Origin of the sequence: Curtobacterium uvaldense, assembly GCF_028307415.1 — a bacterium.
Lineage (GTDB): Bacteria > Actinomycetota > Actinomycetes > Actinomycetales > Microbacteriaceae > Curtobacterium.
Map to the genome: position 1 here is coordinate 1 of NZ_JAQMHU010000016.1, position 57,671 is coordinate 57,671.

Annotated in this window: 51 protein-coding genes and 1 pseudogene; 14 read left to right on the forward strand and 38 right to left on the reverse strand. The window is 73.1% G+C overall.

Annotated features, from left to right (window positions below; all coding sequences use genetic code 11):
• Window positions 1-156 precede the first annotated feature (156 nt).
• The 5 genes from PIJ49_RS10495 to PIJ49_RS10515 form a co-directional block, all read right to left on the reverse strand.
• Window positions 157-1,632, reverse strand: coding sequence for an APC family permease (locus PIJ49_RS10495; RefSeq protein WP_271826552.1), 1,476 nt, complete (start codon window positions 1,630-1,632; stop codon window positions 157-159).
• Window positions 1,633-2,009: 377 nt separating this feature from the next.
• Window positions 2,010-2,882, reverse strand: coding sequence for a hypothetical protein (locus tag PIJ49_RS10500; protein WP_081985143.1), 873 nt, complete (start codon window positions 2,880-2,882; stop codon window positions 2,010-2,012).
• 82 nt (window positions 2,883-2,964) lie between these two features.
• Window positions 2,965-3,822, reverse strand: coding sequence for an alpha/beta fold hydrolase (locus PIJ49_RS10505; protein WP_058729653.1), 858 nt, complete (start codon window positions 3,820-3,822; stop codon window positions 2,965-2,967).
• Window positions 3,823-4,035: 213 nt separating this feature from the next.
• A complete protein-coding gene (locus PIJ49_RS10510) occupies window positions 4,036-4,554 on the reverse strand; it encodes a methylated-DNA--[protein]-cysteine S-methyltransferase (RefSeq protein WP_271826554.1) in 519 nt (172 codons plus the stop codon).
• Complete coding sequence (locus PIJ49_RS10515) at window positions 4,551-6,095, reverse strand: DNA-3-methyladenine glycosylase 2 family protein (RefSeq protein ID WP_271826595.1); 1,545 nt, start codon at window positions 6,093-6,095, stop codon at window positions 4,551-4,553. The genes PIJ49_RS10510 and PIJ49_RS10515 overlap by 4 nt, the downstream gene beginning before the upstream one ends.
• 204 nt (window positions 6,096-6,299) lie before the next feature.
• Between PIJ49_RS10515 and PIJ49_RS10520 the strand changes: the two genes are divergently transcribed.
• Window positions 6,300-6,863 (forward strand): molybdenum cofactor biosysynthesis protein, encoded by a 564-nt coding sequence (locus PIJ49_RS10520; protein ID WP_334212825.1) that lies wholly within the window; start codon window positions 6,300-6,302, stop codon window positions 6,861-6,863.
• Window positions 6,864-6,983: 120 nt separating this feature from the next.
• On the opposite strand, the gene PIJ49_RS10525 is transcribed toward PIJ49_RS10520, so the two are convergent.
• The 5 genes from PIJ49_RS10525 to folE form a co-directional block, all read right to left on the reverse strand.
• On the reverse strand, window positions 6,984-7,529 hold the full coding sequence (locus tag PIJ49_RS10525) for a type 1 glutamine amidotransferase domain-containing protein (protein WP_058750492.1): 546 nt from the start codon (window positions 7,527-7,529) through the stop codon (window positions 6,984-6,986).
• Window positions 7,530-7,618: 89 nt separating this feature from the next.
• Window positions 7,619-8,272, reverse strand: a complete 654-nt coding sequence (locus tag PIJ49_RS10530; RefSeq protein ID WP_271826556.1) for an HAD-IA family hydrolase — start codon at window positions 8,270-8,272, stop codon at window positions 7,619-7,621.
• 17 nt (window positions 8,273-8,289) lie between these two features.
• The gene (locus PIJ49_RS10535; protein ID WP_271826557.1) at window positions 8,290-9,036 is read right to left on the reverse strand and encodes a pyrimidine reductase family protein; all 747 of its coding nucleotides are present in this window, start codon (window positions 9,034-9,036) and stop codon (window positions 8,290-8,292) included.
• Window positions 9,033-9,971 carry a dihydropteroate synthase gene (folP, locus tag PIJ49_RS10540; RefSeq protein WP_271826558.1) on the reverse strand — a complete coding sequence of 313 codons (939 nt, stop codon included), beginning with the start codon at window positions 9,969-9,971 and terminating at the stop codon, window positions 9,033-9,035. The genes PIJ49_RS10535 and folP overlap by 4 nt, the downstream gene beginning before the upstream one ends.
• Window positions 9,968-10,573 (reverse strand): GTP cyclohydrolase I, encoded by a 606-nt coding sequence (gene folE / locus PIJ49_RS10545; protein WP_271826559.1) that lies wholly within the window; start codon window positions 10,571-10,573, stop codon window positions 9,968-9,970. Before folE ends, folP begins: the two co-directional genes overlap by 4 nt.
• A 147-nt stretch (window positions 10,574-10,720) precedes the next feature.
• Between folE and PIJ49_RS10550 the strand changes: the two genes are divergently transcribed.
• A complete protein-coding gene (locus PIJ49_RS10550) occupies window positions 10,721-12,193 on the forward strand; it encodes an NCS2 family permease (RefSeq protein ID WP_209684873.1) in 1,473 nt (490 codons plus the stop codon).
• A gap of 157 nt (window positions 12,194-12,350) precedes the next feature.
• Here the strand turns inward: PIJ49_RS10550 and PIJ49_RS10555 are convergent, their stop codons facing one another.
• From PIJ49_RS10555 to PIJ49_RS10565, 3 genes are all read right to left on the reverse strand, one after another.
• Window positions 12,351-12,830: a hypothetical protein gene (locus tag PIJ49_RS10555; protein WP_271826560.1), complete on the reverse strand. Its 480-nt coding sequence runs from the start codon at window positions 12,828-12,830 to the stop codon at window positions 12,351-12,353.
• 278 nt (window positions 12,831-13,108) lie between these two features.
• The gene (locus PIJ49_RS10560) at window positions 13,109-14,377 is read right to left on the reverse strand and encodes an MFS transporter (protein WP_209684871.1); all 1,269 of its coding nucleotides are present in this window, start codon (window positions 14,375-14,377) and stop codon (window positions 13,109-13,111) included.
• Window positions 14,374-14,946 (reverse strand): ArsR/SmtB family transcription factor, encoded by a 573-nt coding sequence (locus PIJ49_RS10565; RefSeq protein ID WP_066657186.1) that lies wholly within the window; start codon window positions 14,944-14,946, stop codon window positions 14,374-14,376. Before PIJ49_RS10565 ends, PIJ49_RS10560 begins: the two co-directional genes overlap by 4 nt.
• Before the next feature lie 111 nt (window positions 14,947-15,057).
• On the opposite strand from PIJ49_RS10565, the gene PIJ49_RS10570 reads away from it, so the two are divergent.
• Entirely contained in the window at window positions 15,058-15,573 is a 516-nt protein-coding gene (locus PIJ49_RS10570) for a DUF1697 domain-containing protein (RefSeq protein ID WP_251155168.1), read from the forward strand.
• Between the two features lie 16 nt (window positions 15,574-15,589).
• Here the strand turns inward: PIJ49_RS10570 and budC are convergent, their stop codons facing one another.
• From budC to PIJ49_RS10585, 3 genes are all read right to left on the reverse strand, one after another.
• Window positions 15,590-16,357: a meso-2,3-butanediol dehydrogenase gene (budC, locus tag PIJ49_RS10575; protein ID WP_251155167.1), complete on the reverse strand. Its 768-nt coding sequence runs from the start codon at window positions 16,355-16,357 to the stop codon at window positions 15,590-15,592.
• A 197-nt stretch (window positions 16,358-16,554) separates the two neighbouring features.
• Window positions 16,555-19,065, reverse strand: coding sequence for a glycoside hydrolase family 65 protein (locus PIJ49_RS10580; protein WP_066657193.1), 2,511 nt, complete (start codon window positions 19,063-19,065; stop codon window positions 16,555-16,557).
• A gap of 85 nt (window positions 19,066-19,150) precedes the next feature.
• The gene (locus PIJ49_RS10585; RefSeq protein WP_271826561.1) at window positions 19,151-19,912 is read right to left on the reverse strand and encodes an HAD family hydrolase; all 762 of its coding nucleotides are present in this window, start codon (window positions 19,910-19,912) and stop codon (window positions 19,151-19,153) included.
• A 165-nt stretch (window positions 19,913-20,077) separates the two neighbouring features.
• Between PIJ49_RS10585 and PIJ49_RS10590 the strand changes: the two are divergent.
• Window positions 20,078-21,426 (forward strand): annotated as a pseudogene (locus PIJ49_RS10590) (APC family permease).
• A gap of 76 nt (window positions 21,427-21,502) precedes the next feature.
• Here the strand turns inward: PIJ49_RS10590 and PIJ49_RS10595 are convergent.
• The 14 genes from PIJ49_RS10595 to PIJ49_RS10660 all read right to left on the reverse strand — a co-directional run bounded on the left by PIJ49_RS10595 (window position 21,503) and on the right by PIJ49_RS10660 (window position 37,424).
• Window positions 21,503-22,225 carry an alpha/beta hydrolase gene (locus tag PIJ49_RS10595; RefSeq protein ID WP_271826562.1) on the reverse strand — a complete coding sequence of 241 codons (723 nt, stop codon included), beginning with the start codon at window positions 22,223-22,225 and terminating at the stop codon, window positions 21,503-21,505.
• Window positions 22,222-23,352 carry a bifunctional GNAT family N-acetyltransferase/class I SAM-dependent methyltransferase gene (locus PIJ49_RS10600; protein ID WP_271826563.1) on the reverse strand — a complete coding sequence of 377 codons (1,131 nt, stop codon included), beginning with the start codon at window positions 23,350-23,352 and terminating at the stop codon, window positions 22,222-22,224. The genes PIJ49_RS10595 and PIJ49_RS10600 overlap by 4 nt, the downstream gene beginning before the upstream one ends.
• A 61-nt stretch (window positions 23,353-23,413) precedes the next feature.
• On the reverse strand, window positions 23,414-25,579 hold the full coding sequence (locus PIJ49_RS10605) for an ArnT family glycosyltransferase (protein WP_271826564.1): 2,166 nt from the start codon (window positions 25,577-25,579) through the stop codon (window positions 23,414-23,416).
• Between the two features lie 56 nt (window positions 25,580-25,635).
• The gene (locus PIJ49_RS10610; protein ID WP_271826566.1) at window positions 25,636-26,121 is read right to left on the reverse strand and encodes a GNAT family N-acetyltransferase; all 486 of its coding nucleotides are present in this window, start codon (window positions 26,119-26,121) and stop codon (window positions 25,636-25,638) included.
• A complete protein-coding gene (locus PIJ49_RS10615) occupies window positions 26,108-26,629 on the reverse strand; it encodes a helix-turn-helix domain-containing protein (RefSeq protein ID WP_271826567.1) in 522 nt (173 codons plus the stop codon). The genes PIJ49_RS10610 and PIJ49_RS10615 overlap by 14 nt, the downstream gene beginning before the upstream one ends.
• Before the next feature lie 101 nt (window positions 26,630-26,730).
• The gene (locus PIJ49_RS10620; protein WP_271826568.1) at window positions 26,731-27,381 is read right to left on the reverse strand and encodes a PepSY domain-containing protein; all 651 of its coding nucleotides are present in this window, start codon (window positions 27,379-27,381) and stop codon (window positions 26,731-26,733) included.
• Window positions 27,382-27,470: 89 nt separating this feature from the next.
• Complete coding sequence (locus PIJ49_RS10625) at window positions 27,471-28,808, reverse strand: sensor histidine kinase (protein ID WP_271826569.1); 1,338 nt, start codon at window positions 28,806-28,808, stop codon at window positions 27,471-27,473.
• The gene (locus PIJ49_RS10630) at window positions 28,801-29,478 is read right to left on the reverse strand and encodes a response regulator transcription factor (RefSeq protein WP_066657217.1); all 678 of its coding nucleotides are present in this window, start codon (window positions 29,476-29,478) and stop codon (window positions 28,801-28,803) included. The genes PIJ49_RS10625 and PIJ49_RS10630 overlap by 8 nt, the downstream gene beginning before the upstream one ends.
• Before the next feature lie 46 nt (window positions 29,479-29,524).
• Window positions 29,525-30,226 (reverse strand): response regulator, encoded by a 702-nt coding sequence (locus PIJ49_RS10635; RefSeq protein WP_271826570.1) that lies wholly within the window; start codon window positions 30,224-30,226, stop codon window positions 29,525-29,527.
• Entirely contained in the window at window positions 30,223-32,715 is a 2,493-nt protein-coding gene (locus PIJ49_RS10640; RefSeq protein WP_271826571.1) for an ATP-binding protein, read from the reverse strand. The genes PIJ49_RS10635 and PIJ49_RS10640 overlap by 4 nt, the downstream gene beginning before the upstream one ends.
• Window positions 32,716-32,914: 199 nt before the next feature.
• Window positions 32,915-33,520: a potassium-transporting ATPase subunit KdpC gene (gene kdpC / locus PIJ49_RS10645; protein WP_271826572.1), complete on the reverse strand. Its 606-nt coding sequence runs from the start codon at window positions 33,518-33,520 to the stop codon at window positions 32,915-32,917.
• 3 nt (window positions 33,521-33,523) lie between these two features.
• Window positions 33,524-35,653, reverse strand: coding sequence for a potassium-transporting ATPase subunit KdpB (gene kdpB / locus PIJ49_RS10650; protein WP_271826573.1), 2,130 nt, complete (start codon window positions 35,651-35,653; stop codon window positions 33,524-33,526).
• Entirely contained in the window at window positions 35,653-37,335 is a 1,683-nt protein-coding gene (kdpA, locus tag PIJ49_RS10655; RefSeq protein WP_251155160.1) for a potassium-transporting ATPase subunit KdpA, read from the reverse strand. Before kdpA ends, kdpB begins: the two co-directional genes overlap by 1 nt.
• Window positions 37,335-37,424: a potassium-transporting ATPase subunit F gene (locus PIJ49_RS10660; protein WP_058729515.1), complete on the reverse strand. Its 90-nt coding sequence runs from the start codon at window positions 37,422-37,424 to the stop codon at window positions 37,335-37,337. Before PIJ49_RS10660 ends, kdpA begins: the two co-directional genes overlap by 1 nt.
• Window positions 37,425-37,783: 359 nt before the next feature.
• Between PIJ49_RS10660 and PIJ49_RS10665 the strand changes: the two genes are divergently transcribed.
• Window positions 37,784-38,788, forward strand: coding sequence for an Abi family protein (locus PIJ49_RS10665; protein ID WP_271826574.1), 1,005 nt, complete (start codon window positions 37,784-37,786; stop codon window positions 38,786-38,788).
• Here the strand turns inward: PIJ49_RS10665 and PIJ49_RS10670 are convergent.
• Window positions 38,778-39,725, reverse strand: a complete 948-nt coding sequence (locus PIJ49_RS10670) for a helix-turn-helix transcriptional regulator (protein WP_271826575.1) — start codon at window positions 39,723-39,725, stop codon at window positions 38,778-38,780. The two genes, PIJ49_RS10665 and PIJ49_RS10670, sit on opposite strands and share 11 nt — an antisense overlap.
• Window positions 39,726-39,787: 62 nt before the next feature.
• On the opposite strand from PIJ49_RS10670, the gene PIJ49_RS10675 reads away from it, so the two are divergent.
• The gene (locus PIJ49_RS10675; RefSeq protein WP_066657230.1) at window positions 39,788-40,207 is read left to right on the forward strand and encodes a VOC family protein; all 420 of its coding nucleotides are present in this window, start codon (window positions 39,788-39,790) and stop codon (window positions 40,205-40,207) included.
• Window positions 40,208-40,245: 38 nt separating this feature from the next.
• Here PIJ49_RS10675 and PIJ49_RS10680 read toward each other — a convergent pair whose 3' ends face one another.
• Window positions 40,246-41,121: a putative RNA methyltransferase gene (locus tag PIJ49_RS10680; protein ID WP_271826576.1), complete on the reverse strand. Its 876-nt coding sequence runs from the start codon at window positions 41,119-41,121 to the stop codon at window positions 40,246-40,248.
• A 34-nt stretch (window positions 41,122-41,155) separates the two neighbouring features.
• Between PIJ49_RS10680 and PIJ49_RS10685 the strand changes: the two genes are divergently transcribed.
• The 5 genes from PIJ49_RS10685 (at window position 41,156) to PIJ49_RS10705 (ending at window position 47,837) form a co-directional block, all read left to right on the forward strand.
• Window positions 41,156-41,911, forward strand: coding sequence for an SDR family NAD(P)-dependent oxidoreductase (locus PIJ49_RS10685; protein ID WP_066657233.1), 756 nt, complete (start codon window positions 41,156-41,158; stop codon window positions 41,909-41,911).
• A gap of 97 nt (window positions 41,912-42,008) precedes the next feature.
• On the forward strand, window positions 42,009-42,620 hold the full coding sequence (locus tag PIJ49_RS10690; RefSeq protein WP_066657243.1) for a CG0192-related protein: 612 nt from the start codon (window positions 42,009-42,011) through the stop codon (window positions 42,618-42,620).
• Between the two features lie 73 nt (window positions 42,621-42,693).
• Window positions 42,694-43,353, forward strand: coding sequence for a 4'-phosphopantetheinyl transferase family protein (locus PIJ49_RS10695; RefSeq protein ID WP_271826577.1), 660 nt, complete (start codon window positions 42,694-42,696; stop codon window positions 43,351-43,353).
• Window positions 43,354-43,400: 47 nt separating this feature from the next.
• Entirely contained in the window at window positions 43,401-46,655 is a 3,255-nt protein-coding gene (locus tag PIJ49_RS10700; RefSeq protein ID WP_271826578.1) for a thioester reductase domain-containing protein, read from the forward strand.
• 243 nt (window positions 46,656-46,898) lie between these two features.
• Window positions 46,899-47,837 carry an aldo/keto reductase gene (locus PIJ49_RS10705; protein WP_209684849.1) on the forward strand — a complete coding sequence of 313 codons (939 nt, stop codon included), beginning with the start codon at window positions 46,899-46,901 and terminating at the stop codon, window positions 47,835-47,837.
• A gap of 223 nt (window positions 47,838-48,060) precedes the next feature.
• Here PIJ49_RS10705 and PIJ49_RS10710 read toward each other — a convergent pair whose 3' ends face one another.
• Complete coding sequence (locus PIJ49_RS10710) at window positions 48,061-48,264, reverse strand: hypothetical protein (protein ID WP_066657251.1); 204 nt, start codon at window positions 48,262-48,264, stop codon at window positions 48,061-48,063.
• A gap of 232 nt (window positions 48,265-48,496) precedes the next feature.
• On the opposite strand from PIJ49_RS10710, the gene PIJ49_RS10715 reads away from it, so the two are divergent.
• From PIJ49_RS10715 to PIJ49_RS10725, 3 genes are read left to right on the forward strand one after another with little or no spacing between them, the layout of a single operon-like run.
• Window positions 48,497-49,684: an ABC transporter ATP-binding protein gene (locus PIJ49_RS10715; protein ID WP_406907355.1), complete on the forward strand. Its 1,188-nt coding sequence runs from the start codon at window positions 48,497-48,499 to the stop codon at window positions 49,682-49,684.
• Window positions 49,681-50,583 (forward strand): glycosyltransferase family protein, encoded by a 903-nt coding sequence (locus PIJ49_RS10720; RefSeq protein ID WP_209684848.1) that lies wholly within the window; start codon window positions 49,681-49,683, stop codon window positions 50,581-50,583. The genes PIJ49_RS10715 and PIJ49_RS10720 overlap by 4 nt, the downstream gene beginning before the upstream one ends.
• Window positions 50,580-52,442, forward strand: a complete 1,863-nt coding sequence (locus PIJ49_RS10725; protein ID WP_251155584.1) for a methyltransferase domain-containing protein — start codon at window positions 50,580-50,582, stop codon at window positions 52,440-52,442. The genes PIJ49_RS10720 and PIJ49_RS10725 overlap by 4 nt, the downstream gene beginning before the upstream one ends.
• A gap of 148 nt (window positions 52,443-52,590) precedes the next feature.
• On the opposite strand, the gene PIJ49_RS10730 is transcribed toward PIJ49_RS10725, so the two are convergent.
• The 5 genes from PIJ49_RS10730 to PIJ49_RS10750 all read right to left on the reverse strand — a co-directional run bounded on the left by PIJ49_RS10730 (window position 52,591) and on the right by PIJ49_RS10750 (window position 57,611).
• Window positions 52,591-52,776, reverse strand: a complete 186-nt coding sequence (locus tag PIJ49_RS10730; protein ID WP_251155585.1) for a hypothetical protein — start codon at window positions 52,774-52,776, stop codon at window positions 52,591-52,593.
• 84 nt (window positions 52,777-52,860) lie between these two features.
• Window positions 52,861-54,576 carry a serine/threonine-protein kinase gene (locus PIJ49_RS10735; protein WP_251155586.1) on the reverse strand — a complete coding sequence of 572 codons (1,716 nt, stop codon included), beginning with the start codon at window positions 54,574-54,576 and terminating at the stop codon, window positions 52,861-52,863.
• A gap of 10 nt (window positions 54,577-54,586) precedes the next feature.
• Window positions 54,587-55,471: a phosphatase PAP2 family protein gene (locus PIJ49_RS10740; protein WP_251155587.1), complete on the reverse strand. Its 885-nt coding sequence runs from the start codon at window positions 55,469-55,471 to the stop codon at window positions 54,587-54,589.
• Window positions 55,472-55,566: 95 nt separating this feature from the next.
• The gene (locus tag PIJ49_RS10745) at window positions 55,567-57,261 is read right to left on the reverse strand and encodes a bifunctional 3'-5' exonuclease/DNA polymerase (protein WP_251155588.1); all 1,695 of its coding nucleotides are present in this window, start codon (window positions 57,259-57,261) and stop codon (window positions 55,567-55,569) included.
• 101 nt (window positions 57,262-57,362) lie between these two features.
• The gene (locus tag PIJ49_RS10750) at window positions 57,363-57,611 is read right to left on the reverse strand and encodes a hypothetical protein (protein ID WP_245172042.1); all 249 of its coding nucleotides are present in this window, start codon (window positions 57,609-57,611) and stop codon (window positions 57,363-57,365) included.
• Window positions 57,612-57,671: the final 60 nt, after the last annotated feature.

Consider the following 57,671-nt stretch of genomic DNA (forward strand, 5'->3'; position numbering starts at 1 on the left):
GCGGACGGCGGCGCGGGCGGCGGACGGCGGCGCGGGCGGCGGACGGCGGCGCGGGCTGCTCCGGCACAACCAGAAGCACCTCGCGCCACGGCGATCCGTGGCGCGAGGTGCTTCCCGTTGTGCGCGCGGCGAAGCCGCCGGCGAGGCCGCCGCCCGCTACTGCAGGCCCTTGCCCACCCGGCTGTTGCGTCGGCTGTAGCCGAAGTAGATCGCGAACCCGATCGCCAGCCAGGCGATGAAGCGCAGCCAGGTCTCGACCTCGAGGTTGAGCATGAGCCAGAAGCACAGCACCGCGGAGAGGATCGGCAGGACCGGCACCCACGGCACCCGGAAGGCTCGCGGTGCGTCCGGGCGGGTCTTGCGCAGCACCACGATGCCGATCGACACGAGCACGAACGCCGAGAGCGTGCCGATGTTGATCATGCCCTCGAGGCGCTCGACGGCGGTGAACCCGGCGATGAACGCGACGACGACACCGGCGACGACCTGCACCCGCACCGGGGTCTGCGTCTTCGGGTTCGTCTTCGAGAACCAGCGGGGCAGCAGACCGTCGCGGCTCATCGAGAAGACGATGCGGGACAGGCCGAGCAGCAGGACCATCACCACGGTGGTCAGGCCGATGAGCGAGCCGATCGCGATGATGCCCGCGGCCCACGGCAGTCCGACGATGTCGAAGGCGGAGGCGAGGGACGGCGCTTCCTCGTCGGCGAGCCGCTGGTAGGAGACCATGCCCGTGATGACGATGCTGACGCCGATGTAGAGCAGCGTGACGATGCCGAGGCCGATGAAGATGCCTCGGGGCAGGGTCTTCTGCGGGTTCTCGGTCTCCTCGGCGCTCGTCGCCACGACGTCGAAACCGATGAAGGCGAAGAACACGAGCGAGGCCGCGGCGAGCAGGCCGAACACGCCGTACTGCGCCGGGGCCTGACCGGTCACGAAGGACACGAGCGACTGCGTCAGCACACCGCCCTCGGCGCCCTTGGACGCCTCGGCCGGCGGGACGAACGGGGTGAAGTTCGCGGCCTTGACGAAGAACGCCCCGGCGACGATGACGAAGACGACGATCGCGACCTTGATGATCGTGATGACGGCGGAGACGCGGGACGACAGGCGGGTGCCGAACGCGAGCAGCAGCGTGAAGACGCCGACGATGAGGACCGGGCCCCACGTGAAGCCGATCGGGCCGAGCTGGATCGTGTCGGGGAGGTCGAAGCCGAAGACCCCGAACGCGGTGCTCAGGTAGATGCCCCAGTACTTCGCGATGACGGCGCTCGCGGTCAGGGTCTCGAGGATGAGGTCCCACCCGACGATCCACGCGAGCAGCTCGCCCATCGTGGCGTACGTGAACGTGTACGCGGAGCCGGCGACCGGGATGGTCGAGGCGAACTCGGCGTAGCACATGATCGCCAGGCCGCACGTGACGGCTGCGAGCAGGAACGAGATGATGACGCTCGGGCCGGCGAAGTTCGCGGCGGCGTTCGCGCCGACCGAGAAGATGCCGGCGCCGACGGCGACCGCGATGCCCATCGCGGCGATGTCGAACGTCTTGAGGGACCGCTTGAGCGAGCGGCCCTCCTCCTCGGAGTCGGCGAGGGAGGCCTCGATCGACTTGATGCGGAGCGGTGATGCCATGGAGGTTCCCGTCGAACGGCTGGCGATGGACCCCGTGAGGGTACTGGTGTACCACCCCGGCTCGCAAACGGTGTCGCCCCGGGACACGGGGCCAGCAGCACCAGCCGTCCGGACGGTGCGCGGCGCTGGCGTCCGGGCGAGGGCGGCGCTGGCGTCCGGGCGAGACGGCGTGGGGTGCGAGACGACGGCGTCCCGGCGAGACGCCGTCGACGCGTCGGGACACCGCCGGATCCGGGACCGTCTCGAGGCACTCAGGGCGTCTGGTGCAGACGCCGGCGTCTCGGCACCCGGGCACCCGTGCAGACGCGGCATCGCGGCATCGGCCTGGAGGCTCGGCGCGGGTCCGGCGCGAGGGGGGCGCCCGAACGCGGGGCGGCTCAGGCGCCGCGGCGCCAGTCGGCCAGGAAGCGCGCGCCCGCCTCGTCGTGGATCACACCGTCGTCCGCGGTGAGCACCGGGTACGGCGTCGCCGGCACCCCGTCCGCCGGCCGGACGTCCACGTGCGCGACGTCGTGCCCGTTGGCGTGCAACCAGTCCGCCATCGCGTAGTCGCTGCGCGAGTCGCCCACGGTCCGCCAGGTCACCGGCAGCTCCCCGTCCTGCGCGAGCAGCTCGAGGGCTCGCTCGGCACCCATGTCCTTGCCGGACCGGTCGGACTCGACGTCGGTGGAGATGATCGTCGGGTCGACGCGCCACTGCACCGCGCCGTCGGCGTCCGGTCGGACGTCGTCGAGCCGGCGGACACCGAGCCCGCGCCGCTCCAGCGCCGCCATCGCCTTCGCGTCGAACTCGGCCTGGCGGGCGAGGTACGCGGCGTTCGGCACCTCGACGCGCTGCTCGATCGAGACCATCGCGTGCTTCGTCTCGTCGAAGAACACCAGGTCGGCGTACTCGTCACGGACGAGGTCGCGCATCTCGTCGGCGAAGTCCCGCGGGAGCGCGAGGTCCTCGGCGATCACCAGGTCGCTCATCCCGCCCTCGTACTGCGGGCCGATCGAGCACCAGACGGCACCCTTCTCGCACACCGCGTGCACCCGGCCGCCCTCCGCGAGCCCTCCGGCGATCAACGGACCGACGACCTGCTCGCGGATGAACGCGTCGCTGCGGCCGGTGTTGAAGACGATCGGGACGCCCTCGGCGGCGAGCGCGACGAGGTCCGCCACGATCGAGGGGATCGCGATCGTCCGGGTCACCGGGCTCGCGATGGGTCCGTCGACGTCGAGCAGCAGGCCGAGGCGGGGAGCAGTCACGCCACCATCCTCTCGCACCCGCGATGCCCACCCTCCCGCGTCGGCCGGTGACGACCGACCGCAGCGGCTCCGGGCGCGCACGTCACTCGGGCGCGGGCAGCCCGACGAACCGGTCGACCAGGTGCCGCAGCACCTTCGGCTCCGGCACGTGCCCCTGACCGGGGACGACGAGGTGCCGCGAGCCGGGCACCGCCTCGGCCAGCGCGACCGAGGCCTGCCGCATCCACTCGGCGCCGCCGTCGCCCGAGGCCACGAGCACCGGGACGCCGACCGACGCCGCCACCCGCTCGGGGACGGAGAGGCCGTTGAGCACCCGGACGTCCCGGGAGAGCACGTGTGCGTCGGCCAGGAGCGACCGCCACAGTCCGGGCTTCAGGCGCGCCGCGGTGATGTGCGGGATCGGGATGCCGAGCACCCGGGACAGGAAGGCCCGCACCGCCTGCGCCCGGCGTCCGGCCGCGACGTGCCCGTCGAGGAAGTCCGCGAACAGCACGTCGTCGCCCTGCGGGTCGACCGTGGCGCGGTACGGCGGCTCCCAGAGCACCGCGCGCCCGAACGGCACGCCGGCGGCGAGGCCACGCAGCACCACCCCTGCACCGACGCACCACCCCACCGCGTCAGCCGGGCCGTCGACGGACGCCGCGACCGCCGCCAGGTCCTCGACCTCGCGCTCGACCGACCACGGCGCGGTGTCCCCGCTCGCACCCCGACCCCGTCGGTCGTAGGTGACGACCCGGTAGCGGTCGCTGAGGGCCGCGACCATCCGGTCGACCGCCGGGCTGCCGTGGTGGTCCCAGGCGCCGCCGACCAGCACCAGGGCGGGCCCGGAGCCGCTCTCGGCGACCGCGAGCGGTGTGCCGTCCGCGGACACGACCGTGCGGTCGACGTGCGCGGGGTCCCCCGGCTGCTGTCCGGGCGGGGCGTGCTGGTCGGGGGGCATGGGTCCTTCCGAGGTGCGCGACGGCGCTGCGTCGGGTCCTGCGGAGGGACCGTGCGGGTCGGTACCCAGAGCATGACAGTCCGGACCGTGAGCGTCACCACCCGCAACCAGGGGGAGCGCTCCACGTTCCCTGTGCACTCTGCTCGGTCGACCCTGCTCGGGCTCCGCTCGGTCGCCGCTCGGTCCCCGCTCGGTTCCCGCGCACGGAGCTGCTCAGGCGAGCGCGGTCACGCCGACCGACTCGCGCTCGAGCAGGGAGCGCTTGACGTCGAGCCCCCACGCGAAGCCGCCGAGCGTCCCGTCGGACCGCAGCACCCGGTGACACGGCACGAAGAGCGCCGGGGCGTTCCGCGCGCAGACGCTCGCAGCCGCGCGGACGGCGTCCGGTCGCCCCATGGCCGCCGCGAGCTCGGTGTACGTCAGGACGGTGCCGGCCGGGATCGCGCGGAGCTGCCGCCAGCCCTCGGCGAACAGGTCGGTGCCGTGCTGCCGGACCGGGACCCGCATCGCCGTCTCGACGTCGCCGGCGTAGAAGGCCTCGACCGCCTCGGCCGCGTGCACCCGGCCGTCGATCAGCCGTCGTGGGCGGTGCCGATCGGCCAGCCGCGCGAGCAACCGTGCGGAGTCGTCGGTCCACCCCGACGCGAGCACGTGCCCCTCGTCGTCCTCGAGCACCGTGAAGGGACCGTCGGGGGTGTCGAGCGTCTGGATGGTCGTCGTGGGCTCGGTCATGCTGTCTCCTCCTGGTGGTCCGTCGCCGCTGCTGCCTCCGCCGTCGCGCTCGCGCGGTCGACGATCGGACGCCAGCAGTGCATCGTCAGGTAGCTCCGCCACGGCGCCACCTGCTCCGACCGTAGGGAGAGCTCGCGGGCGCCACCGGGCAGTCCGAGTTCCTGTGCACCGTTCCGCACGGCGAGGTCGCTGTGCAGGAACACGTCCGGGTGGTGCCGGACCCGCAGGGCCACGTAGTCCGCCGTCCACGGCCCGATGCCCTTCACCGCCAGGAGCCCGGCGCGCAGCTCCGCGAGGGACTGTCCCGCGTCGACGACGAGCGACCCGTCGGCGAGCGCCGCCGCGACGCGCAGGATCGTGTCCACCCGTGCCGCGGGTCCCCGCAGGACCTCGTGCCCGCGGGTCGCGATCGTCGTCGCGGTCGGGAACAGCAGCCCGTCCTCGGCCAGCCCCGGGTCGACCGACTCCCCGAGGGCTGCGACGAGCCGGGCCTGTGCGGTGCGGGCGGCGGCCACGGAGACCTGCTGCCCGATCAGGGTGCGGAACACGACCTCGTGTGCGTCGACGGCGCCGGGGAGGCGGATGCCGGGGACCCGGGCGACCGCCGGGGCGAGGACGGGGTCCGTGGCGAGGACGGCGTCGACCGCCTCGGGGTCGGCGTCGAGGTCGAACAGGGCCCGCACCCGCGCCACGAGGGTCGGCAGGTCGGAGAGCGTCGTGAGCCGGACTCGCAGGGCGACCCCGACGCGCCCCGCGCCCCTGCCGACCCCGTCGGTGGCGGGGGCCGAGGCGGTGAAGCGGGCCGGGCCTCCCGGCAGGGCGACGAGGCGACCGTAGGCCGTGACGCGGCCCGAGGCGTCCCGCTCGACGTGCTCCAGCCCCGGCAGCGCGTGGAGCGCGTGCCAGTCGAGCAGGCCCTGCAGGTCGAAGGGCGCGCGGGCGGGGAGGTGGACGTGCAGCCAGCCGTCGTCGGCCGACGCCGGGCGGTCGGTCCGGCGCGCGCGGAGCTCGGAGGGGGTGAGGGCGAAGACCTCGCGCACGGTGTCGTTGAACTGCCGGACGCTCGTGAAGCCGGAGGCGAACGCGACGTCGGCCACCGGCAGGTCCGACGAGGTCAGGAGCGTCCGCGCGGTCTGTGCACGGTGCGCCCGGCTGAGGGCCTTCGGTCCGGCCCCGAGCTCCTCGGTCATGATCCGGCCCAGCTGCCGCTCGGAGTACCCGACGCGGGCGGCCAGGCCGGGTACCCCCTCGCGCTCGACGACGCCGTCGAGGACGAGTCGGACGGCACGGCCGGCGACGTCCTCACGGAGGTCCCACTCCGGGCTGCCCGGCGTCGCCTCGGGCAGGCAGCGCTTGCACGCGCGGAAGCCGGCGAGGTGGGCGGCGGCACTCGTGCGGTAGAACGTGACGCCCTCGGCGCGCGGGGTCCGGGCGGGACAGCTCGGGCGACAGTAGATGCCGGTCGAGTGCACGGCGGTGACGAACTGGCCGTCGAACCGGGCGTCGCGGGAGGCGACGGCGCGGTGGCGCTCGGCGTGCAGCTCGTCGGGCTGCGCGTCGGGCTGCGGCTCCGTGCCGGGTGCGGGGTTCGTCACGCGGTCAGCCTGGCACGGGCCCCCGACAGGTACTGGCGGGAATCGGACACGGCAGCGGGGCGGCGGTGTGCACCGGCGGTCGGCGGCTGTGTCGAGACGACGGCAGCGGGACAGCGGTGCCGGCCGGGAGGCACGACTACCGTGGGCGCCGTGACCTCCGTCGACGACGTGGCCGGCCCCGGCGACCTGCCCTTCCGCACCGACGTCGAGCTCGCGATGCTGCTCGTCTCCCCGCACCACCGCTACGAGGGGCGCCCGGCGGACGGGGCGCTGCCGGCCGCGGGCCCGGAGCTCCGCGACCGGATCGAGCTCCGGGCGGGACTCGGCATCGTCGGTGACCGCTACTTCGCCGCACGGGCGCACGTGCACGCCACCGTCACGGTGATCGGTCTCGAGGGGCTCGACGCCGTGGCCGAGGCGGTGGGTGCCACCGTCGACCCCGCGGCGACCCGGCGCAACGTGTACCTGCGGGGTGCCGACGTCGAGGCACTCCGGGGTTCGCCGTTCTCGCTCGAGAGCCCGGGGTCCGGCGGTCCGGTGTCCTTCCGCGGGTACCGGCCGGCGAACCCGTGCGCCTGGATGGACCACGAGGTGGCTCCCGGCGCGTTCCGGGCGATGCGCGGTCTGGGCGGGGTTCGCTGCGACCCGGAGTCCGACGGCGTGCTCACCCTCGGGCCCGCGGTGCTCCGCACAGCGCGCCCCGTCGCGCTCTGACGGACGGACGTGCCCGGCGCTCCCCGCCCGTTCCGGCCGCTCCGGGGAACGCACCGTGGGCGGCACTTCGCAGCGCCGTAGCCCTGCGAGGTGCCGCCCATGGTGCGTGGTGCGAGCGGGTCAGGCGGTGAGCGCCTGCTCGATCGCGTCGACGAACGCCGGCAGGTCGTCGGGGTTGCGCGACGTGATCAGGCCGCCGTCGACCTGGACCTCCTGGTCGACCCACTCGGCGCCGGCGTTGCGCACGTCGGTCTGCAGCGAGGGGAACGAGGTGATGGTCTTGCCCTGCAGCACACCGGCCTCGATGAGGGTCCACGGGCCGTGGCAGATCGCGGCGACGGGCTTGCCCGCCTCGGCGAAGGCCTTCACGAGTGCGACCGCGTCCGAGTCTTGGCGGATGGTGTCCGCGTTGATGGTGCCACCGGGGACGACGAGTGCGTCGTAGTCGCCTGCGCCGCTGACACTGCCGATGGTGGTGTCGACCGAGACCGACTTGCCCGGGTCCTTGTCGCCGACGAGGGTCTCGATCGAGCCGGACTCCTGCGCCGCCACCGTGACGTCGGCACCGCGCTCGCGGAGCTGGTCGGTGGGGACGACGATCTCGTCCTGCTCCACGCCGTAGTTCGTCGCGATGACGAGGATCTTCTTGCCGTCGAGGGCTGCCATGGTCGCTCCTTCCGCTGCCGGGGGTCTCCCGGCGCGATGTCCACGGTCGTCCGGACGGCCTGGGGACGTTCGCAGTCCGGAGCCGACGTTCAGCCCCGGATGCGGAAAGCGGACCCCTCGCGGACGACCTCGATGCCGTCGTACCCCGTGATGCGCGGCAGCCCTGCGGTGACCGGTGCCTCGAGCGTCCCGACGACGACGGTCGTGGCTCCGGAGGCGACGGCGGCCTCGACCCCGGCGGGGGCGTCCTCGAACGCCAGGCACCGCTCCGGCGGCACCCCGAGCAGCGCGGCACCACGCAGGTAGCCCTCGGGGTGCGGCTTGCTCCGCTCGGCGTCCTCCGAGGGCACGAGGGCCTCGGGCACCGGGACCCCCGCGGCCCGCATCCGCTCCACCGCGAGCTCCCGCGGCGCGCTCGTGACGAGGGCGACCGGCACACCGGTGTCGAGCAGGCGCTGCACGAACGCGCCCGCTCCCGGCACCTCGACGATGCCCTCGGTGTACCCGATCTCGGCGGCGATCATCGTCGCGACGATCGCCCGCTGCTCGTCCGGGGCCAGGTGCGGCAGGAAGCGCTGCACGGTGTCGATCGTCTGCCGCCCGTGCGAGAAGCCGAGGATCTCGGTGGGGTCGATGCCGTGCTCCGCACCGAAGCGGCTCCACGCCTCCTCGACCATGGCGGTCGAGTCGACGAGCGTCCCGTCCATGTCGAACAGCACCCCGGACACCACGACGTCGATCACGCGTCCGACCCTAGCCGCTACCGGTCGCGCACCCACCGGGTCAGCAGCACACCGCCGTCGCCGAGCAGCACGTGCGCGGGCCGCATCCGGCGCAGCTCCGGCGAGGACCCGGTCGCGATGCGCGGACCCTCGCCGCCCTCGAGCGTCGGGTCGATCGTCAGCGTCAGTTCGTCGACCGCGTCGGCGGCGACGAGCGCCCCGAGGAACGACGGACCGCCCTCGCAGTGGATCCGGTCGAGGCCCCGAACGGCCAGGGCGTCCCGCACGGCACCCACGTCGACAGCATCCGAGCCGCAGTCCACGACGTCCGCGACGGACGCCAGGGCCTGCCCGGACGACGACGCGGCACCGGACCCGGACGTCAGCACGATCGGCCGCACCGGAGCCTCGGTGAACACCCGCGAGCCCGCGTCCACCGACGCGGAGTTCGTGACGATCGCGAAGACCGGGTGGTCGGGCATCCCGTTCGCGCGGCGCCAGGCGACGTCCTCGTCGTGCAGCACCATCGGGCCGTACTCCTCGTCGCGCACGGTGCCGGCGGCCACGAGCACGACGTCGGCGACCCGGCGGAGCAGGTCGAACACGCGCAGGTCGTCGTCCCCGCCGAGGGACGCCGTGCGACCCGACGCGGACGCCGAACCGTCGAGCGTCGCGACGAAGTTCACCCGCAGCCAGGGGCCGTCGGGGACGTCCGCGGTGTACCGGTCGAGCAGCTCGTCGTCGGACAGGTCGGCGATCGACGCCGGCAGGGAGGGGCTGTTCACGTGTTGTGCCTCGCTTCCACGGGTTCGCGCCAGCCGAGGACCGCCTCGATCATGCGCATCGCGTCGACGCTCTCGACGACGTCGTGCATGCGGACGATCCGGGCGCCGAGCATCGCGCTGACGGTCGCTGCGGCGAGCGACCCCGACAGGCGAGCACCACGGGCGCGCCCGAGGGACTCCCCCACGAAGTCCTTGTTCGACACCGCTGCGAGCACCGGGAACCCGAGCGCGACGACCTCGGGCAGCCGTCGGGTCAGCTCGAGCGTGTGCACGGTGTTCTTGTTGAGGTCGTGCCCGGGGTCGACGATGATCCGCGACTCGGGGATCCCCGCTGCGAGCGCACGGTCGACCCGCTCGCGCAGGAAGTCCACGACCGAGGCGGTCACGTCGGCGTACGTCGGCGGCGTCGGCAGCTGCTGGCGCGGCGGGGCGGTCGAGTGCGTTATGACGACGGTCGCGTCGGAGTCGGCGACCACGGACGCCATCCGCGGGTCGGACAACCCCGTGGTGTCGTTGACGACGCTGGCCCCCGCAGCGATCGTCGCCGCAGCGACCTCGGGCCGGAAGGTGTCGACCGAGATCACGACGTCGGACTGCTCGGCGAGCTGGGACACGACCGGCAGCACCCGGTCGATCTCGTCGTCGGCGGACAGCTCGGGCCCCGGCGCGAACTTCACCCCGCCGATGTCGACCCAGTCGGCCCCCTGGTCGGCAGCGCGGACGGCGGCCTCGACGGCCCGGTCGAGTGCGAAGGTCGCGCCCTTGTCGTGGAAGGAGTCCGGCGTGCGGTTCACGATCGCCATGACGGCGATGCGGTGGTCGAAGTCGAAGGTGCGGCGCCCGATGGTGCGGACCGGGTCGCGCAGGGCCGGCACGACCCAGCCGGGTGCGGGTGTCACGGCCTGGAGGCCCGTGGTCGGCTGCTCGCTCGTCATGCGTCCGCCCCGTGGTCGGCACCAGCACCGGCACCGATGAGTGCGATCGCCTCGGCCCGCCCCGCCGCGTCGGCCAGGGAACCGGTCGCCGCGACGGTCACCGTCGACGAACCCGACTGCCGTTCGCCGCGAGCGGTGACGCACTGGTGGGTGGCGTCGAGCACGACGAGCACACCGGCGGCGTCGAGTCCCTCGGTGACGGCTGCGGCGACCTGCTCGCCGAGACGCTCCTGCAGCTGCGGCCGCGAGGCCACGGCGTCGAGCACGCGCGACAGGGTCCCGAGGCCGATGAGCTGCTCGCCCGGCGCGTACGCCAGGTGGGCGACGCCGATGAACGGCAGCAGGTGGTGCTCGCACATCGAACGGAACCGCACGTCGCGGACGACCACGAGCTGCCCGCGCTCCCCGTCCTCGGAGTGCACGGCGCCGGAGCGTGCGATCGCGGTGGCGTCGACCCCCATGCCGGCGAAGAACTCGGCGTACGAGTCGGCGACGCGTGCCGGGGTCCGTTCGAGCTCGGGGCGGTCAGGGTCGTCGCCGACGGCGAGGAGGAGCTCACGCACGGCGGCTTCGACCCGCGCGCGGTCCAGACGTTCGTTCACGCTCTCATCCAACACCGTCGGATGGCCGCAGAACGCGGCCGCCTGTCGGACGCACCGTCCCCCGGGTCGGTGACCCGCGCCTCCAGGCCGGTGCCCTGCAGCGACACACGAGCCGCTCGGACTCCCAGCGTTCTGTAAACTCGTTCGGTGAGCGCCCAGCAGACCGACACCCCGCCCCGGAACCGCTTCGCATCCGGCCTCGACCGCTTCTTCTCGATCACGCACCGCGGGTCGAGCATCCCCCGTGAGATCCGTGGTGGTCTCGTCTCCTTCGTGACGATGGCCTACATCGTCATCCTCAACCCGCTGATCCTCGGCGGGTTCAGCCAGGACCAGGCGCCGCAGGACGTCCTCGGCGGCTGGCTGCAGAACGCGCAGGTCGCTGCCGCGACCGGCCTCGTCGCCGGTGTGATGACGATCGCGATGGGCCTCGTCGCGAACCTGCCGTTCGGGATCGCCGCGGGCCTCGGGATCAACTCGTTCCTCGCCGTGAGCGTCGTGCACCAGGTGACCTGGGCCGAGGCGATGGGCCTCGTCGTCATCAACGGTGTGGTGATCGTCATCCTCGCGTTGACCGGCATCCGGACGATGATCTTCACGGCCGTGCCCGCGCAGCTCAAGGCCGCGATCACCGTCGGCATCGGTCTGTTCATCGCGTTCATCGGACTCGTCGACTCGGGGTTCGTCCGCACCACGAAGAACGCCTCGCCGCCGCTGCAGCTCGGTGAGGACGGCTCCGTCGCGGCCCTGCCCACGATCGTGTTCCTGATCGGCCTGGTCATCATCGGCACGCTCATGGCCCGCCGGGTGAAGGGCGCGCTGCTCATCGGCATCATCGGCACCACCGTGATCGCCATCGTCCTGCAGGCGATCTTCAAGGTCCCCACCTCGGTCGACTCCCCCACCGGCTGGAACCTCAACGCCCCCGGCCTGCCGAACGCCCTCTTCGCGCTGCCGGACTTGTCGCTCGTCGGGCACGCCGACGTCTTCGGAGCGTTCACCCGCATCGGCCCGGTCGCCGCGTCGATGCTCGTCTTCACCCTCGTCTTCACGAACTTCTTCGACGCGATGGGCACGATGACCGGGCTCGCGAAGGCCGCCGGTGTCGCGAAGCCCGACGGCACCTTCCCCCGCCTGAAGTCGGCGCTCGTCGTCGAGGGTGCCGGCGCCATCGCCGGTGGTGGCGCCTCGGTGTCGTCGAACACGGTGTTCATCGACTCGGCGTCGGGCATCGGCGAGGGCGCCCGCACGGGCATGGCCTCGGTCGTGACGGGCCTGCTGTTCCTGGCGTCGATGTTCCTCACGCCCCTGACCCAGGTCGTCCCGCTCGAGGTCGCGGCCGCCGGACTCGTCGTCGTCGGTGCGCTCATGGTCGCGCAGGTGAAGGACATCGAGTGGAGTGACTTCGGGGCTGCGCTGCCGGCGTTCCTGACGATCGTCGTGATGCCGCTGACCTACTCGATCGCGAACGGCATCGGCGCCGGCTTCATCAGCTGGGTGCTCATCAAGCTGCTGTCCGGCCGCGGCCGCGAGGTCTCCTGGCTCCTCTACGTCGTGGCTGCGGGCTTCCTGCTGTACTTCGCGCGCGGGCCGCTCGAGGCGTTGCTCGGCGTCGGGTAGCGCGCTCCCGCTTCCGCGTACCGCGCTTTCGGCGCTTTCCGCGAGACGCAACGTGGGCGGTTCTTCGCAGCGACGTTCCGCTGCGAGGGGCCGCCCACGGTGCGTTCCGCGAGAGTGCGTCCGGTGCGTCCGGTGCGTCCGGCCGGGAGGCGCGTCGTCAGTCCGACACGTCGGCCGGCTTGGCCTCGTGGCGGCGTCGGCCCGGGGTGCGCCGGTCCTCCTTCATGCTCGCCTCGAACAGGTGGCGCTTCCCGCCGACGAGCTGGTCGCGGGCGGTCTGCTCGAGCTCCTTCGCGAGGGCGTAGTAGTTGTCGTCGTAGTCCTCGACGATCTGGAACGTCCACCGCCCGTCGATGACGTTGCGGCCGACCAGCTCGGTGTCGATCCGCTCGGCGAGCTCGGTGTGGCCGGCCTTCCGGAGCTGTTCGACGGCCTCGCCGAGGTTCAGGTCCGCGGTCCCGGTGAGTCGGTGGAACCCGTAGAGCAGGCCCCGTGCGTGCTCGAGCACCTCGAGTGCGGCCGACAGCGTGCCGAGCGCCTCGACCGTCGCCTCGGACACCCCCTCGGGCACCACGTGTGCGTCGTCCGGTCCCTGTCCGTCTGCTGCCTGGCCGTCTGCGTTGCGCTCGTCCGTCATGCTCCTCGTCTACCGGAGCGTCGCTCGGGTCGCTCCGAGCAAGTGCGGGACGGGCTCCTTCGTCGCGTTCGGCTGGTGCGGTCGTGCGCTGGTTCGACTCGCTCGCGCACGACCGTAAGCACGTCGCACCACGGAACTCCGTGGTGCGACGTGCTTCCGGTGGTGCGGCGTGACAACCGACCGCGCCGCCGCGAGCGCCGCGGCCGGCCGCCCCGCGAGCGCTGCCGACCGGCTGGCCGGCCGACCGGCCGGCCGCCCCGCGAGCGCTGCCGACCGGGCTACGGGACCGGGACCGTCGGCGGCACGGCCGCGGGCGCCGTCGCCGTCGGGCGCTCCATGAGCCGCCAGGACCCACCGAGCAGCGGCGACAGCGTGACGATCGTGTAGACCACGGCCACGATCGCGAACGTCCCGGTCACGCCGATGCCGTCCGCAGCGATGCCCCCGAAGAGTCCGCCGAGCGGGATGCCCGCCCACGACCCCGCCGACAGGAGCCCGAACACCCGGGCCCGCATGTGCGACGGGATGCGCTCGAGCTCGACGGCCCCCAGGATCGGGTTGAGCGCGCCCGCCGCGAAGCCCGACAGCACGCACGCGCCGAGCACCCACGGCAGCCCGAGTCCGAGTGCCGGCACCGCGAGCGACGGCCCGCCGGCCAGGACGAAGCACACCACGAACGTGATCCGCCGGGGCACCCGGTGCGCCACGTACCCGAACGCGAGGGACCCGAGGAACGCCGCACCACCGAAGGTCCCGCTGACGATCCCGAGCGACTGCGCGCCGTCGAGCACTCGGTCAGCGTAGAGCGGGAGCAGCGCTGTCGAGCGCGCCGCGTCGAGCAGGTTCGTCACGAGCACGAGCGCGATGACGAGCCGGAAGAGCGGGTCGCGCACGCAGAAGCGCAGCCCGGCGCCGAGGTCGCGCCAGTACCCGGCGGACGGCTCGGCGGCGCCCGCGTCGGTCGCGGGCGCGACGACGACACCCCGCAGCGTGACGGCGGCGAGCACCGCTGCCGCCCCGAACACGGCGGCGGTCACGGCCAGTGCGGGCAACGGCCCGACGGCACCCACGAGCAGTCCCGCCGCGGGGGCGCCGAGCAGCACCGAGAAGCGCACCGACGCCTCGAAGTGGCCCACGGCACGCTCGAGCGGGATCCCCGCCGCCGTCGCGAGTCCCGGCAGGAGCACCCGACGGCCCGACTCCCCCGGGGTGTCGAACAGGCCGCCGAGGAACACGAGCACGAGCAGCGCCCAGGCCGGCAGCCCGACCGTCCACGCCAGGAGCGGGATCGCGACGAGCGTCACGGCGCTGACCAGGTCGGACGCCACGCTCGACCGGACGAACCCGAAGCGCTCGACGAGCACGCCGCCGAAGGCCCCGCCGAGCACGATCGGGATCGTCGCCGCGAAGGCCGCGATGCCGACGTCCGTCGCCGACCCGCCGCGGGAGAGCACCACGAACGGCACCGCGATCGTCGTCGCGACGTTCCCGGTCCGCGAGACCACCTGGACGGCGAGCAGCGACCGCAGCCGCCAGTGCGCGTTCACGGGCGCGCCGACCGGTAGCTCTGGACGACCGCGGTGACCCGCTCGGCACCGTCGCCGGGTTCGTGCTCGGCGCTCCGCGCCTCCCACCGGTCGAGGACGCCCTGCAGCTCCGACCCGAGGGCACGCAGCTCGTCGATCGTCAGCCGGAGGGTCCGGTCGCCGCTGTTCGACGCCGCGACCCACTCGCGCCCGAAGGCCGGGACGTGGTCGAGGAACGCCGTGTACTCGTCGGCGTACGCCTGCGCGACGGTCCGGTCGAGCGCGGTGCCGGCGACCATCCGGTCGGGGTCGTCGAAGCCGTCCGCGAGGTCCCACGACGTGTGCTGCGCGACCGCCCGCCACCAGCGCTCACGTCGGTCGGTGCCGAGCTCGGGTGCGGGTTCGATGAAGCCGGCGTCGGCCAGGCGCTTGCAGTGGTAGCTGATCGTCCCCGGTGCCTCGTCGACCTGCTCGCCGAGCATCGCCGCGGTCTGCGGGCCACCGGTCCGGAGCAGCCCGACGAGCCGCAGCCGGGTCGGGTGGGCGAGCGCGCGCATCTGCGCCGCGTCGTCGAGTCGCTGCACGTCCATGGCTCGACCATAGGTGCACAACACGTCTTGTGCAACGTTTCTTGCGCAATGGTCGTTGCGGATCAGTCGGGAGGCTCGCCCCACCGCCGCCGGGCAGGCTACGGTTCCGGCATGGCCAGGTGGGTCGCGCTGCTGCGTGGGGTGAACGTCAACGGGATCACGATCCGGAACGCCGAGCTCGCGGCGCTGTTCGGGGGTCTCGGGTACACCGACGTGCGGACGGTGCTCGCCTCGGGCAACGTCGTGTTCACGGCACCGGGCGACGCGTCGGCGGTGCAGACCGCCGTCGAGCAGGCCCTGCGGGACCGCTTCGGGTACGACGCCCGGATCGTCCTCGTCCCGCACGAGCGACTCGCCGAGGTCGTCGACGGCTTCCCGTTCGACTCCGCCCCCGACCGGCACGACCACGTCGTCTTCGGCTCCGACGACGCCGCCCTCGACGGCCTGGTCGCCGACCTGTCGCTCGACGACGGTGTCGAGCGGGTGGCCCGGGGCGACGGTGTCGTCTACTGGTCCTGCCCGAAGGGCTCGAGCACCGACACCGCGTTCGCGAAGCGGGCCGCCGCCGCGCGCTTCCGGCGCACGACGACGACCCGCAACACGAACACCCTGCGCAAGCTGCTCTGAGCCGCGCGTCGGACGGTCAGGACTGCGCGGGCTGCCCGTTGCTCGCGGTCGTCCCGCCGTCGACCGGCAGGATCGCTCCCGTGATGTAGGACGCAGCGTCGCTGGCCAGGAACAGGACCGCTGCAGCGACCTCCTCCGAGCGCCCGCCGCGACCGAGCGAGACACGCTCCGCGAACGCGTGCTGGAGCTCCTCGTCCTCGGCCTGCTGCTGGGTCATGTCCGTCCAGATGAGGCCCGGCGCGACCGCGTTCACCCGGACACCGAACTGCCCGTTGTCGAGCGCCGCGGCCTTCGTGAAGTTCGAGACGCCGCCCTTCGCCGCGTTGTACGGGCTCATCCGCCAGTCGGCGTCCATCCCGGAGACCGATGACGTGTTCACGACCGACCCCTTGGTCTCCCGCAGGAACGGCAGCGCCGCGCGCGTGCCGTAGAACACGCTCGACAGATCGGTCTCGATGACCCGGTGCCACTCGTCGGGCTCGATGTCGGTGATGTCGCCGGAGGTGAAGGTGCCGGCGTTGTTCACGAGCACGTCGACGCGGTCCCACCGATCCACCGCGTTGGACACGATCGTCTCCCACGCCGCCGGGTCGGCCACGTCGGCCTGCAGCGCGACCGCACGACCGGTCGGCAGGCTGTCGGCGACGGCACGGACCTTGTCCTCGACACTGTCGACGAGCAGCACGGCAGCTCCCTCGTCGACGAACGCCCGCGCGGTGGCCTCGCCGATGCCCGACCCGGCTCCCGTGACGATCGCGACCTTGCCCTCGAACCGCTTGTCCATGTGTGTCTCCTCTCGATGCACTGCTCGTGCCGCAGGAGACGCCGTCGGCCCGGGGGCACGGACGACCACGGTGCCCGCACCCGCCTGGGCGCGTGTGCAGGCGGGACGGAGGCGGCACCGGTGCCGGTGTGGAGGGTACGGAGACGACGGGAGGCGCGGCGCGGGGCGGACCCGCACCGCGCCTCCCGGCCGGACGATCAGGCGGTGGTCTCGTCGAGGTCGAGGTTCCGGTCCAGCGAGATCATCGGGATCGACGCCGTGATGACGGAGCCGTCCGCCCGGAGCGTGCCCTGGATGTCGCTCGTGGTGGGCGCGTGCCCGCTCATCCGCGGCCCGTGGTGGGCGAGCGGCACGACCGTCGGCGCCCCCGCGGTGACGTCCCACTGCTGGTTGTGCACCCACGCGGTGAAGCCCTCGCCGGTCTCCACCGTGAAGGTCATCGCGTCCTCTTCCAGGTCGACCCGGACGCGCGAGCCGTGCACCTGGATGCGGTAGGTCAGGCGCTCCCAGTCCTTCGGCAGGCGCGGGTTGAACGTCATCCGGCCACCGTGGTCGCGCATGCCGCCGAAGCCGTTCACGAGCGCACCCCAGATGCCGCCCGTCGACGCGATGTGCACGCCGTCCGCGGTGTTGCCGTGCAGGTCGGCGAGGTCGACGTAGAGCGCCGTCAGGAAGTACTGCGCCGCCAGGTCGTGGTACCCGACCTCGGCCGCCATGATCGACTGGACCACGGCGGAGAGCGTCGAGTCACCGGTCGTCAGGGCGTCGTAGTAGTCGAAGTCGCGACGCTTCTCGGCCGCGGTGAACTCGTGGCCCTGCAGGAACAGCGCGAGCACGACGTCGGCCTGCTTGAGCACCTGGAACCGGTAGATCACCAGCGGGTGGTAGTGCAGCAGCAGCGGCCGCTTGGACTCGGGCGTGTTCTCGAGGTCCCAGAGCTCCTTGTCGAGGAACTGGGCGTCCTGCGGGTGGATGCCGCGGTGCGGGTCGAACGGGATCTCCATCGACTCGGCGGCGTGCTCCCACTCGGTGACCTCGTCGTCGACGAGCCCGGTGCGCCGGACCATGCGGCCGTACTCCTCCGGGTCGTCGGTCGCGAGCTGCCGGCACGCGTTCACCGCGAACCACAGGTTGGCCCGCGCCATCACGTTCGTGTAGAGGTTGTCGTCGACGACCGTCGTGTACTCGTCGGGCCCGGTGACCCCGTCGATGTGGAACTTCCGGTCGCCGTTCGACCGCCAGAAGCCCAGGTCGGACCACAGGCGGGCGGTCTCGACCAGGATGTCGATCGCCCCGCGCTTCAGGAAGTCGGTGTCGCCCGAGGCCCGCACGTACTGCATGAGCGCATGGGCGATGTCCGCATCGATGTGGTACTGCGCGGTGCCGGCCGCGTAGTACGCGCTCGACTCCTCGCCGTTGATCGTCCGCCACGGGAAGAGCGCTCCGCGCTGGTTCAGCTCCCGCGCCCGCGACCGAGCGGCGTCGAGCATGTTGTAGCGGAAGCGCAGCGCGTTCCGCGCGACGATCGGCGCCGTGTACGACAGGAACGGCAGGACGTAGATCTCCATGTCCCAGAAGTAGTGACCGCCGTACCCGGAGCCCGTGACGCCCTTCGCCGCGATGCCGTGTCCGTCGGTGCGGGCGGTGGCCTGCGCGAGCATGAACAGGTTCCACCGGACCGCCTGCTGGATCGCGGGCTGCCCCGGGATCTCGACGTCGCTGCGCGTCCAGTAGTCGTCCATCCACGCGCGCTGCTTGGCGAAGGTCTCCTCGACCGTCTCGGCGCGCGCACGGTCGAGCGTCCGCTCGCACCGGTCGGCGAGCTCCCGCGCCGGCACCCCGCGGGACGTGTGGTACACCATGTGCTTCACGAGCCGGATCGGCACCCCGGCGCGGGCCTGCACGCGGTAGACGTGCTTCGCGAGGTCGTCCTCGATCGACGACGCCTCGTCCCACGAGTTCTCGGTCTCCAGGTGGTGCTCGACACCGACGCAGATCGTCATGCCCGAGCTCGACGCCTGGTAGCCGAGCAGCGAACGACCGCCCGTGCTGCGCTTGAGCTTCGGCTCGAGCACCCGCTCGGTGAACGCCTCGGCCTTGCGGGGGTCGAAGGCGTTCGCCGCAGCCCGCATGCCCGCGTGGTACTCGTCCTGCACGTCCTGCCGGTTGAGGATCTGGCTCGACAGCAGGATCGAGGCGTCCCCGTCGAGCACGGTGACCTCGTAGTCGATGACGGCGAGGTGCCGGTCGGTGAACGACACGAGTCGACGGGCACGGATGAGCACCCGCTTGCCGGACGGCGTCGACCACTCCGTCTCGCGGTACAGGTAGCCGCCGCGGAACTCGAGCCGACGGGTGTGCCGCAGGATGTCGGCCTCGGCCAGGACCAGCGGCTCGTCGTCGACGTACAACCGGATGACCTTGGCGTCGGGCGCGTTGATGATCGTCTGCCCGGTCTTGGCGAAGCCGAAGGCGTCCTCGGCGTGCCGGATCGGCCAGGTCTCGTGGAAGCCGTTGACGTACGTGCCGTACTGCACGCCGCCGCGGCCCTCGTCGAGGTTGCCGCGCAGGCCGAGGTAGCCGTTGCCGACCGCGAAGTTCGTCTCCGCGACGCCCTGCTCGTCCGGGGCGTACTCGGTCTCGACGAGCGCCCACTCGTCGACCGGGTAGCGGACGCGGTCGAGGGGGTCGGAGGTGATGGGGTTCATGGCGTGTGCTCCGTGGGAGGGAGGAGTCGTGCGGTGGTCGGACGGTCTGGCCACGCCGTCGGGGCCGTTCCGGTGGGACGGGAGGCTAGCTGGTGCGCGGGGCCGGGAGCTGGTCGACGAGTTCGGCGAGGTCCTGGAGGACGACATCCGCGCCGTGCTCGCGCAGCGCGTCGGCTCCGGCGCCGCGGTCCACGCCGACGACGAGCCCGAAGGCACCGTTCCGACCGGCCTCGACCCCGCTCGTGGCGTCCTCGACGACGACGCACTCGGCCGGGGCCAGCCCGAAGCGCCCGGCGGCGTCGAGGTAGGTGTCCGGCGCGGGCTTGCCGGCGAGGCCGTCCTGACGCGCGACCAGGCCGTCGACGACCACCGGGAAGTGGTCGAGGATCCCCGCCGTCCGCAGGACCTGCGTCGCGTTCGCCGAGCTCGACACGACGGCGACCTGCATGCCGGCGGCGATCGCGGCGACGAGGAACCGGAGCGACCCCGGGTACGGCTCGACGCCGTGCTCGGTCAGCTCGGCCGTGAACTCGGCGTTCTTGCGGTTGCCGAGCGCGCACACGGTGTCGCTCCCGGGGGCGTCGTCCGGCGCGCCCTGCGGGAGCTCGATGCCCCGGGACGCCAGCAACGAACGGACCCCGTCGTAGCGGGGCTTGCCGTCGATGTGGTCGAAGTAGTCCTGCTCCCTGTACGGCGCAGCGCCGTGCTCGGACAGGAACGACGTGAACAGGCGGCTCCACGCGCGCATGTGCACGTCGGCGGTGGGCGTCAGCACGCCGTCCAGGTCGAACAGGAGTGCCCGCGTGTCGGCGAGTCGTGCGGGCGTGCGCCGGTCCGGCATCGTCATCGGAGTTCCTCTGGTCTCGGTGGTCGGTTCGGCTCCGATCGAGTCTAGGACCGCCCCGGCTCGGACGCTCAGGCTCGGGAGGACCCGTGTCGACCGCGCCGAGCGGACCTTCCGGGAGCGCTCGGACCGCTCCCCGTCGAGGTTGGGCGTGACGGAAGGCACCACATGAGCACCACCACGACGGCCCAGGACGGCTCGGGCTCGAAGCTCAAGCAGGCGATCACCGGCCCGCTCCTGTTCCTCTTCATCCTCGGCGACGTGCTCGGCGCCGGCATCTACGCCCTCAGGGCACCCTGTCGAAGGACGTCGGCGGCGCGCTCTGGACACCACTGGTCCTCGCGCTGCTCCTGGCCCTGCTGACCGCGGGCTCGTACGCCGAGCTCGTGACGAAGTACCCGAAGGCCGGTGGCGCCGCGGTGTTCGCCGAGCGGGCGTACCGGACGCCGATCGTGTCGTTCCTCGTCGGCTTCAGCATGCTCGCCGCCGGTGTCACGAGCGCCGCGGGGCTCTCGCTGGCGTTCGCGGGCGACTACCTCGGCACCTTCGTGGACCTGCCGCCGGTGCCGACGGCGATCGTGTTCCTCGCACTCGTCGCCTGCCTGAACGCCCGGGGCATCTCCGACTCGCTGCGCAGCAACGTCGTCATGACGATCATCGAGGTCTCCGGCCTGGTCATCGTCATCGTGGTCGTCGCGGTCATGCTGGGCGGCGGAGGCGGCGACGTCTCGCGCATCGGCGCCTTCCCCGCCGAGGCGAACCTCGCACTCGCGACCCTGAGCGCCGCGATCGTCGCCTACTACTCGTTCGTCGGCTTCGAGACCTCGGCGAACATCGCCGAGGAGGTCCGCGACGTCCGTCGCATCTACCCCCGCGCGCTGTTCGGATCCCTCGCCACCGCCGGCGTCGTCTACGTGCTCGTCGCGCTCGCGAGCTCGATCGCCCTGCCGGCCTCGGAGCTGTCCGGGTCGAGCGGCCCCCTGCTGGCCGTCGTGTCGGCGACCGGCGTGCCGATCCCCGACTGGGTGTTCAGCCTCATCGCCCTGGTCGCCGTCGCGAACGGCGCGCTCCTCACGATGATCATGGCGAGCCGCGTCACGTACGGCATGGCGGAGCAGCGGCTCCTGCCCGCCCTGCTCGCGAAGGTCCTGCCGAACCGGAAGACCCCGTGGGTCGCCATCGTCGCGACCACCGTCGTCGCGATGCTCCTGACGCTCGTCGGTGACGTCGGAACCCTCGCCGAGACCGTCGTGCTCCTGCTGCTGTTCGTCTTCATCAGCACGAACGTCGCCGTGCTGGTGCTGCGGAAGGACAGGGTCGAGCACGACCACTTCCGTGTGTGGACGTGGGTGCCGGTGCTCGGGGTGGCGTCCTGCATCCTGCTGCTCACGCAGCAGAGCGGGCAGGTCTGGCTGTACGCCGCCCTGCTGCTGGCCGTCGGCGTGGTGCTGTACTTCGTCGCCCGCGCGACGGGTCGCCGGACCGGTCGCGACCACGAGGCGGGCCGCATCCACTGATCACTCCCCGATCAGCCGACGGTCTGGAGGCTCGGTGCCGGCTGGCACCGAGCCTCCGGTCTGTCGTGTGGTCGCGTCAGCCCAGGGTGCGCACCCAGTCCTGGACGGCCGCGCTGATCTGCGCCCGCGCGTCCTCGCGTGAGATCGTCGCCGTGCGGTCGCCGGGCTGGTCGCCGTACGCGCCGAAGTCGGCGTGGTTCGCACCCTCGATCTCGACCATCCGCGCCGTGGCGGGGAGTTCGTCGCGGGCGGCGGCGACCTTGTCGGGCGTCGAGAGGCCGTCGCGGGAGCCGGAGACGCTGAGGACCTGGACGTACGAGCGAGCGATGTCGTCCGCGCAGTAGCTGCCGAGCAGCAGCAGACCGTCCGCGTCCTGCGCGAGCTGGCACGCGCGGACGCCGCCGAGCGAGTGGCCGCCGACCGCCCAGGTGCGGACACCGGGTGCGTGCGCCTCGAAGGTCGCCAACGGGCGGGTGTCGAAGAACGCCAGGTTCAGCGTCGGCTTCGTGATGACGACGGTGGTGCCCGAGGCGACGACCTGGCGGAAGGTCGCCAGGTACGCGTAGGGGTCGACCTTCGCGCCCGGGATGAAGACGATGCCCTTGCCGTCGTCGCTGCCCGTCGGGGTCATCACGACGCTGTCGCCCACGTCGCGCACGGCCACACGGTCGTCCCGCCAGACCTGCAGCGCAGCGCTCCTGGTGCCCTGCATGACGATGTTCGCGTACACGAGGAAGACCACCGCGAGCAGCACCACCACGGTGACGACCCAGGCGGTCCATCGGAGTGCTCGGTTCACGGTCGGTCCTCCTCGTCGGGCCGGTCCTCGTCGGGCTGGTCCTCCTCGGGCCGACGGGCCGTCACGGTCAGCCAGCGCTCCTCGGCGCCGGGGCGGGTGGTCTCACGGACCCGGACGTCGTGCCACCCGGCGGTCGTGACGGCTGCCGCGAGGGCGTCCTCGTCCCAGTAGGTGAACCAGCGGGGGTCGTCGAGCTTCCGGTCGCTCCAGCCGTCACCCTGGCCGTCACCGTCGCCCCGCTTCACCGTCGCCGCGAGGACGCCACCGGGGCGGACCGCCCGGCGCGCGCGCTCGAGCACGGCGGGGGTGTCCGACCGCGCGACGTGGAGGAGGACCGCGTTCGCGACGACGGCGTCGTACGGGCCGCCCCAGCCGTCGCGGCGGACGTCGAGCACGCGGGCCTCGTGGCCGGCGGCGCGGAGCCGGTCGACGTACGCCGTGGTGCCGTCGGTCCGGTCGACACGGAGGCCCGCTGCCTCGAGCGCGTCCGCGTCCCGACCTGGGCCGGAGCCGAGTTCCAGGACGTGGGCGCCGCCGGGCACGAGGCCGAGCAGGTCGTCGACGAGTCCCGCGCGGTGGTCGTCGGTCCGTTCCGTCCAGCGGTCGGCGCCGCGCTCGTACGCGAGGAGCGTGCGCTCGGCGCTGAGGTCGCGGCGCATCACGGTCTCGGTCCGGCCGTCCGGAAGCCGGTCACCGGGGGTGTCCGTCGCGCTGAACCCGATGCGCTCGTACGCCCGGCGTGCGCGGTCGTTGTCCGGCATCACCGAGAGCTCGAGGTGTTCGGTCCCCTGCGCGACGAGCACGCGGGCGACCTCGTCGACGAGGCGTGCGACGAGCCCCCGACCGCGGGCGCGCGGCGCGACCCACATCGAGATCAGCTCGGCCAGCGCGGGGTCGTCCGGGTCGGGGACCCCGCTCGCCATCCCGACGGTGTCGCCCTCCTCGACCGCGAGCAGGTCGACCGCGCCCGGCAGCGACAACCGGGTGCGCCAGCGGTGTTCCGGAGCGTCCTGCCAGTCCTCGAGGCGGGAGCCGAACGCCTGCGGCGCGTCGGTGAGGGCGGCGAGGCGGACCGGGCGCCAGACGGCCCAGTCCTCGGCGGTCACCCGGTGCAGCTCGATGGTCACGGATCGACGGTACCGCCCGCTCGTGTCCGGGGGACGCGGGCGGTACCGGCGGTGTCCGTGGTCAGGACGCCGGCGTGAGGTCGTACATCGTCACGCCGTCGACCGTCGTCGGCTCGTAGTGCGCGGCGACCCACTCGGCGATCTCGGCTGCGGCGTCGCTCCCGCTGCTGCTGGTGCTGGTGCTGGTGCTGCCACCGACGAACCAGTGCACCTTCCCCGCGGCGACGAGTGTCCGGAACTCCGCCAGGGTCGGGGCCGGGTCGGTGCCGTTGTAGCCGCCGATCGCCATCACGGGGTCGCCCGTCGCGAGCTGGTACGTGGCGGCGCTGTTCGACCCGACGGTCGCGGCGGCCCAGGTGTACTCGTCGGCGTCCGCGGACAGCGCGGCGACGACCTCGTCGGACACCTCGGTCGAACCGCCGAGCAGGTTCGTGCCGCCGCCGGGGGCGTTCGTGGCGCCGTCGGCGCCGCCCGCGGTCCCCGGGCCGTTCGCGTTCTGGCCGTTCGCGTTCTGGCCCGTCCCGTTCTGGCCGTTCGCGTTCTGGCCCGTCCCGTTCTGGCCGTTCGCGTTCTGGCCCGTCCCGTTCTGGCCGCCCGGTGCTCCGCCGGGGCCGCCCTGACCGCCGGGCGCTCCCTGACCGCCGGGCGCTCCCTGGCCGCCGGGGCCACCCTGACCACCGGGCGCGCCGCCGCGACCCCCGCCCAACCCGCTCGTCGTGACGCTCGGCCCGGCCGACGGGAGCGCACCCGTGTGCCCGACCGTGGTGGTCTGCACCGAGAACGCCGTCGGCCCGAGCAGCGCCGCGACGAGCACGGTCGCCACCGTCGCCCCCGCGAGGCCCCGACCGCGCGGCGGCAGCAGGACGAGGACGGTCCCGACGACGGCCACGACGAGGACCACCCACCGGATCCACGGTTGCCACGACGACGCCTGGGACAGCAGCGCGGACGACCACGCTCCGGAGAGGGCGACGACGCCGGCGGCGACGATGCGCCAGGCGAGGAACGTGCGGCGCTCCCACAGGAGCCCGGCGCCGATGCCGACCACGCCCGCGATGTACGGCGCGAGCGCCACCGTGTAGTACGGGTGGAAGATCCCGCCCATGAAGCTGAAGACCAGCCCGGTGACGAGCAACGAGCCGCCGAGCACCAGCACGGTCGCGAGCCGCGGGTCACGGCGGCGACGGACCCCGATCGCGACGAGGGACACGACGAGCAGCACGAGCGCGGTCGGCAGCAGCCAGGTCACCTGCGTGCCGAACTCCGAGCCGAACAGCCGGGTCAGGCCGGTCGAGCCCCACGACCCCGCCCCGGTCGTCCCACCCGGCACGACGCTCCCCGTCTCGTCGCCCGTGACCCGGCCGAGCCCGTTGTAGCCGAAGCTCAGCTCGAGGAAGCTGTTCGTCTGCGACCCGCCGACGTACGGCCGAGCCGAGGCCGGCACGAGTTCGACGATCGCGACCCACCACCCGGCGGAGACCACCACGGCGAGCGCCGCCGCGGACAGGTGCCCGATCCGCCGGAGCACCGGGCGGGGCGACGCGAGGAGGTACACCCCGACCAGGGGCGGCAGCACGAGGAACGCCTGCAGCTGCTTCGTCAGGAAGCCGAGCCCGACGAGCACGCCGGCCCAGACGACCCACCGCATCCGCCCGGACTCGACCCCGCGCAGCGTCAGGGCGATCGCCCCGACGGTGAGCAGCACGAGCAGGGCGTCCGGGTTGTCGTAGCGGAACATGAGGGTCGCGACCGGGGTCGTGGCCAGGACCGCACCCGCGGTCAGGGCGGCGCCGGCCGAGAACCGGCGCCGGACGATCCGGTACAGGACCGCCACCGACGCGACGCCCATCAACGCCTGCGGCACGAGGATCGACCACGAGTTCAGCCCGAACAACCGGACGGAGATGCCGATCACCCAGAGGAACGCCGGCGGCTTGTCGACCGTGATCGCGTTCGCGGCGTCGGAGGAGCCGTAGAAGAACGCCTCCCAGCTCTGGCTCCCCGCCTGCACCGCCGCCGAGTAGAACGCGTTCGCCCAGCCGTTCACGCCGAGGTTCACGACGTAGAGGACAGCGGTCACCAGCAGCAGCCCGAGGAACGCGGGGCGCTCCCACCGCGCGGTGTCCGCACCGCCGCGGACGAGACCGACCAGGCGGTCGCGGACGCCGTGCGGACGGATGGGTGGCGGGAGCAGGCGCGGTCGCTCGGTGGGGATCGTCTCGGTCATGCCCACGAGCGTGCGACCGCCACGTGCGCGGATCGTCGGCGCAGCCTTGGACGCCCCTAAGGGACCGGCACGGGCGGGACCAGCAGCCGGCTCCACGCGACCTCGTGCACGAGCTGCCCGGTCGCGCGGAACAGCTCGACCTGCGTCGTGCCGGCGAGCACGGTCGCGAGCTCCGCGCGATCGGCCGGCGCGAAGCCGAGGCCCTGCCAGAACGGCCCGGACCGCCGACTGAACAACCACGCCCGTCGCGCCCCGCCCGCCGTCGCCTCCGCCATCGCGAACCGAGCGAGCGCCGCACCGCGACCCGAGCCGCGCAGCGCCGGTCCGACGGCGACGCTGCGGAGGAGGGCGTGCCTCCCGTCCGGCCCGGTCTCGTACCCGGTGGTACCGACGACGGCGCCGCCCGCACCACGGAGCGCCCAGAGCCGGACGCCCGGGTCCGACAGCCCCGCCACCGTCAGGTCGCACGCCGACAGGAAGGCGTGCACCTCGTCGACGTCGTCCGGCCCGACGCGGACCGGCGTCGGCTCAGCGAGCGGCACGGACCGGCACGTCGGTCGCCGACGACAGCGGCCAGCGCCGGTCGAGCCAGGGGCCGAGCACCAAGTCGAGCAGGAACCGTCCGGCCAGCCGCCCGACCACCCAGTACGCCCCGACGAGCAGGAACACCAGCGAGGACCACACGTGCAGGACGAGGAGCAGGACCGTGACGATCCCGAAGGCGATCCCGACCGCGGAGTACAGCGACCAGAACCCGCCGACGAACCGGTCACGCGCGGCCTGCTCCGACGCAGCTGCAGCCGCGGCGGCCTCGGTCCGCTCGTCGAGCCCGCGCACGCCCGGCTCCAGCTCCGCGGGGTCGTCCTGCGCGAAGAGCTCCCGCACCGGGACCTCGAGCGCCCGGGCGATCGCGGACAGGGTCTCGAGGCTCGCGTCGTTCCCGCCCTCGAGTCGTTGCACGGTCCGGACGGCCACGCCGCTCGCCTCGGCCAGCCGTTCCTGGGTCCAGCCGCGCTCACGTCGGAGGGTGGCGATCCGCATCTCGTTCATGGTGCCGAGCCTAGGAACGCCCGGGGCGACAGCACCACGACACGGACACGACACGCACCCGCCAGTGCCCCGCCACCCGGGCGTCGGCGCCCTTCTGCGGGTCAGTCGTCGGTGTCGACCGTGTTCGTGACGACCTCGCCGCTCCCGGCGTCGATCCGGATGCTGTGCTTCGTCCCGGCGTCGTCGCGGACGTCACCCTCCCAGACGACCGTGCCGGCGTGGTCGTCGAGTCCGAGCTCGGTGACCGTGCCGGGCACCGTCTCGACGAGCGTGGATGCTGCCTGCGCGACGGACAGGTCTGCGGCGTCGACGAACCGCTGGTTCTCCGCGACGTCCTCGGCGTCCGTGGTGTCCTCCGTCGGACCGGCGGTGGTGCGCTCCCCGTCGGCGGCCACGTGGACCTCCTGCTCGTTGCCGTCCGCGGTCACGACGAGCACCTCCCACGAGGTACCGCCGGCCTCCTGCTCGATCGAGGTGACGGTACCCGAGCCGACGGCCTCCCGTGCGGTCTCCGCAGCGGCTCCGAGGGCGTCGTTCCCGGCGGCGTCGGAACCGCTGCCCGTGCGGCCGCTGCCCGTGCTGCCGCTCGCGCTGCCGTCGGTCGCCGTCACGGAGGGTGCCGAGGCAGCCGGGGCGGCCGTGTCGTCGCGGTCGTCGTCACCGGCGCAGCCGGCGAGCGCCAGCGCCCCGACGAGCGGGAGCGCGGAGAGGAGGGCGATGCGGCGGGCGGTGGTCTTCGTCGTGGTCTGCATGCGGCAAGCCTGCGGAACGGGCACTGAAGCAGGCCTGAAGCCACCTGGGGTGACGCCGGGGGCGTCCGGCACGCCCCTCGGGCAGCGCATCAGTCGTGCAGCAGCGGGAGCCGGAGCGTGAACCGGGCTCCGCCCGCCGGGGCCGTCGAGACCGCGGTGCTGCCGCCGTGCGCCCGGACGACGGCGTCGACGATCGCGAGCCCCAGCCCCGACCCACCCGCGTCCCGGGCACGGCCCTCGTCGAGCCGCACGAAGCGGTCGAACACGCGCTGCCGGTCCTGCTCCGGGATCCCCCGCCCGTCGTCGTCGACGGTGAGGACCGCGTCGTCGCCGGTTCCGACGAGCGTGACCGTCACGGTGCTCACGGCGTGCCGGACGGCGTTGTCGACGAGGTTCCGCACCGCCCGGGCGAGCAGCCGGTCGTCCCCGCCGACCCGCGCGGGAGCGACACCGGACACGTCCACGCGGACGACTCCGGCCCCCGCGGACCGCGACCCCTCCGCGAACACGAGGTCGTCGAGGTCCACCGCCCGGTCACGGGTACGGCCCCGCTCGTCGACACGGGTGAGCAGGAGGAGCGACTCGACGAGGTCCTGCAGACGGGCACCCTCGTCGAGGACGACCGCGGCCAGCTCGGCCGTCCCGGTGACGTCAGGGTGCGCCCGGGCGACCTCGGCGTGCTGCCGGATCGTCGCGAGCGGGGACCGCAGCTCGTGCGACGCATCCGAGACGAAGCGCTGCTGGGCCTGCTGCGACGCCTCGAGCCGCGCGAGCATCCGGTTCATCGTGACGGCGAGACGGTCGACCTCGTCCCCCGAGCCCGGTTCCGCCACGCGCGCGTGCAGGTTCGTGCCTTCGACGTCGTCGACCTCGCGGCGCATCCGGTCAACCGGACGGAGCGCTCGACCGACGACGAACCACGTCACGAGCGACATGAGGGCCACGACGACCGGGACGGCGACGACGAGCAGCACGGACACGGTCCGCACGGCGGCGTCGGCGTCCTCGAGCGGCAGCCCGACGACGAGCACGCCCTCGGTGCCGTCCGGCAGCTCGACGTCGTCGGACACGAGGGACCAGCGCTCGCCGTCGTGCCGGTACCGGGACTCCTCGGCGCCGGAGAGGGCCGCGTCGGGACTGTCCTCGGCCCGCGCGAGCACCCGGCCGGTGCCGTCCTGCAGCTGGGCGAGCACGTCGTCGCCCTCGGCCTCGACGGCGGCGACACCGTCCGCCTCCACCCGTGCGGAGAGGCCGTCGAGCGTCTGCTCGGCCGACGACCGGACGCCGTCGGACAGCGAGCTCCGGAGGACCCAGACGAAGGCGACCGCCCCGATCACGAGCGCGACGAGGACGACGACCGCCGCGCCTCCCGTCGCGCGTGCACGGATGCTGCGCGGCCGTCGGACCCGCCGCGACCGGTCAGCCACCGTCGGCGTCCAGGCGGTAGCCGGCCCCGCGGACGGTCTCGATCGCGGTCCGGCCGAACGGCCGGTCGACCTTCCGGCGCAGGTGCCCGACGTACACCTCGACGATGTTCGGGTCGCCCGCGAAGTCGTCGTCCCAGACGTTCGCGATGACGTCGCGCTTCGACAGCACCTGACCCGCGTGCCGCATGAGGTACTCGAGGACCGTGAACTCCCGGCTCGTCAGGTCGAGCAGCTCCTCGCCCCGCCACACCCGTCGCTCCGCCGGGTCGAGACGCAGGTCGCCGGCCCGGAGGACCGTGGGTCGTTCCCGGGACCCCCTGCGGACGAGCGCACGGAGACGCGCGACGAGCACCGGGAACGAGAACGGCTTGGTCACGTAGTCGTCGGCACCGGCGTCGAGGGCGTCGACCTGGTCCCACTCACCGTCCTTCGCGGTCAGCATGAGCACGGGGGTCCAGTCCTGCTCGGCGCGGAGCGTCTCGCACACCTTCCAGCCGCTCATGCCCGGCATCATCAGGTCGAGGACGATGGCGTCGTACGGGTGCTCACGGGCGTACCAGAGCCCGTCGACCCCGTCGTGCGCGACGTCGACGGCGAAGCCCTCGGCCTGCAGCCCGGCGCGGATGCCGTCCGCGAGCCGCACCTCGTCGTCGACGACCAGCACACGCATCGTCCGAGCATGGCGGCGCGGCCTGAACCGGCGCTGAAGGGAGGGCTCAGGCCCCGCTCGGGTCGAACCGGTACCCCATGCCCGACTCGGTCACGAGGAACCGCGGGTGCGACGGCTCCGGTTCGAGCTTCCGCCGCAGCTGCGCCATGTAGAGCCGCAGGTACCCGGAGTCGTTGCCGTGCGTCGGACCCCACACCTCGGTCAGGAGCATCTCGCGGGTCATCAGCCGCCCGGGGTTCGTGACGAGGACCTCGAGCAGCCGCCACTCGGTCGGGGTGAGCCGGATCGCGGGGCCGGTCGGCGGGGTGACCTGCTTCGCGACGAGGTCGACGACCAGGTCGCCGATCGTCACCGTCGGCGTGACCCCCGCGGTCGCCGCGGCCGTCGCCTGCCGCCGTCCGAGGGCTCGGAGTCGGGCGAGCAGCTCGTCCATCTGGAACGGCTTCGTCACGTAGTCGTCCGCTCCGGCGTCGAGCGCGTCGACCTTGTCCGACGAGTCGGTCCGCCCGGAGAGCACGAGCACCGGCACCTGCGACCACGCACGGATGCCCTCGAGCACCCCGATGCCGTCGAGTCGGGGCATGCCGAGGTCGAGCATGACGATGTCGGGGCGCTCGGTGATCACGGCGTCGATGGCGGCCCGACCGTCACGGGCGGTGGCGACGTCGTACCCGCGCGCGGCGAGCGTGACGGACAGGGCGCGGACGAGCTGTGCGTCGTCGTCGGCGATGAGGACCTTCGTGCTCACTTGACATCCACTCCCAGGTGTCCGGCGATCGGCAGCCGCACGACGACGGTGAGCCCGCCGCCCGGGGTGTCGTCGACCTCGATGGTGCCGCCCATGCCCTCGGTGAACCCGCGGGCGAGGGCCAGCCCGAGGCCGAGGCCGGTCTCGTTGTCGGTGTCGCCGAGCCGCTGGAAGGGCTGGAACACCTCGCCGCGGCGGTCCTCGGGGATGCCGGGTCCGTGGTCGGCGACACGCAGCTCGACCCCGCCGCCGAAGGCGCTGGCGGCGACCCGGACCCGGGTGCCCTCGGGGGCGTAGCGCTGCGCGTTCGCGAGCAGGTTGACGACGACGCGCTGCAGGAGCACCGGGTCGGCGAGGACCGGCGGCAGGTCGGCGGGCAGGTCGAGGTCGACGTCGTCCGGCCCGAGTTCGAGCTCGTCGAGCGCGGGGGCGACGACCGTCTCGAGCGCGGTGGGCAGCGGGGTGACGGCGAGCACCCCGGCCTGGACCCGGCTGACGTCGAGCAGGTCGGCCAGCAGGACCGCCAGCTGACCGAGGCTCTCGTCGGCGGTGGCGAGCAGTGCCTCCCGGTCGGGTGCCGACAGCTGGATGTCGGACGCCCGAAGCGTCTGCACGGCGGCGGAGGCCGCCGCGATCGGCCGGCGCACGTCGTGGCCGACGGCCGCGAGGATGGCGCTCCGCACGCGGTCGGCCGCCGCGATCCGCTCGGCGTCGACCGCGGTGCGGGTGAGTCGGCGGTGCTCGACCGCGGCGTCGAGCTGCTGCTCGACGACGCGCAGCAGCCGGCGCTGGGTCGGGTCGTCGGGTGCGCCGGAGAACTCCAGGACGGCACCGGACGGGAGGCTCGTGGTCGCGTCCGGTCCGTCGGCGAACGTCCCCGACGTGGCCGGGACCTCGTCGCCCTGCCGGATCCGCACGCCGGTGAACCCGAACGCCTCGCGGGTGCGGTCGAGGAGTGCCTGCAGGGCGTCGTCGCCGCGGAGGACGCTGCCGGCGATCCCGACGAGCAGCCCGGACTCGGCGGCCGCGCGACGGGCGGCTCGACTGCGGCGGGCGGACCGGTCGACCACGAAGCTGACCAGGACGGCACTGATCACGTACATCACGAGGGCCACCAGGTGCCACGGTTGCTGGACGGTGACCATGTAGAGGGGTTGCACGAAGAAGTAGTCGAGGCTCAGCCCGGAGAGCACCGCGGTGAACACCGCCGGCCACATCCCGCCGGTCAGGGCGACGACGAGCACGAGCAGTTGGTACGACAGCACGTCGACCGTGATCGAGTCGGGGTCGCTGCCGAGCGACAGCAGCCAGGTCAGCAGCGGGCCGAGCAGCAGCGAGACCGCGAACGCCGCGGCGATCCGGCCGCGCGAGAGGCTGCCGCCGAGCTTCGGCAGGGCGAACCCGCCGCCGGCGCGCTCGTGCGTGACGACGTGCACGTCGATGTCGCCGGACTCACGGACCACCGTGTTGCCGATGCCCGGCCCGGTCAGTGCGGCGGCGAGGCGGCTGCGACGGCTGACGCCGATCACGATCTGGGTCGCGTCGACCGACTTCGCGAAGCGCACGAGGGTGCTCGGCACGTCGTCGCCGACCACCTGGTGGTACGTCCCGCCGAGCTGCTCGAGCAGGGCGCGCTGCTTGCCGAGCGCGCCGGGGTGGCGCTCGCGCAGCCCGTCGTTCGTCGTGACATGCACGGCCGCGAGCTCTCCACCGGCACTGCGGGCGGCGATGCGGGCACCGCGGCGCAGCAGGGTCTCGCCCTCGGGACCGCCGGTCAACGCGACGAGGACGCGCTCTCGGGTCTCCCACCGGTGGTCGATGCCGTGCTCGGCGCGGTAGGCCTTGAGCGCGTCGTCGACCTCGTCGGCGAGCCAGAGCAGGGCGATCTCGCGAAGTGCGGTGAGGTTGCCGAGGCGGAAGTAGTTCGACAGCGCCGCGTCGATGCGGGCGGCCGGGTAGACCAGCCCGTCCGAGAGCCGTTCGCGGAGGGACGCCGGCGACAGGTCGACGACCTCGATCTGGTCGGCGGCGCGGACCACGGTGTCGGGGACGGTCTCGCGCTGCACCGTGCCGGTGATCTCGCGGACGACGTCGCCGAGGGACTGCATGTGCTGGATGTTCACGGTCGAGATGACGCTGATGCCGGCGGCGAGGAGCTCCTCGACGTCCTGCCAGCGCTTCTCGTTCGGGCTGCCCGGGGCGTTCGTGTGCGCGAGTTCGTCGACGAGGGCGACGTCGGGTGCCCGTGCCACGACCGCGTCGAGGTCCATGTCGTCGAGTGCGACGCCGCGGTGCTCGACGACGCGGCGGGGCACGAGCTCGAGACCGTCGACCAGGGCTGCGGTGGCGGCTCGCTCGTGGGTCTCGACGACGGCGACGACGACGTCCCGGCCCTCGGCACGCAGCCGGTGGCCCTCCTCGAGCATCGTGTACGTCTTGCCGACACCCGGAGCGGCGCCGAGCAGCACCCGGAGTTTCCCGCGCTTCACGTGCTCATCCTCCCGCGGTTCGGTGTGGTGTGGTGGTGGTGCGTGGTGCGACGTGCTGCCGAACAACCGGAAGCACGTCACACCACGCGGTTCCGCGGCGCGAGGTGCTTCCGGTTGTGCTGGCGGCTCCGCCCTCGGGCCGGACCGGGCCGGCCACGGCCGGACCGGGCCAGACCGGGCGGACGGGCAGGCCGGACCGTCAGCGTTCGGCAGCCAGGGCCAGGTTCAGCTCGAGGACGTTCACGACCGGCTCGCCGAGGAACCCGGCCTGCCGGGACTCGGTGTGCTGCTCGACGAGCGTGCGGACCGTCGACTCCGACAGACCCCGGGCGTCGGCCACCCGGGCCACCTGCTGCAGCGCGTACTCCGGGCTGATGTCCGGGTCGAGCCCCGAGCCCGAGGCGGTGACCGCGTCGGCGGGCACGTCGGCAGCGCTGACCCCGTCGGCCTCCGCCACGGCGGCCCGCCGCTCCTCGATGCTCTTGAGCAGGTCGGGGTTGTTCGGCCCGAGGTTCGAGCCGGACGAGGCGTTCGCGTCGTAGCCGTCCTCGCCCGCGGCACTCGGACGCGACTGGAACCAGCGGTCGGCCTGGGCACCCGCGAAGGACTGCCCGATCAGGGACGAGCCGACGACCTTCCCGGAGGAGTCGGTGACCATCGAGCCGTTCGCCTGGTCGTGGAAGGCCGCCTGCCCGACGCCCCACACCGCGAGCGGGTAGGCGACGCCGAGGACGACGGTGGACAGCAGGGCGAGACGGATCGCCACACCGGTGGAACGGAGGAAGGAGCGTGATGAGGAAGCCATGGTCTAGAACCCCGGGATGAGACCGACCGCGAGGTCGATCGCCTTGATGCCGATGAAGGGGACGATGACGCCGCCGAGCCCGTAGACGAGCAGGTTGCGTCCGAGGACGGACGATGCCGAGGCCGCCCGGTAGCGCACACCCCGCAGCGAGAGCGGGATGAGCGCCACGATGACGAGCGCGTTGAACACGACGGCCGACAGGATCGCCGACGCCGGGCTGTGCAGCCCCATGACGTTGAGCGCCGCGAGGCCGGGGAACGCCGCCTGGAACATCGCCGGGATGATCGCGAAGTACTTCGCGACGTCGTTGGCGATCGAGAACGTGGTGAGCGCTCCGCGGGTGATGAGCAGCTGCTTCCCGATCCGGACGACGTCGATGAGCTTCGTCGGGTCGGAGTCGAGGTCGACCATGTTGCCGGCCTCCTTCGCAGCGGTCGTGCCGGTGTTCATCGCGACGCCGACGTCGGCCTGTGCCAGGGCGGGGGCGTCGTTCGTGCCGTCACCGGTCATCGCGACGAGGTTCCCGCCCTCCTGTTCCTTCCGGATGTAGGCGAGCTTGTCCTCGGGCGTGGCTTCGGCGAGGAAGTCGTCGACGCCGGCCTCGGCGGCGATCGCGGCCGCGGTGCGGGGGTTGTCGCCGGTGATCATCACCGTGCGGATGCCCATCGACCGCAGCTCCGCGAAGCGCTCGGCCATGCCGTCCTTCACGACGTCCTTCAGGTGCACGACCCCGAGCAGGTCGACAGCGCCCGAGGCCGAGCGACGGCCGACGACGAGCGGCGTCCCGCCCTGGTCGGAGATCTCGGCGACCGCGGTGTCGACCGCGGCGACCACGGCGGCGTCGGCAGACCCCGCCCAGGCGAGCACGGCGGCCGCTGCACCCTTGCGGATCTGCGATCCGTCGGCCAGGTCGAGCCCGGACATGCGGGTCTGCGCGGTGAAGGGCACCTCGAGCGCACCCGCCGGGGTGCCGGGCGTGATGCCGTCCTGCTCGGCGAGCGTGACGATGGAGCGGCCCTCCGGCGTGCTGTCCGCGGCGCTCGACAGGGCTGCGGCCTCCATGAGCGTCGCGACCGTGACGCCCGGGACGGGCACCACGCGCGATGCCTGCCGGTTGCCGTACGTGATCGTGCCGGTCTTGTCGAGGAGCAGCGTGGTGATGTCCCCGGCCGCCTCGACCGCGCGCCCGGACATCGCGAGCACGTTGTGCTGCACGAGCCGGTCCATGCCGGCGATGCCGATCGCCGAGAGCAGCGCGCCGATGGTGGTCGGGATGAGGCAGACGAGCAGGGCGATGAGCACCGGCACGCTGACGGTCGCACCGACGAGACCGGCGATCGGCTGCATCGTCAGGCAGACGATCACGAAGACGATCGACAGCGACGCCAGCAGGATGTTCAGCGCGATCTCGTTCGGCGTCTTCTGCCGCGCGGCACCCTCGACGAGCCGGATCATCCGGTCGATGAAGGTCTCGCCGGGCGTCGAGGTGATGCGCACGACGATCCGGTCGGACAGCACCCGCGTCCCACCGGTGACGGCGCTGCGGTCGCCACCGGACTCGCGGATGACGGGCGCCGACTCGCCCGTGACCGCGGACTCGTCGACGCTGGCGATGCCCTCGACCACGTCACCGTCGCCGGGGATGACCTCGCCGGCGACGACCACCACGACGTCGCCCTTCGCGAGGTCCACCGAGGCGACCTCCTCGGTGTCGTTCGACAGCGCGGCGGCGTCGGACGCGTCCCATCGCAGCACCCGGCGGGCGCTGGTCGTCGAGCGGGTCTTCCGCAGGGTGTCGGCCTGCGCCTTGCCCCGGCCCTCGGCGACGGCCTCGGCCAGGTTCGCGAAGACGACGGTCAGCCAGAGCCACACCGCGATCGCGGCGGTGAACACCGACGGCTCGACGAACGCGGTCACGGTGGTGAGCGCGGCGCCGACCTCGACGATGAACATGACCGGGTTGCGCCACATCAGGCGCGGGTCGAGCTTGCGGAGGGCGCCCGGGAGGCCCGCCGCCAGTTGACGGGGACCGAACGCGGACGATCGGGTGACCGGCCGGGAGGCACTGCTCGCCTCCGGCGCGCTGGTCACGGTGGACGAGGGGGTCGGGGTGGACACGGGTTCGGTTCCCATCAGGAGAGGGCCTCCGCGAGCGGGCCCAGGGCGAGCACGGGGAAGTAGGTGAGTGCGGTGACGATCACGGCGACGGCACCGAGCAGGCCGATGAACAGCGGCCGGTGCGTCGGCAGGGTGCCGACGGTCGCGGGCACCTTGTCCTGTGCGGCCAGGGACCCGGCGAGCGCCAGCACGAGCGCGATCGGGATGAACCGGCCGAGCAGCATCACGACGCCGAGCGCCGAGTTCATCCACGTGGTGTTCGCGGTGAGACCGCCGAACGCCGAGCCGTTGTTGTTCGCGCCGGAGGTGAAGGCGTAGAGCAGCTCGGACAGCCCGTGGTTGCCGGGGTTGAAGATGCTCGTGCCGAGGACCTGCTCACGGACACCCGGGATCACCAGGGACAGTCCGGTGCCGAGCAGCACCAGGGTCGGCGTGACGAGGATGTACAGCGCCGCGAAGGTCATCTCACGGGCGCGGATCTTCTTGCCGAGGTACTCCGGGGTCCGGCCGACGAGCAGTCCGCCGATGAACACCGTGATCACGGCGAGCACGAGCATGCCGTACAGGCCGGAGCCGACGCCGCCGGGGCTGATCTCGCCGAGCATCATGTTGAGGAGCGCCATCATCCCGCCGATCGGCGTGAAGCTGTCGAACATGCCGTTCACGGCGCCCGTCGACGTGGCGGTCGAGGTCGTGCCGAAGAGCGTCGTGCCGAGGATGCCGAAGCGCATCTCCTTGCCCTCCATCGCCGCACCGGCCGCCTGCGTGGCGCTGCCGCCGCCCGCGAGCTCGGCGATCGACATCACCGAGAGCGACACGAGGAAGATCGCGCCCATCACGGCGAGGATCGCGTACCCCTGGCGGTCGTCACCGACGAGCCGCCCGAACGTGCGGGGCAGCGAGAACGGGATGACGAGCATGAGGAAGACCTCGACGAGGTTCGTCCACGCCTGCGGGTTCTCGAACGGGTGCGCCGAGTTCGCGTTGAAGTAGCCGCCGCCGTTCGTGCCGAGCTCCTTGATCGCCTCCTGCGACGCGACGAAGCCGTCGGGGATGTGCTGGGTGCCGCCTGCGAGCGTGGTGATGTCCGTGCCGCTGCCCCACGACTGCACGACGCCGCCGGCGACCAGGACGATCGCGAAGACGAACGCCCCGGGGAGCAGGAGCCGGCCGGTGCCGCGGACGACGTCGACCCAGACGTTGCCGAGCGTGCCGCTCCTCCGCCGTGCGAACCCGCGCACCAGGGCCACGGCGACCGCGAGCCCGACCGCGGCGGACAGGAAGTTCTGCACCGCGAGCCCTGCCATCTGCACGGAGTACCCCACGGTGGCCTCGGGCGAGTACGACTGCCAGTTGGTGTTCGCGACGAAGGACGCGGCGGTGTTGAACGCGAGCGACGGGCCGACGTTCGGCAGCCCGAGGTCACCGGGCAGCACGACCTGGATGCGCTGCAGCAGGTAGACGAGCAGCACGCCGACGGCGCTGAAGAGCAGCACGCCGCGTAGGTACGCGGGCCAGGACTGCTCGGCGTCGGGGTCCACACCGATCACGCGGTAGACGCCGCGCTCGATGCGGGCGTGCTCCGTGGGCGTGTAGACACGCGCCATCCAGTCACCGACCGGGCGGTACGCGACCACGAGGAGCAGGACGAGGGTGGCGACCTGGGCGATCCCGGCCCAGGTGTCGGCAGCGCTCATCAGAACCGCTCCGGGTGCACGAGCGCCCACACGAGGTAGACGACCGAGGCGATGCCGAGGACGGCGGCGGCGATGGTGACGACGATCACAGCCGCTCCACCCCCTTGGCGATGAGTGCCACGACACCGAACGCGGCGAGGACACCGGCGACGACGAAGACGTCGAACACGAAGGACTCCGTTGGTTGCTGCGGGTCCGACGCCGGGCGGCGCGGACCGCACCACGTGTGGTGCGGTACCGATGCTGGTTCGGGCCGGGTGCCTCCAGGCCGGTCCTCACGGAATCCTCACGCCGTCCTGACGGACGCGTGCACCGCCCTAACGCGCAGGGCACGAGGGAGCTTCACCGTTGCCCGCCGTGGACGGCTCGGCTATCCTCGGAGCATCACGATCGGCCCGCTCGCCTCACGGCTCGGGCCGATTTTCTCGTCTCGGGGTGGGAGGACGAGGTGTCGTACGCGAAACCGTGGCTGTCGATCGACGAGCAGATCGCGTTGCTGCGCGAGCGGGGTCTGTCCATCGAGGACCACGACCACGCGGCAGCAGCGCTCCGCGAGAGCGGCTACTACCGCCTGAGCGGCTACCTCTACCCGTTCCGTGTCTCCGGAACGGAGATCGACGAGAGCGGACGCCACACCACCGTCGTGCTCGAGCAGTACCGTCCCGGTGCCGACCTGGACGCAGCCTGCGAGCTGCTCACCTTCGATCGGTCGCTGCGCCTGCTCGTCCTCGAGGCGGTCGAGCGCTTCGAGGTCGCCTTCCGGACGTGCCTTGCACACGTCCTCGGGGCGGTGTCTCCGTTCGCCCACGAAGATCCAGCGATCTTCAACACGGCCTTCTGCGCACCGCGGAACGGGGACGACCCGAGGAGCGAGCACGCTCGGTGGCTCGACCGCCTGGAGGACCGGAAGACCCGGTCGGACGAGTCGTTCGTCGCGCACTTCCGCGAACACTACGACGGTCGGATGCCCATCTGGGTGATCGTCGAGCTGCTCGAGCTCGGCCAGGTGTCACGCCTCTACGGAGGACTGCGGAACGACCTCGCGACGGAGGTCGCTGCATCCTTCGCCGTCCCGACGAAGCAGCTGATGCGGAGTTGGCTCGCCTCGGTCAACTACGTCCGCAACGTCGCGGCCCACCATTCGCAACTCTTCAACCGCAAGCTCGTCGCCGCACCGAAGCGGGCGAGCGCAGAGCAGGTCCCAGCGCTCGCACACCTCGTGGTCGGCCGGGCACCGAAACGCTTCGGTGTGTACGAGGTCCTGGCAGTCCTGGCGTACCTGCTCGATTCCGTGCCGTCGAACGTCGACTGGAAGGTCCGTACCGCAGAACTCCTGTCCGCGTTCCCAGCGGTCGACGGGATCGACGTCGGTTCGATGGGTCTCGTCCCCGCCTGGCTCGACGAGCCGATCTGGAGCCGACGCCTGAGGGAGGACGGTCCGGTCAGTCCCTGAACGATCGGCGCAGTCGGGTGGCGAGCGCGTCGACAGCAGCACGCAGTTCCTCCGGCCCCTCGACCACGAACGGCACCGTCAGCCCGGCGATCGCGCCGGCGAGACCGTCCCACGACCAGGACCCGAGCGTCAGCCGTCGACGGTCGTCGTCGGCATCCTCGAGCACGGCGTCCTCCGGCAGGAACGGGGCGACCCGCGCGGCGTCGGCAGCGGTCAGCGAGACCGACCCGGTGCACGGCCACGCGTCGTCGCGGTCGGACCCCTTGAAGCGGGCCGCCACGAAGGCTGCCACGTCCCCACCGGGTACGGGTCGCTGCACGAACGGCAGCCGCGTCCGCATCCGCGGGGTGATCCAGTCCACCCGGTAGGTCCGCCAGTCGTCGTGCTCGGGCTCCCACGCCAGCAGGTACCACCGACCGTGCCGGGCGACCACCGCGTGCGGTTCGACCCTGCGGGGACGGTCGTCCGTGCCGTACCCGAACCGGAACACCTCGTGGCGCTGCACGGCCTCGCTGACGGCCACCAGCACGTCCGGATCGACCCGCGGGGCGGACGATCCCACGACGGCATCCACCAGGTCCACCCGGTTCCGGAGCCGTTCGGGCATGACCTGTCGCACCGTCGCGAGCGCGCGGGTGGCGGCCTCGGCGATGTCGGCACCCGATGCCGGCGCCACCGCGAGGGCGAGGGCGATCGCCACCGCCTGGTCGTCGTCGAACAGCAGCGGCGGCAGGTCCGATCCGGCGGCGAGTCGGTAGCCGCCGGCCGGACCGCGGACGGAGTCGATGCGGTAGCCGAGGTCCCGGAGGCGGTCGACGTCGCGGCGGAGGGTGCGCGGACTCACGGTCAGGCGACCGGCGAGCTCGTCGCCCGTCCACTCCCGGTGCACCTGCAGCAGGGAGAGCAGCGCGAGCATGCGCGAGGAGGGTCCGGACACGTCGTCCATCCTCGTCGGAGAAGCGGTCACGATCTGACCGCAACGCTCGCGACACTCGATCCATGAGCATCGAGACCACGACCCACCTCAACTTCGACGGACAGGCCCGCGAGGCCCTGGACCACTACGCATCCGCGTTCGGCGGCACCGTGACCGCCGCCACCTACGGCCAGATGGGCGCGTCCCAGGACCCCGCCTGGGCGGACCGCATCGTGTTCGGTCAGGTCAACACCGAGGCCGGCTTCCGGATCATGGCGTTCGACGTCTGGCCGGACCAGCCGTACGACCAGGGCACGAACGCCTGCTACGTCTTCGTGCACGGCGACGACGCGGACGAGGTCACCCGGTACTGGGAGGCGCTGTCGGAGGGTGCCGAGGTGCGACAGCCGCTCGCGCCCTCGCCGTGGGCCCCGCTCGCCGGGCAGCTGCGCGACCGGTTCGGCGTCGTGTGGCAGTTCGACGTGGCGGTGCCGCAGGGCTGACACCCGACCCCGGCACGTGGACGGCCGACGGCAGCGCCTCAGTGCTGCCTGGCGACCGTCCACGTGCTCACGGTCACCGCGGCCGTCACGGCCGTCGGCGCGAACACCCGGTCCGGATCGACGTGGTGGTGGCTCGGGCCCATGTGCACCACGTCGTGCACGTCCTCCGCGGACAGCTCCATCGTCCACGTGAGGTCCTCGGACCCCTGCAGCGCGAACGTCGGCTCGAGCGACTCCCGCAGCCGCCGCTCCTTCTCCGGGTCGACCGCGATGGTCGCCTCGGCGAGCTCCGCCAGGTGTCCGGTCCGTGGCGTCACGACGACGAGCACGCCGTCCGTGTGGAGCACCCGCGCGTACTCCCGCTGGTTGCGCGGGGCGAAGACGTCCAGCACGACGGCCGCCGCGTCGTCGACGACCGGGAGGCGCTCGGTCACGTCCCCGACGACGGCGCCGGCCCGCGGGTGGACGCGTGCCGCCCGCCGGATGGCGACGGGTGACAGGTCCAGCGCGACCCCGAGGCGGGCAGCGACGGGGCCTGCCGGGGCCGAGCCGGGCCTCCCGGCCAATGCAGTCTCGTCCGGTCCGTCCGCGTCCAGCACGTGCGCGAGGTAGGTGCCGGGGCCGGAGCCGACGTCGAGGACGACGCCCGGGGCCTCCGTGGCGGCGACCACCGCGGCGAGCGCCCGCTCGACCGGTGCGTAGTGCCCCCGCCCGAGGAACCGGATCCGCGCGTCGACCATGTCCGGGGTGTCCGCGGTCAGGGCGCGGCGCTTCGCGGGCAGGAGCGTGAGGTGGCTCTGCTTCGCCTCGTCGAACCGGTGTCCGGTGGCGCAGCCGACCTGCCCGCCGTCGACACGGGCGAGGGGCTCGGCGCAGACGGGGCAGGCGAGCACGGGGAGCAGGTCGTCGCGCACCGACCCAGCGTACGGGCGTCGGTAGCCTGGCCGGATGGCACTGGAGCAGCTCTTCGGCCTCGACGGACGCCGTGCACTGGTCACCGGGGGCAGCTCCGGCATCGGTCGGGCGATCGCGCTCGCCCTCGCGGACGCGGGTGCCCACGTGCTGGTCGCGGCGCGCACGCGGGAGGCGATCGACGAGACCGTCGCGACGATCACCGCCGACGGCGGGTCGGCCGCCGGTGTCGTCGCGGACCTGTCGACCCGTGCGGGCGCCCACGCGCTCGCGGACGCCGTCGGCGAGGTGGACGTCCTCGTCAACTCGGCCGGCATCAACCTGCGACCGCCGATGCCGGACCTCGACGAGGGCACGTGGGACGCGACGATGGCCGTCAACCTCGACGCACCCTTCGTGCTCGGCCAGCGGCTCGCGCCCGGCATGGCCGCACGCGGGTACGGCCGGATCATCGGCATCAGTTCGCAGCAGGCCCACCGCCCCTTCGCCGCGAGCGGCGCGTACGGGGTGTCGAAGGCCGGCCTGGAGGCGCTGGCACGCTCCCAGGCGGAGGCCTGGTCGGGCAGCGGGGTCACCTCGAACGTCCTGGTCCCCGGCTTCGTGCAGACCGCGCTCAACAGGCGACTGTCCGCCGACCCCGAGCGGGTCGCGGCGCTCGCCGCGCGCACGCTCGTCGGGCGCAACGGCGAGCCGTCGGACTTCGCGGCCGTGGCGGTGTTCCTGGCCGGACCGGGCTCCGCGTACGTCACGGGCCAGTCGATCGCGGTCGACGGCGGCTTCTCCGTGCACTGACCTCCGTGCCCTGACCGCCGCGCCCTGACCGCCGGGCACTGACCGCCGTGCGGCGGGCCGACGGTGGAAGCCGAGGTCTGCTCGGTAGCGTCGGTGCATGGCCGTCATCCACCGCGCAGAACTCCGACCGTCCAAGGCCGAGGCCCTCGCCGCCTGGCTGCCAGCGCAGCCGTGGAGCGGCCTCACCGCCGGTGCCGCCGTCGAGATCGTCACCCGCTTCCGGTTCGACGACCCCGAGGGCGAGGTCGGTGTCGAGGAGATCGTCGTGCGGACGCCCGAGGGACGGCTCCTGCACACGCCGCTGACCTACCGCGGCGCTCCGCTCGACGGCGCCCGGGGCTCCCTGGTGTGCGAGATGCACCACTCCGTGCTCGGGCAGCGCTGGGTGTACGACGCCGTCGCGGATCCGGTGTACGCCGACGTCCTGCGTCGTGCGATCGCCACCGGCGGGCACGAGGCGGAGCTCGAGCGCGCCGACGGCTCCGGACGGTTCGACAAGGAGGGCACGGCGGTCGGCAGCGGGTCGGCGCCGGACTCCCCCACGGTGACGTCGGCCACGGCCAGCACCGACGGGACCGAGACGACGGTGCGCACCGACCACGGCGACCTCGTCGTGCTGCGGGTGATCGGGCTGCCCGTGCCGGACGGCGAGACACTGACCGCGACCTGGCGCGACCGCTCGGCCGTCGTCGCGGTCCTGCCCGCCTGACGGACCCGGTCGCGGCCGCTCCGCGACGTGCCCCGTCCGGGGGACTCGGAGCTTCCGGGCGTCTGATTGCAATGTGCAACTTCAAGGCGGGACCGACTGGGTGGGGCTGCTCCCCGCCTCGGTGGCCGCCGCCGCCGCCGACCACGACCTGAGCGGCCCCCTCGCCGACGAGGAACGCGCGGCGATCGCCCGTGCCGTCCCGGCGCGGCGTGCCGAGTTCCGGACCGGCCGCCTGCTCGCCCGCCGTGCCCTGACGGCGATCGGCACCCCGGTGACGGCACTGCCCGTGGGTCGGAGCGGGGCTCCCCGCTGGCCCGAGGGCGTGGTCGGCACGATCACCCACTGCCCCGGCCTGCGCGCCTGCGCCGTCGCCCGGCGCGACGACCACGCCGGCATCGGCATCGATGCCACGCCGGCACGTCCCCTGCCGCCGGGAGTGCTCCGACGCATCGCGGACGTCACGGACGACCGTGTCGCGTGGGGTCTCACCGCACTCCGGCGAACCGGGGTTGAGAGTCCGGACAGCGTCCTGCTCGCCGCGACCGAGGCCGTCGTCAAGGCCCGCTCGGCCGCGCACGACGGCTGGTTCGGCATCGACGGTGCCCACGTGGAGCTGCGCCCGGACGGGACCTTCACGGCGAGCGCGCGTCGCGGCCCGGCGTTCGCGGCGACGGGACGGTGGGCAGTGGACCGGGGGACGGCGCGTGCGGGCATCGTGCTCGCCGCGCGCTGAGAGGCCGCGCGCGGGGGCGCGTCGGACGAACGAGGAAGGGAACCACCATGGTGCAGCAGGACGAGGACACCTCCGTCGAGGCGGTGTTCGACCGGTACGCCGACCGAACGGCGATCCGACAGCGGGACGGCGAGGTCGTCACCGACACGAGCTTCCAGGAGCTCCGGGACCGTGCGCGGGCCCTCGCGGCGGTGCTCGGCGAGTCCGTGGCCCCGGGTGACCGGATCGCGGTGCTCGGTCCGCCGAGCGCCGACGTCGTGACCCTCGAGCTCGCGTGCTCGGTGCTCGGCGCGGTGAGCGTGCCGCTGCAGACCAGCCCGGCCGTCGAGCAGCTCCGTGCGATCGTCGACGAGACGACGCCGGTGTGGCTGGGCGTCACCGCCGACCAAGCCGCGACGGCCCGGGCGGTCACCGACGCGGCCGCCACCGAGGTGCACACCGTCCTGCTCGACACGACGGGTGCGGCCGGCGGGGCGACCGGGGCCGAGGGCACCGACGGTGCGGCGGCGCTGCCGACGCTCGCCGACCTCGTGGCACGGGGCCGCGAACTGCCCCAGCCGACCCCGTGGCGACCGGCGCCCGACGAGGACCCGCTCGCCCTGCTGCTGTACACCTCGGGCAGCACGGGGACCCCGAAGGGCGCGATGTACACGCGGTCCATGGTCGAGCGGCTCTGGCACGCACTCCCGCCGGACCACCCGGACGCCGTGACCGTCGGCTACGCCTACCTCCCGCTGAGCCACCTGACCGGTCGCGCGGCGCTGCTCGCCACGCTCGGCCGCGGCGGCACCGTGGCGCTCGCGACCTCGACCGACCTGTCGGCCCTGTTCGAGGACCTGCGGGTCTACGCACCGACCGAGCTCGTGCTCGTCCCGCGGATCGCCGAGATGGTCCGCCAGGAGGGCGCCCGCGAGGAGCAGCGCCGACTCGCGGCCGGAGCCACCGACGCCGCGGCCGTGCGTGCTCAGGTGCAGGACGACCTCCGGACACGTGCCTTCGGCGGTCGCGTCGGGCAGGCCGTCTGCGCCAGCGCCCCGCTCACGCCCGAGCTCCGCACGTACCTCGAGGAGTGCCTCGGCGTCCCGCTGCACGACCTGTACGGCTCGACCGAGGCGGGCAGCATCCTGCGCGACGGCGTGGTGCAGCAGCCACCGGTCACCGAGCACAAGCTGGTGGACGTCCCCGAGCTCGGCTACCGCACCACCGACCGACCGCACCCGCGCGGCGAGCTGCTCGTGAAGAGCACCGCGGTGATCCCCGGGTACTTCCGCCGCCCGGACGTCACCGCCGCGGTGTTCGACGAGGACGGGTTCTACCGGACCGGCGACGTGATGGCGCAGACCGGTCCGGACACGTACGAGTACCTCGACCGCCGGAACAACGTCATCAAGCTCTCGCAGGGCGAGTTCGTCGCGGTCTCGGCCCTCGAGGCGACCTTCGGTGGGACGCCGGAGGTCCGGCAGATCGCCCTGCACGGGGACAGCAGGCACGCGTTCCTCGTCGCGGTCGTCGTGCCCGTCGACCCGGAGGCCACGGAGGGCGACCTGCTCGCCGCCCTCCAGCGCACCGCCCGCGCCCACGGGCTCGCGCCGTACGAGGCGCCCCGAGCGATCATCGTCGAACCGGACCCCTTCACGGTCGACAACGGCATGCTCTCCGATGCCCGCAAGCTCCTCCGCCCCCGGGTCACCGCCCGCTACGGGGACCGGTTCGCCGCGCTCTACGACGCGGTCGCCGAGCAGCAGAGCGGCACCCTCGTCGCGACCCTGCGCGAGCACGTGGGTGACGAACCGACCGTCGACACCGTCGTCCGTGCCGCCCGTGACCTGCTCGGTGCCGAGGTCAGCACCGAGACCGCCTCGGCCGCCCGGTTCTCGGACCTCGGCGGTGACTCGCTGTCGGCCCTGACGTTCTCCGGCGTCCTCGAGGACGTCTTCGAGACCGAGGTACCCGTCGGTGTCATCACCGACCCGACGAACGACCTCGCCGCCGTGGCCGCGTACGTCGAGCGCTCGGCCGCCGACGACCGGCCGACCGTCGCCCGCGTGCACGGCGCCGACCCGACGGTGCTGCGGGCGTCGGACCTGCGGGTGGACGACCTGCTCGGTGCGGTCCCCGCGCCGGTGGCACGCGCACCCCGCCCCACCTCGGACGGGCCGCGCACCGTCCTGCTCACCGGCGCGAACGGCTACCTCGGCCGCTTCACCGCGATGGACTGGCTCGAGCGGCTCGCACCGGTCGGCGGCTCGCTGGTCTGCGTCGTGCGCGGGTCGGACGACGCCGCTGCCCGCCGTCGACTGGACGCGGCCTTCGCGGCCGATCCCGCGTTCGCCGACCGGTTCGCCGAGCTCTCGGGGTCGCTCGAGGTGGTCGCCGGGGACGTCAGCGAGCACCTGCTCGGCCTCGAGGAACCGCGGTGGGAGGACCTCGCCGCGCGGGTCGACCTCGTCACGCACGCCGCCGCCCTGGTGAACCACGTCCTGCCGTACACCGCGCTGTTCGGGCCCAACGTCGTCGGCACCGCCGAGGTCGTCCGGCTCGCGATCGCCGCCGGGAGCGTCCCCGTCACCTTCGTGTCGAGCGTCGCCGTCGCCGGTGGAGCCCGCCCGAGCGCGACCGAGGACGTCGCCCCCGACGCCCCCGCGGCACTCGCCGAGCGAGCGGACATCCGGTCGACGATCCCCGAGTGGACGATCGCCGACGAGTACGCGAACGGGTACGGCGCGAGCAAGTGGGCGAGCGAGGTGCTGCTCCGCGAGGCGCACGAGCAGCACGGCGTCCCCGTCGCGGTGTTCCGCTCCGACATGGTGCTGGCGCACCCGCGCTGGCGCGGCCAGGTGAACCTGCCCGACGTGTTCACCCGCCTGGTCTGGAGCGTGCTCGCGACCGGGCTGGCACCCGTGTCCTTCGCGCAGCGGACCCCGGACGGCCGGGTGCAGCGCTCGCACTACGACGGCCTGCCCGCCGACTTCACGGCCGCCGCGATCGACGCCATCGGCGCGTCGGTGGTCGACGGCCACCGGACGTTCAACGTCGTCAACCCGCACGACGACGGCGTCTCGCTGGACACCTTCGTCGACTGGCTGGTCGAGGACGGGTACGCGATCGAGCGGGTCGCGGACCACGCCGAGTGGGTCGAGCGCTTCCGGTCCGCACTCGAGGCGCTGCCGGACGAGGACCGTGCACGCTCGGTCCTGCCGCTGCTGCACGCGTTCGCGACCCCGGAGCTGCCGCACGCCGGGTCCGCGATCCCCGCGGACGCGTTCGCGGCCGCGGTCCGCTCGGTGCGTCCGCTCGGCTAACCGGACATCCCGTCGCTCGACCACGCGCTCGTCACCAAGGTGGCGGACGACCTGACGTTCCTCGGTCTGCTCGGCCCGGCCGCGTCGCCCATGCGCTGAGCACCGGACGGGAGGCGCGGTGCCGGTCCGGCACCGCGCCTCCCGTCCGTCACCCGGTCGCGTCGGGCGTGACTGCCGGGCGCGGCCCGACGGGCACCGGCAGGGCCTCTCTGCGCACGGCGAGCTGCTGGCAGGATCGAGCGCGTGAAGACACTGGAGTTGCCACAGACCGACCTCACCGCGTCCGACGTCGTCGTCGGCCTCATGCGGATCAACGACATGAGCGACGAGGACATCCGCGAGCTGTACACCGCCTCGCGCGACGCCGGCGTCACGATGTTCGACCACGCCGCCGTGTACGGCGTCTGGCACGGGTGCGAGCAGCGGTTCGGTTCCGCCGTCACCCTGTCGCCGTCCGAGCGCGCCGACATCCAGCTGCAGACCAAGGTCGGCATCCGCCCGACGCCGGACGGCGCGTACTTCGACTTCTCGTACGAGCACATCATCGAGTCCGTGCACGAGTCCCTCGAGGCGCTGCGGACCGACTACGTGGACGTGCTGCTCCTGCACCGTCCCGACGCCCTCGTCGAGCCCGAGGAGGTCGCCCGGGCGTTCGACGAGCTGCACGCCGCCGGCAAGGTGCACCACTTCGGCGTCTCGAACCACACCCCCGGTCAGGTCGAGCTGCTGAAGCGGTCGGTGCGGCAGCCGCTCGCGTTCAACCAGGTGCAGCTGAGCATCACGCACGCCAACGTGATCACGCAGGGCCTGACGGCGAACATGGCCGGGCTCGACCAGTCGATCGACCGCGACAACGACATCCTCAACCACGCCCGCCTGAACGACGTCACGCTGCAGGCCTGGTCGCCGTTCCAGAAGGGCTTCTTCGACGGCGTCTTCCTCGGCGACCGCGAGCAGTACGCCGAGCTCAACGACGTGCTCGAGGAGCTCGCCTCGGCACACGGCGTCACCCCGACGGGGATCGCGGTCGCGTGGATCACCCGACACCCCGCGCACTTCCAGGTCGTCCTGGGCACGACGAACCCGCAGCGGGTGCGGGACTCGGCCGCGGGTTCCGACGTCCGGCTCTCGCGCGAGGAGTGGTACCGCGTCCTGACGGCGGCGGGGCACACCGTCCCCTGACCGGGCTGCGGGGCTGGCCCTGAGCGTGCCGCGCTCCGGAGCCCGGCCTCGACCGTGCCGGGCTCCGGGGCTGGGCCCTGACCGTGCCGCGCTCAGCACAACGGGGAGCACGTCGCGCCACGGAAGTCTGTGGTGTCGCGTGCTCCCCGTTGTGCTGACGCACGTCGTGCCCCCAGGCTGCTCGGCTCGGCTCGGCTCGGCTCGGTCGGGAGCGGGCGGCCGGTCAGTCGTCGGTGGTCGGTGCGCTCGGCACGCGCACGTCGACGGGTGAGACCCGTGACGGGTCGGCCGACGCGCCGCCGACGACGTCGAACGAGATGCCGAGCTCGGCGGCGGTGTCCTCGTCGAGCTCGAGTCCGTCCTCGGTGACCTGGTCCTCTGGGATGGCGCGACCCTTCGACGGGTCCCACGCGTTCGCGAACGACATGCGCACGAGCTTGCCGCCCCCGACCGACAGGACGCCGTGAGCGCCGTCGGCGGCACCGGCACCCCCTCCCCAGAGCGGGGGACACGCCTGACATTTCATCGTATCCGCATTACGATCCTCCTCGGTTTCGGAACGCAACACAGAGGAGTCCTGATTGGACGAGCGGCAGGGCAGCCGAGCAGCAGGACTCCGCGGACGGTCCGAGGAGGTCAGGGGCGGCCCCGGCGCACCCGTGGTCGTCTCCGTGCGGGACGTGTCGAAGCGGTTCACGATCCGCAAGGACAACTCGCTCAAGGAGCGGGTGGTCACCTTCGGCCGTGCAGGCCGCCGGCACAGCGAGGACTTCTGGGCGCTCCAGGGGGTCGACCTCGAGATCCCGGCCGGCAGCACGGTCGGCCTCATCGGACCGAACGGTTCCGGCAAGTCGACGCTGCTGAAGATGATCGGCGGCATCCTCGAGCCCACGACCGGCGTCGTCGAGCGCCGCGGTCGCCTCGCCGCCCTCATCGAGCTCGGCGCCGGGATGCACCCCGACCTGACCGGCCGCGAGAACGTCTACCTGAACGCCTCGGTGCTCGGCATCCCCCGCGACGAGGTCGACGCCCGGTTCGAGGCGATCCTCCAGTTCTCCGGCATCGGTGACTTCATCGACACGCAGGTGAAGTTCTACTCGTCGGGCATGTACGTCCGGCTCGCCTTCGCCGTCGCGATCAACACCGACCCCGACGTGCTGCTGGTGGACGAGGTGCTGGCCGTCGGCGACGAGCAGTTCCAGAAGAAGTGCATCGACAAGATCAAGGAGTTCCAGGCGCAGGGCCGCACGATCGTGCTCGTGTCGCACTCGCTCGGCCAGGTCCAGGAACTCTGCGACACCGCGGTCGTCCTCCACCACGGTGAGGTCAAGTACCACGGGCCCGCCCGCGAGGCGGTGCAGAACTTCCGCGAGATCCTCGAGGGCCGCCGACTCGCCGAGGCCGAGGCCGAGGACCCCGACCAGGACCCCACGCCGGGCAGGGTCACGGACGTCGACGTCCGCGTCCCAGGACGCGAGCCGCAGGAGATCGTCCGCCCGGGAGACCCGCTGCGCATCACGGTCCGCTACGAGCACGCGACGCCGCTCGACCGCTGGAACGCCGGGTTCCTCATCGAGAACTCGCTCGGCAACCTCGTGTACGGCACCGACACGGGTCGCGTGGAGAAGGTCCTCTCGCCGCTCGACGGCTCCGCGACGGTCAGGTTCGACCTGGACGCCGTCGTGTTCGGGAACGGACCGCACTTCGTGCACGCCTTCCTGTCGGACGAGCGCGGTGAGTACATCGCCCTCCGACGCGACGCCGCCCGGTTCGTCATGGAGGACGACCCGACCCACCTCGGCACCCACCGCATCCCGACCCTGATCAGCGAGGACCACACCGCATGACCCGACCGATGGTGACCATCCAGTCGGTGCTCTACCACTCCGACACGGAGCGGGTGGAGCGCGCACTCGAGAGCCTCGACAACGCCGCACGCTGGGCACGGTTCGACGACCGCGTCGCCGGGGTCCGCGTGCGCTACGGCGACTGCTCACCGGCGGCGACCGTCGACCCGGCCCTGCTCGAGCGCTGGCGCCGGGCGACGCCGAACCTCGCCTCGCTCGACTACGTGTCCTTCGGCGAGAACCTCGGGCACGGCGGCGCGCAGAACCGCCTCGCGGCCGAGGACGACTCCGAGCTGCGCATCATGGCGAACCCCGACGTGATCATCACCGGGGACACGCTCAGCCAGTTGGTCGAGCGCATGGACGACACCACGATCGGCGCGGTCGAGGCGAAGCAGCTCCCCCTCGAGCACCCCAAGGACTACGACGTCCGGAGCGGCATCACCTCGTGGGTCGCCGGTGCCTTCTGCATGGTCCGCTCCGCGCTCTTCGACGAGCTCGGCGGGTACGACCACGAGTCGTTCTTCATGTACTGCGACGACGTCGACCTGTCCTGGCGCATCCGGGAGCGCGGCTTCGGCGTGGCGATCGTCCCCGCAGCCCTCGCGTTCCACGACAAGCGCATCGGGTCGACGAGCGGCGTCCTCGAGCCGACGTCCGCCGAACGGTACTACTCCGTGGAGTCCGCCCTGCTGCTCGCCGACAAGTGGTCCCGGCCCGACATCAGCGAGGACATCCTGCGGTTCTTCGACGCGAACCCGGAGCCGGAGGCCACGCGTGCGTGCGCCGAGTACCGGCGCCGGCGCGACGACGGTCTGCTCGCGGACCGCCACGACCCCGACCACACGACCGCCGAATTCACCGGCGGCAACTACGCGGAACACCGGTACGGACTGTGAACGACGAGGCACGCTACGACAACGCCTACTCCGAGGAGAACACCTACGGGGCCGTCCTCCGCCTCCTGCGACGCTCCGTGGTCACGTCGGGCGAGCCGGCGGTCCTCCTCGACCTCGCCTGCGGCTACGGGGCCATCGCCGCGGCGGTCGAGGACCAGCTCGGCGCGACGTACGTCGGGGTCGACGTCGACGCGGACGCCGTGACGGCGCTGCGCGACGGTGGCTTCGAGGCCCACGTCGGCGACGTCGGCGATCCCGAGGCGGTGCGCGTGCTGCTGCGCGACGTCGTCGGCGACCGCCGCGTGCTCGGGGTCACCATGCTCGACGGGCTCGAGCACCTGCCCGCCGGACGGGCCGTGCTCGCCGAGGTGTCGACGTTCCTCCGCGACCACAGCGCTCCGCTCGTGCTCAGCGTGCCGAACAACACCCACCGCGACGTCGGGTTCAAGCTGGCGTTCGGCGCATGGGAGTACACCGACACCGGGCTGCTGGACGACACCCACGTCCACCTCTACAGCGAGCCCGAGCTCGAGCGCACGCTCCGTGCCGCCGGTCTGCACCGCACGGACCGCGAGGACTTCCTGCTGAGCAAGAGCGACCAGCACTTCCCGCTCGACCACCCGGCGCTCATGCGTGGCACCACCGTCAACCAGTGGATGAACGCGCTGCGCGACCAGGCCGCGCCGAACGCCCGCGTGAACCAGTTCGTCTGGGCCTGCCTGCCCGGGCCGGTCCCCGCCGCCGCGGTCACCCGGACGTCGACCGAGGACGACCCGTTCCTCACGGTCGTGATCCGGACGCAGGGGCGTCGTCCGCAGCAGCTCGCCGAGGTGTTCTCCTGCCTGGCGGGCCAGACGGACCAGGACTTCGAGGTGCTCATCATCGGCCACCACGTCGACGTCGCGACGCAGATCGTGCTCGAGCGGTTGATCGAACGCCAGCCGCCGTCGATCGCCGGCCGCACGCGCTTCGTCAAGGTCGACCACGGCTCGCGCGCCACGCTCCTCAACGAGGGCTTCCGACTGGCGACCGGGCAGTACGTCGTGGCGCTGGACGACGACGACCTGGTCTTCGCGCACTGGGTCTCGGCCTTCCGGGACGTGCACCGCAAGCACCCGGGGATGGTGCTCCGCAGCGTCGGGTCCCTGCAGGCGGCCGACGTCGTCAGCACGAGCGGCCACTGGGGCGTCCGTACCGAGGGGCCGATCACCCGGCCCTACGACGCCGAGTTCTCGATGGTGAAGCACCTCGTGCTGAACCAGACGCCGTTCATGACGGCGGCGTTCCCGCGCGGGCTCTTCACGAACCTCGGACTGCGCTTCGACGAGTCGCTGACCACGACCGAGGACTGGGACTACCTGCTCCGTGCCGCGTCGCTCGTCGGTGTCGCGGACTCCCTGCAGCTCACCGCGATCTACCACACGTGGGTGTCGCAGGACGGCTCGCGCACCGACCACGACATCGCGGAGTGGCTGCTGAACCAGTACTCCGTCGACCGCAAGATCGACGCCCTGCCGATCCTGCTGCCGGCCGGCGAGACGCGGCGCATCCGAGAGCTGGTGAAGCTCGCCGAGCAGCCGGCTCCGCTCCCCGCACCCGTGGCGCAGGAGTCGTCCGTCGACCACGGTGAGCGCTTCGCCCTGGCGCAGCGGCTCATCTCCCTGCTGGAGTCGCGGTCGTGGCGCGTGAGCGCTCCGCTCCGGGCCGTCTCGCGCCTCCGCGGGACGAGCGGCCCCGTGCGGGCGTCGGCCTTCGTCGACCCGGCCACCGACGAGCAGATCCTGCGCGACGCGATCGACGCGGTGCTGCGGTCGCGCTCGTGGCGGTCGACCCGCTGGCTCCGGCGCGGCGGCGTCTGAGCCGCAGCACCACGACGGGCTGCCCCTGGATCGTCCGGGGGCAGCCCGTCGTCGCGTCAGCGGTCGTCAGCGGTCGTCAGCGGTCGTCAGCGGGTCGTCCGTCGTCCCCCTGCGGGCCGTCGGGGCGAGATCGGTCAGCCGTCTCGGGTCACCGGGCGACCGGGCCGCCGCCCGCCTCGTCCTCGTCCTCGTGCGGGGCCGGCGAGATCGACGGGTCGACCGAGTCCGGGCCGACGTCGGCGCCGCGGTCCTCCTCGACCTCGATCTCGGTCTGGTCGTCGCCGTCCACGGGGAGATCGGCGCCGGGCTGCTGCGGATCGAACGGTGTGCTCATCGACATACTCCGAGCGTGCTCCCGCGACGGTGGGCGTCGGCTCGACGCTGTCCGTCCACCGCGCCGGGGTCGGCAGCGACCGCGTCAGCCGCGGCCGGGGCCCGTCGCCGGCCCCTGGGTGAGCGACCCGACGGTGGTGTCGACCGTCGTGTCCGCCGCACCGGATCCCTTGCCCTTGCCGCTGTTGCTCCCGGGACCGTTGCCGTTGCCGTTGTTGCCCGCGCCGCCCTGCGGGGCCTCGACGGGGTTGGACGCCGGACCGCCCGGCTCGGGGCCGACGCTCGGATCGTCGGCGGGCTGGCTCGGCTCCTGCGCTGGCTCGCTCGGCTGCTGCTGCTCCTGGCTGGGCTCCTGCGCCGGCTCGCTCGGCTCCTGCGCGGGTTCGCTCGGCTGCTGCTCCTCCTGGCTGGGCTGCTGCTCCGGCTCGCTCGTCTGCTGCTCCGTCGGCGACGAGGGCTCGCTGGAGTCGGTCGGCGCGGGCGTCGAGTCGTCTCCTCCGCCCAGCGCGATCAGCGCGACGCCGATCCCCGCGAGGACGAGGATCCCGACGACCACCGCGGTGATGATCCCCGCACGCCGTCGCTTCGGTCCGTCCGTACCGGGACCGCCCCGTCCGGCAGCCCCCGCTGGACCACCGGCTCCTCGCGACGCGGCACCACCGGCCACCGCACCACCGCCAGCAGCAGCGGCGGCGCCCGCTCCACCGGCGCCCCGCTGCGCACCGAGGACCGTCGTCGCGACGTCGTCCTGCGCACCCGTCCGGTCGTACGCCCGGGTCGCGGCGTCGGCACCGCCGGCGGTCGGCATCGCCCGCGTGGCCTGGTCGCCGTCCGCAGCGCCCGGCATGGCCTGGGTGGCCTGGTCGGCGTGGGCTGCGTCCGGTCCCCCGGCACCGAGCGCGGCACCGGCGAGACCGGCTCCGGCACCGGCCGCTCCGCCGGCAGCACGGGTGAGCGTGCCGGGTCCGCCCGGGAGCAGCTGGGTCGCCGGTGCCGTCCCGTCGCGTTCGAGGGCACGGAGACGTCGGGCCGCCTCGGCCGCGGTCGGGCGCTCGGCCGGGTCCTGCGCCGTCATCACGTGCAGCAGCGTCCGCCACGCGGTGGGCAGGTGCTGGTCGATGTCGGGGCCCCGCGTGAGCCGCGCGGTGGCGGACTCGACGGCGGTGCCGGGGAACGGACGTGCACCCGTCAGGCACTGCAGCAGGACGAGCCCGAGGGCGTAGACGTCGGCCTGACCGGTGACCTCGCGCCCGAGGACCTGCTCCGGTGAGATGTAGGCGGCGGTGCCGATGACGGTGCCGGTCCCGGTCACGCGGGCGGCGTCCCGGAGCAGCGCGATGCCGAAGTCGGCGAGCTTGACGTGCTGGCCGTCGCTCTCGAGCAGCACGTTGGCGGGCTTCACGTCACGGTGCACGATGCCCTGCGCGTGCACGGCGGCGAGTCCCTCGGCGACCTGGGCGCCGGTGCGCGCGGTCGTCGTGGTGTCGAGCGGGCCCTCGCGCAGCCGGGTGTCCAGGTCGCTGCCGGGGACGAGCTCCATCACGAGGTACGAGTCGCCGTTGCCGTCGTCGAGTGCGGCGTCGTAGAGCGTGACGAGCGAGGGGCTGCGGAGCGCGGCCAGCGTGTGCATCTCGGCCTCGGCGCGCGCACGTTCGCCGTGGTCGACCGCGCCGATCCGGAAGACCTTGACGGCCACCTCGCGGCCGAGCTGCTCGTCGACGGCGCGGTAGACGGAGGCCATGCCGCCGTGACCGAGCGTGCCGGTGACGCGGTACCTGCCGCCGAAGACCCGTTCTTCCATGCGGGTGAACCTACCGTGACGACCTGACCGGGCGTGCCGGTCCGCGGCCGCGCACGACCGGGTCGGCACCCCGGTGGAGGGCGGTCAGGTACAGCCGGTGCGCCGTGATCACGAGCGCCAGCCACGCAAGACCGAGGGCCCACGCGGCGAGCACGTCCGTCGTCCAGTGGTGGCCCAGGAACACCCGCGAGACGCCGATCGACAGCACGAAGAGCGTGCCGATGACGATCGTCCACACCCGGGTGACCGTGCGTGACTGCCGCAGGATGAGCAGGTACACGATCATGCCGACGACGACCGTGGCGTTGAGCGTGTGGCCGGACGGGAACGACGGCGAGTGCTCGTACGGCGGCACCGCGTCCGACAGCGGCGGTCGGGCACGGCCGATCAGGTCCTTGCCTGCGATGGTCATGAGGAGCGAGCCGCCGCTCGCCGCGACGAGCAGCACGAGCGGGGTCCAGGCGCGGCGCTGCACCGTGAAGCCGATCAGGAAGCAGACCGCGACGATCGGCATCCCGATCGTCCCGGCGATGTCGGTCCACCACGTGACCGCCTGGTCGGCGAACGGCGAGCGCAGGGTGAGCATCCAGTCGAGGACGGGGCGGTCGAGCACCGCGACGTCGTCGGACGCCCGCACGGCGTCGTACACCTCCGATGCCGCCCAGGTCGCGGTCGCGGCGATGCCGACACCGACGGCCAGCGTCAGGACGAGCAGGGGGAGGGCGCCGTAGCGACGGCCGAGTGCCGCCCAGCCCTCGGCGACCGTGTGGCCGGCCCGGGACCGCCACGTCGTGAGGTCGAGGTCACCGACGCGCCGGTCCTCGACGACCGCCGCCTGCTCCGCACGGTCGACCCGACCGGCAGCCGAGGGGTCCTCGTCGTGGTGTCGCTCCATCGACCCACCCTGCCCGTCCCAGGCTGCGAGCGCGCACGCGCCGGCCCGGACACAGTCCTCACGGCGGGCGAGCACCCGCACGCGCCGGCCCGGGCTCAGTCCTTCGCTGCCCCGTAGTCGCGCACCGTCGACACCGTCAGGGGGAAGACCACCGGGAAGTCCCGGAAGAGCAGCCGTCCGGCGTCGACCGCCGCGGCCCGGACCTGCTCCGCCACGAACGCGGCGTGCTCGACGGGCGTGTGCACCACGATCTCGTCGTGCACGAAGAACACCAGGTGCGGCCCGGCCGTCAGCGGGCCGGGGAACCGGGTCGCGAGCCGGGTCCGGAGCGATCCCATCCACGCCAGTGCCCACTCGGCCGCGGTGCCCTGCACCACGAAGTTCCGCGTGAAGCGCCCCCAGCTGCGGGCACGCCCCTCGACCGCCCGCTGCTGCGCCGGCGTGCCGTCCACCGACCAGGCGCGGTTGCGCGCGGCGAACCAGGCCTCGTCGGGGACGGGCGACGTCCGGCCGAGCAGCGTCGTCACGGGCTCGCCGCGCTCGCCCGCCCGGGCCGCCCGGTCGACGAGCCCCAGCGCCGCAGGGAACGCCCTCGCCAGCCGCGGGACGAGCCGTCCAGCGTCACCCTGGGTCGCGCCGTACATCGCGCCGAGCATCGCGCCCTTCGCCTGCTGCCGCGTCTCGACCGCGCCCGAGGCGACCACCCCGTCGTACAGGTCCCGCCCGTCGCCCGCGGTCGCCATCGCCCGGTCACCGGCCATCGCCGCGAGCACCCGCGGTTCGAGCTGCGCCGCATCCGCCACCACGAAGGCCCAGCCGTCGTCGGCGACCACCGCACTGCGGACCGTCCTCGGCAGCTGCATGGCACCGCCGCCGGCCGCCGCCCAGCGCCCGGTGACGACCCCGCCGACGACGTACTTCGGGTGGAAGCGCCCGTCCTGCACCCACTCGTCGAGCCATGCCCAGCCGTTCGCGGTGAGCAGGCGGGACAGGCGCTTGTACTCGAGCAGCGGCGCGATGACCGGGTGCTCGAGCTCCTGCAGCTCCCACTTGCGCGTCGACGTCACCATCAGGCCGACGGCCCGGAGCGACCGCAGGACGTCGGCGGGCGAGTCGGGGTTGAGTGCGGGGTCGCCGAGGTGTGCGCGGATCTCCCCCGCGAGCTCCTCGAGCCGGCGCGGCCGCACCCCGGTGGGTACCCGGGGGCCGAGTTCCTCCTCGAGCAGGCGCTCGTGCACGTCCGGACGCCAGGGCAGACCCGCGGACAGGATCTCGGCCGCGACGAGGGCTCCCGCCGACTCGGCGGTGGTGAGCAGGCGCAGTGCGCCCGGCGTCGTCGACGTGGCGACCGCGTCGAGCTGGCGGCGGAACTCGGCGACCGGATCGGCTGCGTCGTCGGCCGGTGCGACGGTGAAGAGCGCGTCGTCGAACAGGCGGGCCTGCGTCGGGCGGGTGGGGCGGGTGGGGCGGGCCTCCTGGCCGGGGTCGTCCCACGTGTCGGGTGGTGCCGTCGCGAGGGCCGTCCCCCGCGCGGCGAGCGCGCCGCGCAGGATGCGACGGCACAGGCGGAGGTCGACGCAGCGGCCGACGCGTCCTCCGGCCGCCAGGACGGCCGGGTACCAGCGGGCGGTGTCGTCCCAGACCCAGCGCACGTCGGGTGCGTCGTGCGCGGCGACGAAGGCCGGGAGGCCCGGCTCGTCCAGGCGCGTCGGCTCGCCGGCCGGCTCCCCCGCGTCGGTCAGGGGCGTCGCGGTGACGCCGCCGTCGACGCGGTGGAGGACGAGGTGCACCCGACGATCATCCTCCTTCCCGCGGGACGCACCGTCGGCGGGTGCTCGCAGCGGTACCGCGGTGCGAGGTGTCGCCGGGGTCGCGTCGTGCGAGGGAGGGCTCAGTCGGCGGGGTGGGGGTCCTGCGTCGCGTCGGTCCGGGGGTCGGTGCCGTCGGCGTCCCCGGGGCGGACGGCCGCGGAGTCCGCGACGTCGATGCGCACGTCCCCGTCCTCGGCGCGGGAGACCTCGACGCGCGGGTCGGCGTCGTGCTCGTCCGACCCGGACATCCTGCGGAGGGTGTCCTGTCGGCGTTCCTCGAAGGACATGTCGACGCCGTCGCCGAGGTGGTCGTGGTCCGTGTCGCTCATGCGTCCGACCGTACCCGCGGCGGCCGGAGCGCCTCCCGGCAGTGCACGTGAGCAGCGTTC

Coding starts and splice junctions, on each gene's coding strand:
- PIJ49_RS10495 (WP_271826552.1), bottom strand. CDS start 1,632: ATGGCATCACCGCTCCGCATCAAGTCGATCGAGGCCTCCCTCGCCGAC.
- PIJ49_RS10505 (WP_058729653.1), bottom strand. CDS start 3,822: ATGCCCCCCGACCAGCACGCCCCGCCCGGACAGCAGCCGGGGGACCCC.
- PIJ49_RS10510 (WP_271826554.1), bottom strand. CDS start 4,554: ATGACCGAGCCCACGACGACCATCCAGACGCTCGACACCCCCGACGGT.
- PIJ49_RS10525 (WP_058750492.1), bottom strand. CDS start 7,529: ATGGCAGCCCTCGACGGCAAGAAGATCCTCGTCATCGCGACGAACTAC.
- folP (WP_271826558.1), bottom strand. CDS start 9,971: ATGACGAGCGAGCAGCCGACCACGGGCCTCCAGGCCGTGACACCCGCA.
- PIJ49_RS10555 (WP_271826560.1), bottom strand. CDS start 12,830: ATGACGGACGAGCGCAACGCAGACGGCCAGGCAGCAGACGGACAGGGA.
- PIJ49_RS10565 (WP_066657186.1), bottom strand. CDS start 14,946: ATGGACGTGCAGCGACTCGACGACGCGGCGCAGATGCGCGCGCTCGCC.
- PIJ49_RS10570 (WP_251155168.1), top strand. CDS start 15,058: ATGGCCAGGTGGGTCGCGCTGCTGCGTGGGGTGAACGTCAACGGGATC.
- budC (WP_251155167.1), bottom strand. CDS start 16,357: ATGGACAAGCGGTTCGAGGGCAAGGTCGCGATCGTCACGGGAGCCGGG.
- PIJ49_RS10580 (WP_066657193.1), bottom strand. CDS start 19,065: ATGAACCCCATCACCTCCGACCCCCTCGACCGCGTCCGCTACCCGGTC.
- PIJ49_RS10585 (WP_271826561.1), bottom strand. CDS start 19,912: ATGACGATGCCGGACCGGCGCACGCCCGCACGACTCGCCGACACGCGG.
- PIJ49_RS10605 (WP_271826564.1), bottom strand. CDS start 25,579: ATGACCGAGACGATCCCCACCGAGCGACCGCGCCTGCTCCCGCCACCC.
- PIJ49_RS10615 (WP_271826567.1), bottom strand. CDS start 26,629: ATGAACGAGATGCGGATCGCCACCCTCCGACGTGAGCGCGGCTGGACC.
- PIJ49_RS10620 (WP_271826568.1), bottom strand. CDS start 27,381: ATGCAGACCACGACGAAGACCACCGCCCGCCGCATCGCCCTCCTCTCC.
- PIJ49_RS10630 (WP_066657217.1), bottom strand. CDS start 29,478: ATGCGTGTGCTGGTCGTCGACGACGAGGTGCGGCTCGCGGACGGCATC.
- kdpC (WP_271826572.1), bottom strand. CDS start 33,520: ATGGCTTCCTCATCACGCTCCTTCCTCCGTTCCACCGGTGTGGCGATC.
- kdpB (WP_271826573.1), bottom strand. CDS start 35,653: ATGGGAACCGAACCCGTGTCCACCCCGACCCCCTCGTCCACCGTGACC.
- kdpA (WP_251155160.1), bottom strand. CDS start 37,335: ATGAGCGCTGCCGACACCTGGGCCGGGATCGCCCAGGTCGCCACCCTC.
- PIJ49_RS10675 (WP_066657230.1), top strand. CDS start 39,788: ATGAGCATCGAGACCACGACCCACCTCAACTTCGACGGACAGGCCCGC.
- PIJ49_RS10685 (WP_066657233.1), top strand. CDS start 41,156: ATGGCACTGGAGCAGCTCTTCGGCCTCGACGGACGCCGTGCACTGGTC.
- PIJ49_RS10690 (WP_066657243.1), top strand. CDS start 42,009: ATGGCCGTCATCCACCGCGCAGAACTCCGACCGTCCAAGGCCGAGGCC.
- PIJ49_RS10700 (WP_271826578.1), top strand. CDS start 43,401: ATGGTGCAGCAGGACGAGGACACCTCCGTCGAGGCGGTGTTCGACCGG.
- PIJ49_RS10710 (WP_066657251.1), bottom strand. CDS start 48,264: ATGTCGTTCGCGAACGCGTGGGACCCGTCGAAGGGTCGCGCCATCCCA.
- PIJ49_RS10720 (WP_209684848.1), top strand. CDS start 49,681: ATGACCCGACCGATGGTGACCATCCAGTCGGTGCTCTACCACTCCGAC.
- PIJ49_RS10730 (WP_251155585.1), bottom strand. CDS start 52,776: ATGAGCACACCGTTCGATCCGCAGCAGCCCGGCGCCGATCTCCCCGTG.
- PIJ49_RS10735 (WP_251155586.1), bottom strand. CDS start 54,576: ATGGAAGAACGGGTCTTCGGCGGCAGGTACCGCGTCACCGGCACGCTC.
- PIJ49_RS10740 (WP_251155587.1), bottom strand. CDS start 55,471: ATGGAGCGACACCACGACGAGGACCCCTCGGCTGCCGGTCGGGTCGAC.
- PIJ49_RS10750 (WP_245172042.1), bottom strand. CDS start 57,611: ATGAGCGACACGGACCACGACCACCTCGGCGACGGCGTCGACATGTCC.